The organism is Streptomyces sp. NPDC001070 (genome assembly GCF_053598835.1).
In genome coordinates this window covers 109,539-165,394 of record NZ_JBSFLB010000020.1, presented here as the reverse complement: position 1 = coordinate 165,394, position 55,856 = coordinate 109,539, and the positions used below count along the sequence as shown (strand labels likewise).

The window sequence follows — 55,856 nt, the reverse complement described above, 5'->3', positions numbered from 1 at the left end:
GGGCTGGCGGCACACCGGCTACGTCATGATCCTCTACCTGGCCGGACTGAAGTCCGTGGACACCTCGCTCAAGGAGGCCGCGGCGATCGACGGGGCCAACGAGGTGCAGACCTTCTTCCGGGTCGTACTGCCCACCCTGCGGCCCGTGAACGTCATCGTCGGCGTCATCACCGTCATCGAGGCGCTGCGGGCCTTCGACATCGTCTACGCCGTCAACAAGGGCCGCAACGGCCTGGAACTGCTGAGCGTGCTCGTCACCGACAACATCATCGGCGAGGCGAGCCGGATCGGCTTCGGCTCGGCCATCGCGGTCGTCCTGCTCACCGTCTCCCTGGGCTTCATCGTCACGTATCTGGTGCAGGAGCTGCGCGAGGAGAGGAAGTCATGACCGTCGCCGCCACCGCACGGCCCACCGGGGAGCGGCCGGGGCGCCACGAGCCGCAGGGAACGGCGGTCCGGGCCCTGCGGGTGCGACCGGCGCGGCTGGGCCTGCACACCTTCCTGATCGTCGTCTCGCTCGCCTTCCTGGCACCGCTGCTGCTGGCCGTCTACGCCTCCCTGAGGCCGTACGAGGAGACCGCGCGGGACGGCTACTTCTCGCTGCCGCACCACCTGTCGTTCGACTACTACCGCCAGGCCTTCTCCGAGTCGGGGATGAGCAGGTATTTCCTCAACTCGCTGATCATCGCCGTGCCGGGGGTGCTGATCGCGCTGTTCTTCGCCTCCTTCGTGGCCTTCGCGATCGCCAGGCTGCGGCTGCGCGGGCGGGTCTTCCTGCTGGTCATGTTCACCGCGGGCAACCTGCTGCCCCAGCAGGTCATCGTGACGCCGCTGTACGTCCTGTTCAACCGCATCCCGCTGCCGTACCGGATGTCCGACTCGATGTCGATGTACGACTCGTACTGGGCCGTCATCTCCGTCCAGGTGGCGTTCCAGATCGGCTTCTGCGTCTTCGTGCTGGCCAACTTCATGCGGACACTGCCGCTGGAGATCCTGGAGGCGGCGGTGGTCGACGGCGCCGGGGTGTGGACGCAGTACTGGCGGATCACTCTGCCGCTGTGCCGGCCGGCGCTCGCGGCACTGGCCACGCTCCAGTTCACTTGGATGTACAACGACTTCCTGTGGGCCCTGGTGTTCATCTCCGACGGCGACAAGCTGCCGGTGACCTCCGCGCTGAACAACCTGCGGGGCCAGTTCTTCACCGACTACAACCTGCTGGCGGCCGGGTCGGTGCTGGTGGCACTGCCGACCGTGCTGGTGTTCATGCTGCTGCAGAGGCAGTTCATCGCCGGACTGACACTGGGGGCGAACAAGGGCTGACCACAGGTTTCGCGGGTGCCGAAGCCACCGGTATGCGCCGATGGCCGGGTCTGCGCGTTTGCCGACGCCGATGATCCGGGCAATTCGTAGGGGGCTACCGGGCTACGGAAGAGGGGGCACCGTGATCGTCTGGCTCAACGGCACGTTCGGCGCGGGGAAGACCACTGCGGCACGCGAACTGCTCGAACTGCTGCCGGGCAGCGTGCTCTACGATCCGGAACTCATCGGCAGCGGACTGCGGCTGATGCTCCCGGAGAAGCGGCTGGGCGAGGTCTCCGACTACCAGGAACTGCCCGCGTGGCGGCGACTGGTCGTCGACACGGCCGCCGCGCTGCTCGCGGAGATCGGCGGCGGTCCGCTGGTCGTGCCGATGACCCTCCTGCGGCAGGAGTACCGGGACGAGATCTTCGGCGGGCTCGCGGCCCGCAGGATCACCGTGCGGCACGTGCTGCTGCACAGTGAGGAAACGGTTCTGCGTGCGCGGATCGAGCAGCGCGCCGACATCCCCGGCGACACCGAGGCCAGCGCCGGGGTGCGCGCCTGGTGCCTGGACCACCTGCCCGCGTACCGCGAGGCACTGCCCTGGCTCACGGCGGACGCCCACGTCGTCGAAACCGCGGGGCTGAGCCCCCGCACGACGGCCGAGCGGATCGCCGAGGCGATACGGGATGGCGCCGGCTCCTGCGACATCGTGCAGACCCCGGAGCCCACCGCCGAGACCCTCGCCGCGGGCGTGCTGCTCTTCGACGAGGACGACCGGGTGCTGCTGGTCGACCCGACCTACAAGCCGGGCTGGGAGTTCCCCGGCGGGGTCGTCGAGCCCGGCGAGCCGCCCGCCCGGGCCGGTATGCGGGAGGTCGCCGAGGAGCTCGGCCTGCGGCTCCCGGTGGTGCCCAGGCTCCTGGTCGTCGACTGGGAGCCGCCGCTGCCGCCCGGATACGGCGGTCTGCGACTGCTCTTCGACGGCGGGCGGCTGCCCGCCGCCGACGCCGAGCGCCTGCTGCTGCCCGGCGCGGAGCTGCGCGGCTGGCGCTTCGCCACGGAGGACGAGGCCGCCTCCATGCTGCCTCCGGTCCGGCTCACCCGGCTGCGCTGGGCGCTGCGGGCGCGCGAGCGGGCCACCGTGCTCAACCTGGAGGCGGGGGTGCCGGTGGGCGGCTGAGAGGCGACGGGCGCGTCCCGGCCGCCCACCGGGCTCAGACCGCCTTGGCGGCGGCGTACTTCTGCAGGAAGAGCGCCTCGGTGAGCGAGAGCTTCTCCAGTTCCTCGGGGGAGACGCTCTCGTTCACCGCGTGGATCTGCGCCTCCGGCTCGCTCAGGCCGATCAGCAGGATCTCCGCCTCGGGGTAGAGCGTCGCCAGGGTGTTGCAGAGCGGGATCGAACCGCCCATGCCGGCGATCTCCATCTCCGTGCCGTACGCGGAGTGCATCGCCTCGGCCATGGAGGCGTACGCCGGGCTGGAGGTGTCCGCGCGGAACGGCTGGCCGCTGCCCACCTGCGTGACCTCCACCCGGGCGCCCCACGGGGCGGCCGCCTCCAGGTGCGAGATCAGCAGCTTGGCCGCCTGCTGGGCGTCCATGCCCGGCGGGACCCGCAGGCTCACCTTCGCGCCCGCGGAGGCCTGCACGGAGGGCGTTGCGCCGACCACCGGAGGGGCGTCTATGCCGATGACGGTGACGGAGGGGCGGGCCCAGATCCGGTCCGCGACGGTGCCGGTGCCCATCAGGCGCACGCCGTCCAGCACCTTGGCGTCGCCGCGGAAGGCGTCCTCGTCGTACTGCAGGCCGTCCCAGGAGGCGTCGGCGGTGAGCCCGTCCACGGTCGCGGCGCCCGAGTCGTCGTGCAACGTGTGCAGGATGCGGACCAGCGCCGCGAGCGCGTCCGGCGCGGCGCCGCCGAACTGACCGGAGTGCAGATTGCCCTCCAGGGTGGTGACTTTGACGTCGACCAGCGCCATGCCGCGCAGGGTCGCCGTGACGGTCGGCAGGCCGATCCGGAAGTTGCCGGAGTCGCCGATCACGATGGCGTCCGCGGTGAGCAGCTCCGGGTGCTCCTCCGCGTAGCGCTCCAGGCCGCCGGTGCCCTGCTCCTCCGAGCCCTCGGCGATGATCTTCACGCCGACCGGCACACCGCCGTTCTCGCGCAGCGCGCGCAGGGCGGTGAGGTGCATGATCAGGCCGCCCTTGCAGTCGGCGGCGCCGCGCCCGTACCAGCGGCCGTCCCGCTCGGTCAGCTCGAACGGCGGGGACAGCCAGCCGGCCTCGTCCAGCGGTGGCTGGACGTCGTAGTGCGCGTACAGCAGCACCGTGGGCGCGCCCTCCGGACCGGGGAGGTAGCCGTACACCGACTGCGTGCCGTCCGGGGTGTCGAGCAGGGCCACGTCCTGGAAGCCCTCGGCGCGCAGCGCGTCGGCGACCCAGGCGGCGGCCCGCTCGCACTCGCTCTTCGGGAACTGCCGGGGATCGGCCACCGAGCGGTACGACACCAGCTCGGCCAGCTCGGTCCGGGCCCGCGGCATCAGTGCGGCGACGGTTGCGGCGAGTGGTGCGGCGGACATGGGCGCTCCTGGTGGGTACGACGGGTCGAACACGATGTTCGTTTACTGGCGGTCGTGATCGATGGTGCCACAGGCGTACCCGCTCACCCCGCGGATTAGGATGCGGCTGAGCAGGGGCGACGGCAGTCGGCGGGTCGAACGGGAGCGGAAGCACACGTGAGCAGCGAGTACCAGGCGCAGGACGGCGGTTCGGCGGGCGACGGCGAGGGCACGCCGGTGTGGGACGTCGTCGTGGTGGGCGCCGGGCCTGCGGGGGCCTCGGCGGCCTACGCCGCGGCCAGTGCAGGACGCCGGGTGCTTCTGCTGGAGAAGGCCGAGCTGCCGCGCTACAAGACCTGCGGCGGCGGCATCATCGGCCCCTCCCGCGACGCGCTGCCGCCGGGCTTCGAGCTGCCGCTGCAGGACCGCGTGCACGCGGTGACCTTCAGCCTCAACGGCCGGCTCAGCCGGACCCGCAGGTCGCGGCAGATGCTCTTCGGGCTGATCAACCGGCCCGAGTTCGACGCCAGGCTGGTCGACTCGGCCGTCGACGCGGGGGCGCAACTGCGTACCGGGGCCTCGGTCTCCCGGGTCGAGCAGCACGGCACCTCCGTCCCGGACCGGCGCACCGTCGCGGTGGTCCTCAACGACGGCGAGACGATCCTCACCCGCGCCGTGGTCGGCGCCGACGGTTCGGCGAGCCGGATAGGCGCCCATGTCGGCGTCAAGATGGCCCAGGTCGACCTGGGACTCGAGGCCGAGATCCCGGTCCCCGCTGCGGTCGCCGAGGACTGGGCGGGCCGGGTCCTCATCGACTGGGGTCCGCTGCCGGGCAGTTACGGCTGGGTCTTCCCGAAGGGCGAGACCCTGACCGTCGGCGTCATCTCGGCGCGCGGCGACGGCGCCGCCACCAAGCGCTATTTGGAGGACTTCGTCGGCCGGCTCGGCCTGGCCGGCTTCGAGCCGAGCATCTCCTCCGGCCACCTCACCCGCTGCCGCGCCGACGACTCCCCGCTCTCCCGCGGCCGCGTGCTGGTGTGCGGTGACGCGGCGGGTCTGCTGGAGCCCTGGACCCGCGAGGGCATCTCCTTCGCGCTGCGGTCGGGCCGGCTGGCGGGGGAGTGGGCGGTGCGGATCGCCGAGGCGCACGACGCGGTGGACGCGCGCCGGCAGGCCCTCAACTACGCCTTCGCCGTCAAGGCGGGCCTCGGCGTCGAAATGGGCGTCGGCCGCCGGATGTTGAGCGTCTTCGAGAAGCGTCCGGGTCTGCTGCACGCGGCTCTCACCACTCTGCCCCCGGCGTGGAACGCCTTCGCTAAGATCACCCGCGGGTCGACCTCGCTCGCGGAGCTCATCCGTAGCCATCCGCTGGCGCGGCGGGCGCTGGAGTCGTTCGACCGTGGCTGATCGCCCGAAGGCGTCCTCCAGGGCGCCATGAAGGCGGAGTTGAGGGGCAGAGACCTTGTGGGAGGTGTCCTCGTCATGCCCTTGAGGAACGAAGACGGAAGACTGCCGTGGTGGCTGCGTACGCTCACCGGGCTTGTGGTGCTCGGCGGACTTCTGTTTCTGGTCGCGCGTGCCGACCTGATACCGGGTCTGCCCAACCCCTTCGCCGAGGAGACCAAGGACCGCACCGGTCCCGTGGTGCTCAAGGCGATCCAGGACATGAACCGCTTCGAGGGAGCCAGTGGACAGTTCCAGGTCGTGGTCGACCTGGAGAAGGACGCCAAGTTCCTTCCCGACGCCGTGCGCGGCAGGCGCACGCTGTACGTGGGTGCCGGCAGTGTCGACGCCTACGTGGACCTGGGGGACGTGGGCCCGAAGGGCGTCACGGTCTCCGAGGACCGCACCTCCGCGGTCCTCATCCTGCCCCACGCACGCCTGGAGCGGACCTCGCTCGACCCTGACCGCTCCTATGTGGTGGCCCAGGAGCGCGGCTTCTTCGACCGGCTCGGCGACTTCTTCTCCTCCCATCCCGGGGACGAGCAGCAGGTCCAGCAGCTCGCCGCGAAGAAGATCCAGGCGGCGGCCAAGTCCACCGAGCTGACGAAGCGTGCGGAGACCAACACCCGGGCCATGCTCGAACGGCTGCTGATCTCGCTGGGATTCGAGAAGGTGGAGGTCCGCTTCAGCTGACGACGGGCCGGCCGTCCGTGATGCGGAAGACCGGGTGCTTGTGGGCTATGGCGCGCAGTTCGTCGTCGGTGGAGTCCGCCCCCACACCGCCGAAGAACACGCCGACCTCGGCCTTCCAGCGCTTGAGGTAGGCGCGCAGCACCTCGGGCTTGGCGTCGTCGGCGACCTCGGTCGCGGTGAACTCCTCGACCTTCTTGCCCAGCAGCAGCTGACCGCCCCCGGCCGCCCGCATGTTGTGCGTCCACTGGACGTGCCCCCGGGGCGCCACGAGGTAGCGCTCCCCGTTCACCACCAGCAGGTTGACCGGGGTGCGCCGCCACTCGCCGCTCTTGCGGCCGCGGACGGCCAGCACCCGCGAGCCCCACACGCTGAGCCCGCGGCGGGTCAGCCACGCGACCGCCCGGTTGAAGACGTTGACCGTGAACCAACCGGGCTTCATGACGTGCTCGGACATGGGGACTCCTCCGTAAAGTGTGAGCAGTGCTCTCACCTGAGAACAGTGTGCACGTGTCGCCGCTCCATGGCAAGAGCACCGCTCTCTTTGTTGGTCGCCGCTCCGATCGCGGATACACTGATCGCATGAGCGTCATCCGAACGGCCAGGGAACGGGCCCGCGACGAAGTGACCGCGGCCATCAAGGAAGAGGCGCGCCGGCAGCTCGCCGACGAGGGCGCCTCGCGGCTATCGCTGCGGGCCGTGGCCCGGGAGCTGGGCATGGTCTCGTCCGCGCTCTACCGCTACTTCCCGAGCCGGGACGAACTGCTGACCTCGCTGATCGTCGACGCCTACGACGCGGTCGGTGCCGCCGCCGAGGACGCCCTGGCCCGCTCCACCGGTGCCGACCCGGTCGAACGCTGGACCGCCGTCTGCCGGGCCGTGCGCGGCTGGGCCCTGGGTCATCCCCATGAGTACGCCCTCATCTACGGCTCTCCCGTGCCCGGCTACTCCGCCCCGCTCGACACGATCGGCCCCGCGTCCCGGGTCGCGCTCGCGCTGCTCGCGGTGGCCGAGGAGGCGCACGCCGCCGGCGCCCTCGCCGTCCCCCCGTCCGACGCGGCGCTGACCGAGGCCGCCCGAGCCGACATGTGGCGGCTCAGCAAGGACCTGGACCGCGAGCTGCCACCGCGGGTGATCCCCTCGCTCGTCGCCGCGTGGGCGCAGTTGTTCGGCCTGGTCAGCTTCGAGCTCTTCGGCCAGTTCAACAACGTGGTCGAGGCGCGCGACGACTTCTTCGACCACGCCGTCACCGGTCTCGCGCACCAGGCGGGGCTCCGCCGTGAGCGCGTACTCCCCGGGGAGTAGGCGCGATCACCCCGCCGACCGGACGCCGCCCGCCCACCCACCGGTCTAGCGTGGCCGCATGACGGACGACGCGACACAGGGCGGCGGCCCGCCGTGGGGCCCGTGGCGGCACCCCGCGGGGCCGGAGCACGGCCACGGCCGCGGCGACGGCCTGCGCCACCCGTGGGTCTCGTCGCTGGTCATCGCCCTCGTCCAGGTCATCGGTACGACGGCCGCCTCGCACAACGAGACCGGGCGCGTCGCCCTCGACCACCTCGGCTACGCGCTCCTGCTCGCCGGCCCCGTCCTGCTGCTGTGGCGGACCCGCGCACCCGTCCTGGTGGCCGCCGCCGTCTCGGCCGTCACGCTCACGTACGTCGCGGCCGGTTATCCGTACGGGCCGGTCTTCCTCAGCCTCATCGCCGCGTACTTCACGGCCGTCGCAGGCGGCCGTCGCAGAGCGGTCCTGATCATTGCCGCCATGCTGTACACGGCGTACCTGCTCATCACGATGTGGCTGTACCGCTGGCTCCCGCCCGCCGGTGACAAGGGCGCCTCGTGGGCCCAGGTGTCGGGCGCCGCCGCCTGGCTGCTGGCGATCCTCGCCGTCGCGGAGCTGTGGCGGCTGCGCAGGGAGCAGTTCGTCCGTGACCGCCGCGAGCGTGCCGAGGCGGAACGCCGCCGCGCCGACGAGGAGCGGCTGCGCATCGCGCGCGAGCTGCACGACGTCCTCGCCCACAGCATCTCGGTCATCAACGTGCAGGCGGGGGTGGCGCTCGCCCTCATGGACGAGCGCCCCGAACAGGCCCGGCAGGCGCTGACCACCATCAAGGCGGCCAGCAAGGAGGCCCTCGGCGAGGTGCGCCAGGTGCTCGGCGCCCTGCGCGGCCCCGGGGAGGCCCCCCGCTCGCCCGCCCCGGGCCTCGACAGGCTCCCCGAACTGCTCGAACAGGCCGCGGGCGCGGGCCTGGCCGTCGACATCGCCCGCAACGGCCGCTCCACGGCCCTGCCGCCGGGCGTCGACCTGGCCGCCTTCCGCATCGTCCAGGAGGCGCTGACCAATGTCATCCGCCACTCCGGGTCCCGTACCGCCCGCATCCGCATCAGTCGCCGCCGGGACGTGGTCGAGCTGCGGATCGACGACGACGGCCCCGCCACCGCCGCCACGGACCCCCCGGCCGGCAGCGGCGGCGGCAACGGGCTGCTCGGCATGCGCGAGAGGGCTGCGGCGCTCGGCGGCACGGTCGAGGCCGGACCGCGTCCCGACGGCGGCTTCCGGGTCCTGGCCCGCCTGCCGCTCGGCGCCGGCGCCGCGACGCCGTCCGTCCCCGACAAGGAGAACCCATGACCCGGGTACTGCTCGCCGACGACCAGCTCCTGGTGCGCGCGGGATTCGCCGCACTGCTGGACGCCCAGCCCGACATCGAGGTCGTCGGCGAGGCGTCGGACGGTGTCCAGGCGCTGCGCCTGGTGCGCGAACTCACCCCGGACGCGGTGCTGATGGACATCCGCATGCCGGTCATGGACGGCCTGGAGGCCACCCGCCGGATCACCGAGGACACGGCGCTGACGGGGGTGAAGGTGGTGATCCTGACCACCTTCGAACTCGACGAGTACGTTTTCGAGGCGATCCGCGCGGGCGCCTCGGGCTTCCTGGTCAAGGACACCGAGCCGGAGGAACTGGTCCGCGCCGTACGGGCGGTGGTGGACGGCGACGCGCTCCTCTCGCCCGGTGTGACCCGCCGTCTCATCGCCGAGTTCGCGGCCCGCTCCAAGGAACCGTCGGCCGCGGCTGGGCTCGACCGTCTCACCGAGCGCGAACGCGAGGTGATGGCACTGGTGGGGATCGGCCTGTCCAACGAGGAGATCGCGCGCCGCCTGGTGGTGAGCCCGCTCACCGCCAAGACGCACGTCAGCCGCACCATGGTGAAGCTCGGCGCCCGCGACAGGGCCCAGCTCGTCGTGCTCGCCTACGAGTCCGGCCTGGTGCGGCCCGGCTGGCTCGGCTGAACCGCCGGGATCCGCGCGACCCCACGGGGTGCGCGGATCCCGGCGGCTGCCGTGCGTCAGTCGGCCACCGGGACCTTGCGGTCCTCGCCGACCGGCGCGGCGGCGGTGTCGGAGGACGCGACGACGAATCCGTACGACACCCTCCGGCGCAGCCCTGTGAGGGTGATCAGCAGGCCGGTCAGGGCGATCGCGCTGACGACGACCAGCCCGGGGCGGAAGCTGTCGAGCACGGCCTGCGGGGTGGCCGGGCGGTCATCGGCCCCCGCGGTGATCGCCGCGGTCACGACCGCGAGGAAGATGGCGCCGCCCACCTGGAAGGAGGTGTTGAGCAGGCCGGAGACCATGGAGTCGACGAGCCCGCGAGCAGGGAGGCGGCGGCGAACACCGCCAGCGCGACGAGGAAGACCCGGCGCCGGCCGAGCGGGTCGGCGACGCGGCCGCCGAGCAGCAGCAGGCGGCCGTAGCCGAGGATGTAGCCGCTGACGATCCACTGCAGCGAAGAGGTGGACAGATCGAGGTCGTCCGCGACGGACGGGAGGGCCACGCCGGCCATCGAGACGTCCAGGGCGTCGAGGAAGAGCGCGGCGCAGAGCACCGGCAGGGTGCCCCACTGCCGTGTGCTCCAGCGCCCGTCGGAACCGGGGTCGGTGGTGTGCGGAGGGGTGAACGCTACGTGCGCATACATCAAGTGCAAGTGCATTTAATGTGCGTACATGTAGTATTGATTTTCTGCTATCCTACGCCCATGACCGGCGTGAAGAGTGAGCATGTGCTCGTGGAGCGGTGGCGGGAGGTCCTCTCGCTGCACGCGCGCACCGCGTGCGAACTCGACCGTGAGCTGCAACCGCACGGCCTCGGTGCGAGCGACTTCGAGGTGCTCGACCTCCTCGCCGAGGGCAATCCGGACGACGGCGGATGCTCCTACCGGGTCCAGGAGCTCGCCGATCGTGTGCACCTGAGTCAGAGCGCGCTATCCCGGCTGGTCGGTCGGCTGGAGAAGGACGGCCTGGTCAGCAGGGGGATCTGCAGTGAGGACCGACGCGGGGTGCGGGTCGTGCTGACCGACGCGGGCCGGGCGCGCCACGAGGAGGCCAAGCCCGTGCAGCGCGCGGTCCTCGAGCGCATCCTCGGCGAGGGCTGACGGCGCGCGGCGCGGGGCGCCCGCCGGGTAACGCGAGGGATGCGCACCGCACCGCGCGGAGGCAATCAGGTGATCGCCGCGGTGCGCCGCCACAGGTCGAGCAGCGACGCGTCGCCCGTCACCTGCAGCTTCTCGTACGGCCCGCGGTTCCAGAGGGCGAGATAGAGCTCCTCGGCGGTGCCGCTCACCGTGCAGTCCGCCTCGCCGCCTGACCGCCGCTCGACGACCAGGGGCTCGGCCGACACATGGGCGAGCCAGTCGTCCCGCGCGGTGTCGGTGTCCACCGCCCGCACGCGCAGCGTCCTCGGTGTCTCGCTGCGGATGCGGCTCTTCTTCCGTACGTGGAAGCCCGCGAGCAGTTCGTCGATCCCGTCGGCCGCGAACTGCGGATCCACCGGGGAGGGCGCCCCGCCCAGCGCCAGCTCCGCGTCCACCCGGTGCACCGCCGTCTCGTGCGCCTGGCGCCTCGCCCAGAAGGCCAGCGGGGAGGGCGCCTTGAGGAAGTACCAGCAGTCGAGGCCGGTGGGCGCGGCCTCCAGGGCGGCGGCCAGCCGCCCGTGCCCCTCGCGGAACCAGGGGATCAGCGCGGGGTCGTCCTCGGGCGCCTCGGCCGTGATCGGCTCCGGCCGGGTACGTCCCTCCGCGACGAAACGGGTCGCCCAGCGGTGCACGACGCCTTGATGGCGGACCAGATCGCGCATACGCCACCCCGGGCAGGACGGCACCTCGGCGTCGGGGCCGGCCGCCTCGGCCGCGTCGGCGAGCAGTGTGCCGTCGACCTTCAGCACCTCGATGAACTCGGCTGTCTCCATGGCGTGATTGTGGCACCCGGCTCCGACAGCCGGGTCGCGCCGTACCCGGTGCGCTCAGCGGGCGTGCGAACGCCGGCGGCGGGCCCGCGCCACCGGACCCAGTGGCACCGCGTTGAGCACGGCGGACACCAGGGTCGCCGCCACCGACGTCGACCGACCGCCCCAGCCGTGGGCGGTGTCGGCCGGAGCCTGCCCGACGGCGTCGAATGGCGACCAGAGCAGGGGCATCCACGGCAGCGTCAGCAGGACGAGCCACACCCCGGACAGGGGACGCGTCCGTGTGCGAGACGAACGCGGTGTCGATCAGGACCAGGAGGAGAGCGGCGGCGACCAGGCACAAGTAGGCGCGCGACAGGCGCTCTCGGTTCACGACCCGGGCGGTGGCCCAGAGCCTTCGGGGAAGCGGCATGTCTCCTCCGGCTTCTGTGCGACCCACAGGGCACCGTCCAGCATGGCCCCCTCGGTCCGCCCGGGGAACCCGGACGTGACGCGTCAGACTCCGGCTGCCGCGGAGGCGTGCCGCGTCACGTGCGCGACCGCGGCGGCCACCGCCGCCAGTGCGGCGACCGTGGTCAGCGCGACGGGCAGCCCGAAGGCGTCGGCGAGGAAGCCGATGGTGGGCGGCCCGAGCAGGAAGCCCGCGTATCCCAGGGTGGAGGCGGTGGCCACGCCGCTGGGGCCACCGAGGGCGCCGGCCCGTCCGATGGCCACGGGAAAGACATTGGCGAGCCCGAGCCCGGTGAGCGCGAAGCCGGTCAGGACGAGCCAGGCCGCGGGGCCGAGCGCCCCCAGCAGCATGCCGGCGCAGGCCGTCAGCCCGCCCAGCACCACCGCCCGGGTGGGGCCGAGCTGCAGCAGGAGCGCGGTGCCGGAGAGCCGTCCGACGGTCATCGCGAGGGCAACCGCGGCGTATCCGGCGGCCGCGAGGGCGGGACCGGCGTGCAGATCCTCCTGCAGATGGAGCGGGCCCCATTCGGCGAGCGCTCCCTCTCCGTAGGCGGTGCAGAGCCCGATGAGCCCGAAGACGGCGACCATCCGCCGGGCGCCGCCGGGGTGCGTGCCACCGGGGTTGCCGGAAGCGTCGCCGTCCCGGACGGCATCCGCGGAGTCCGCGGGGCGGGGGATCACGTGCCCGAGCAGGAGCCGCCCGAGCAGTGCGGTGCCCAGGAGCCCGAACACGGCGACGCCGGAGAGGTGCTGGGCCGGCGTCAGGTGGGCCGCCAGTGGTCCGCCCACACCCGCCCCGATCAGGCCGCCGAGACTGTACGCCGCGTGGAAACCGGGCATGATGGGGCGCCGCAGCGCGGCGACCAGGTCGACGGCGACGCTGTTCATCGCGACGTTCATGCCGCCGAATCCCACGCCGAGCAGGAGCAGGACGAGGCCCAGGGTGACGGGGGAGTGGGTGAACGGAGGCAGTGCGACGCTCAGTGACAGGACGGCGGCGGTGACGATGGTGACCTGCCGGGCCCCGAAGCGCCGGCACAGCCACCCGCTGGGCATCATCGTGGCGACCGCTCCAGCCGACACGCCGAGCAGCGCGAGGCCGAGCGCTCCCGCCGAGGCGCCGACCTGCTCCTTGACGGCGGGGATGCGAACGACCCAGCCGGCGAAGACGAATCCGTCGAGGGCGAAGAACGCGGTCAGGGCGATACGGAGGCGGCGCAGAGGGAGCGGGGGACTTGCATGATCTTGCTGGGCGAGTACGCTCCGTATTTTGTTTAGGCTCGGCACAAAGTGAGAATAGGACTGTGACCCAGACTCGGACAAGGTTGGAGCGGGGCCGCGGAGCGCTCGGTCCCGCGCTCGCGCTCGTGCACACCGGGCGTGCGCCCACCCGCGCCGTGCTCACCGCCGAACTCGGCGTGACACGGGCGACCGCCGGGGCGGTCGCCGCCGAACTGGAGGCGCTGCGGCTGATCCGGGTCGACACCAGGCCGGGCGGACCGGCCGGCGCGCAGGGCCGGCCCTCGCACCGGCTCGCAGTGAACCCCGAGGGGCCGGTCGTCCTCGCCGCGCAGATCCACGCCGACGGCTTCCGTGCCGCCCTGGTCGGGCTCGGCGGCCACATCATCGCGACCGCGCCGGTCGCCATGGCCGTGCCCGCGGATCCCGCGCAGGTCCTCGGCGCCGTCGTCGAGGCCGGCGTGGGACTGCTGCGCGCCTCCGGCCGGGTGTGCGCGGGCGCCGGTCTCGCCGTGCCCTCCGCCGTCGCCGAACCGGAGGGCGCCGCGCTCAACCCCCTGCACCTCGCGTGGCCCGCGGGCGCGCCGGTGCTGGAGATCTTCCGCGAGCAGGTCGAACGCGCCGGCATCATCGCCCCGAACGGGGGCCCTCCGCTGTGCTTCGTCGGCAACGACGTCAACGTCGCCGCCCTCGCCGAACACCGGCACGGCGCCGGGCAGGGCGCCGAGCACCTGCTCGTCGTCGCCACGGGGCACCGCGGTGTCGGCGGTGCCCTCGTCCTCCACGGCAAACTCCACACCGGCAGCTCCGGACTCGCCCTCGAGGTCGGCCACCTCACCGTCAACCCCGAGGGCCGCCCCTGCCATTGCGGCAGCCGCGGCTGCCTCGACGTCGAGGTCGACCCCCTCGCCTTCCTGGACGCCGCCGGGCGTATCCCCGGCCCCGAGGTCTCGCTCCCCGACCAGTGCCGCGCCCTGCTGCGCGAGGAGTACGACGACCCCGCCGTGCGCCGCGCCGCCCACAGCCTCATCGACCGGCTCGGCCAGGGACTCGCCGGACTGGTCAACGTCCTCAACCCCGACCGGATCCTGCTCGGCGGACTGCACCGGTGGCTGCTCGACGCCGACCCGGAGCGGCTGCGCGCCGTCGTCGCCGAGCGCAGCCTGTGGGGACGCAGTGGCGGCATTCCCCTGCTCGCCTGCGCCCTGGACCACAACAGTCTCGTCGGGGCGGCCGAACTGGCCTGGCAGCCGGTGCTGGACGACCCGCTGACGGCCCTCGGCGTCTAGGGGCCCGCCGGCAGCCCGTCAGAAAAGCGGTTCCGGAGGCTCGGTCGCCGGCGCCAACGCCTTGGTGGGGGGCGCCGGCAGACCCTCGACCGAGGCGGTGAGCGGCCACCCGGAGACCAGACGGGAGTCGAGCAGCACCACGCCGCCGGCCGGCCCCGCGGTGCGGATGTAGACGTCGGCCCCGGCCACCGCCAGGACGACGCCGCCGACGGCCGTACCGGGCGCCAGACCGGTCACCGCCGCGGTGGCGCGCGGCGCCTCGGGCTCCAGACCGAACACCGCCGCCTGGTCGACGGCCCGGAACCCGGTGGCCGTCAGCGTGTCACGCCAGTCCGGCACCGCTGTTGCCGCCTCATGGAGCGCCCGCAGCTCGGCCGCTCGTGCCCCCGCCGGGGGCAGGGCGGCACGGGCGGCACGCTTCGTGGACGTCGCCACCCGGTCGGGGATGCCCAGCGCCGTCCCGAGGACGGACTCGGCGCGACGCGCGGCCATCAGCGGGCCTCGGCCGAGGAACGTGAAGCAGATCGCCGCCTGTTCGAGCAGCCGGGCACTGCCCCGCTCGACCGCCGTGATGCCGACCTTGCTCAACCCCGTTCCGAACCATGCCAGATACACCGCGAAGGGCCGCGGGTCGTCCAGCCGCGTGTCGGCGGCGACCGACCTGGAGCGGTCCAGCGCCGCGCACCGCTCGCACTGGTCGCGCCGGGCCTGCAGGGGCAGCTCCTCGGCCTGCGGACACGGCGTCCACCGCCCCGAGCGCCACACCCTGGTGCACAGCCGCACCGCGCCCGGCTCCACGGCGAGCGCCAGCGGGTCCCCGAGGCGTACGGGACTGCGCCGGTCGCCGTACCCGGGGTGCCACCAGGTCCAGGCCGGGCCCCCGGACACCCACCGCAGACCTGTGCATCGCCACATGATCCGCATGCTAGGCGCAGCCACCGACACTTCCCGTACTCCCCGGGTGGTACGCGCACTGCCGCTGGCCGTACGACGACCCGGGGGCCGGAACGGACCAGGCTCGGTGATGTCGGAACCACGACATCACCAAGGAGACGATTCCCGATGGACGCCATCGCACTGACCTCGCTCGCCGACCACTGGGACGGGGGACCCGGCCCGTGGATCCTGTTCTTCCCGCTGATCTGGGCCGCCGTCATCGGTGGTGTCGTGTTCCTGTTGCGCCGCACCGCGTGGCGCGGCCTCGGCCGCGGTCCGTGGCACGCCCGCGCCGCGATCGGCGAGCACTCGCCGATCGCGGTGCTGGGCCGTCGCTTCGCCGCCGGGGAGATCGACGAGGACGAGTACTGGCGGCGGCTGTCCGTCCTGGACGAGCAGTTCGGCCGCTTCTCCAAGGGCGGAGAGCGATGACCGCCGCCCGCGTCGTCGACGCCGTCAAGACCTACGGTTCGGGCGACGCCCAGGTGCGCGCCCTGGACGGCGTCACGGTCGGCTTCCCGGCCGGGCGCTTCACCGCGATCATGGGTCCTTCCGGCTCCGGCAAGTCCACGCTCATGCACTGCGCCGCCGGACTCGACACCCTCAGCTCGGGGACCGCCTGGATCGGTGACACCGAACTGGGGGCGCTCGGCGACCGGCAGTTGACGCTGCTGCGCCGTGAACGCGTCGGCTTCGTCTTCCAGTCCTTCAACCTGCTGCCGACCCTGACGGTGGCCGAGAACATCACCCTGCCCCAGGACCTGGCCGGGGTGCGGACCGACCGCGAGTGGGTGGACGCACTCATCGACGTCGTGGGCCTGGGCGACCGGCTGCTGCACCGCCCGAGCGAGCTCTCCGGCGGCCAGCAGCAACGGGTGGCCGTGGCCCGGGCGCTGGCCGGGCGGCCAGACGTGGTCTTCGCCGACGAGCCCACCGGCAACCTCGACTCTCGTTCCGGCGGCGAGGTGCTGCGGCTGCTGGGCCGGGCCGTGCACGGCATGGGCGGCACGGTCGTCATGGTCACCCACGACCCGGTCGCCGCGGCCCATGCCGACGAGGTGGTCTTCCTCGCCGACGGCCGCCTCGAGGACCGGATGGCCGACCCGACCGCGGAGAAGGTCCTGGACCGCATGAAGGCCTTCGACGCCGCCCGGGACGCGGAACGCGGCAACGCCCCGCGGCGGGTGGCGTCATGAGCGCGGCGACCGCTTCCGCGCGCGCCTCCCTGCGGCTGAGCCTGTCCTCCCTGCGGGCCCACCGGCGCCGGTTCGCCGGCACCTTCCTGGCGGTCTTCCTCGGCGTCGCCTTCCTGGCCGGCACCATGGTCATGGGCGACACCCTGCGCGCCGGCTTCGACGTCCTCTTCGCGTCCGCCAACAGCGGCACCGACGTCGTCGTCCGCAGCGCCGACGTGGTCACCGTCGCCGGCGAGGGACAGGGCACCCGGGAACCGGTCGACACCGCCCTCGTGACGCGCTTGCGCGAGGTGCCCGGTGTGGCGGCCGTCGCCCCGGACATCGAGGGCGCCGGCCAGATCGTCGGCAGCGACGGCGAACCCGTCGGCGGCCAGGGCCCGCCCACCCTCGCCGGGAACTGGATCGACGACCCCGGGCTCAACCCGTACGCCCTCGCCGAGGGCCGCGCCCCGAGGGCGTCCGGCGAGGCCGTGCTGAACCGCGCGGCGGCGGAGAAGGGCGGGCTCGCCATCGGCGACACGACCGTGCTGCGCACGCCGGACCCGCTCCGGGTGACGATCGTCGGACTGGCCACCTTCGGCGGCGAGGACGGCATGGGCCAGTCCACCTTCACCGGTCTGACCCGTGCCGACGCCGAGCGGCATCTGATGCCCGGGCCCGGCCGGGCATCCACGATCAAGGTGCGCGCGGCCTCCGGTGTCGGACCCGAGCAGCTCGCGGAGCGTGTCGTGGGCGTGCTGCCCCACGGCGTCGAGGCGATCACCGGGCAGCAGGCCACGGACGAGAACCTCGACCAGGTCTCGGGCCGCTTCCTGTCGCTGTTCACGACCCTGCTCACGGTCTTCGCCGGTATCGCCCTGCTGGTGGCGACCTTCAGCATCCACAACACGTTCGCGATCGTCGTCGCCCAGCGCACCCGGGAGAACGCCCTGCTGCGGGCGCTCGGCGCGTCCCGTCGCCAGGTGCTCGGCTCGACCCTCGCCGAGGCCGTCGTCGTGGCCCTGGCCGCCTCGGGCGCCGGACTCCTCGGGGGGATCGGCGTCGCGGCCGGGCTCCAGGCGCTCTTCCCGGTCGTGGGCTTCCCCTTCCCGGAGGGGCGCCTGGTCATCGGCGCCACCGCGATGGCCGTACCGCTCGTCGTCGGTCTGCTCGTCTGCACCGGATCGGCCGTGCTGCCCGCCGTCAGGGCCGGGCGGACGGCACCGCTCGCCGCCCTGCGTGAGACGGCGGTGGACCACTCCGCCGCGTCGCGCGGACGCGCGGCCCTGGGGGCCGTCCTGGCGGCCGCCGGGATCGCGACGACCGTGGCGGGCGCCGCGGGCACCCCCCGTGTGTGGCTCACCTCCGCCGGAGCGGCCCTCGCCGTCGTCGCGTTCGTCGTCCTGGGCCCGGTCGCGTCCTCGTACGCCGTACGCGCCCTCGGGGCACCGATCGCCCGGCTGCGCGGCGTCACCGGGGCGCTGGCCCGGCGCAACGCGCTGCGCAGCCCGAAGCGCACGGCGGCCACCGCCACGGCACTGATGATCGGCGTCGCCGTCGTGTCGCTCTTCACGGTCTTCGGCGCGTCCCTGAAGGCGACCACGGACCGGACCGTCGCCCGCTCCTTCGCGGGCGATGTCGCCCTGAGCTCCTCGGGGTTCGGCGCGGGCGCCAACGGGCTCAGCCCGAGACTCGCCCCCGCGGTGGCGCAGCTGCCCGAGGTGGCGGCGGCGGTCGGGCTCGGCAAGGGGGTCGCCGAAATCGACGGCGGCGGGCGGCAGCTCACCGTCACCGACCCCGTCGCCCTGGCGCGGGTGCTCGACCTGGGCGCCGTCGACGGGACCTTGACGGGGCTCGCGCGGGACGGCATCGCCGTCTCCCGGGAAGAGGCGGGCAAGCGCCACTGGAAGCCGGGCAGCACCATGGTGCTGGCCTTCGCCGACGGCACGCGGCAGACCTTCACCGTGCGGGCCGTCTACCAGGAGGCCGGCCTCGGCGGCGACTACATCGTCACCCGGGCCGCCTGGGCGCCGCACAAGGTGCAGGACTCCGACGCCCTCGTCGCCGTCGCCTTCAAGGACGGCGTCGCGCTCGACGACGGCAAGGCGGCGGTCGAGTCGGTGGCCCGCCGGTACGGCAACCCCGAGGTGCAGACCCGCGACGAGTACGCCGAGTCCGCCGCATCGGGCGTCGACATCATGCTGACCCTCGTCTACGCCCTGCTGGCGCTGGCCGTGCTCATCGCCCTGCTCGGCATCGCCAACACGCTCACCCTCGCGGTGCACGAACGCACCCGCGAACTCGGGCTGCTGCGGGCCGTCGGACAGACCAGGGCGCAGGTGCGGGCGATGGTCCGCTGGGAGTCCGTACTCGTCGCCGCCTTCGGCACGGCCGGCGGCATGGCGCTGGGCGCGTTCCTCGGCTGGGCGCTGGTCGAGGCGTCGGACAGCGCGGGCACCAGCGCCTTCGCGGTGCCGCCCGTGCAGTTCGCGGTCGTGCTGCTGGTCGGGCTGATCGCCGGCGTCCTGGCCGGATGGCGACCGGCCGGGCGCGCGGCGCGCCTGGACGTACTGAGGGCCATCGCCGCGGAGTGAATCCGCCGACGACGGCCCGGGGTCCACGGCCGCCGTGCCCCTCGAGGGGTGCGGCGGCCGCGCGTCAGACCAGCACCGGTTCGGCCGCGGCCGGGACCAGGCGATCGAGGACCGGGGGCCAGGCCTCCGGCGTCTCGGGGACGACCGGCAGCGTCCGCGGCGCGACCTTGCGGACGACCGTCGCCGAGAACCGTTCGGTGATCGCCCTGGGCGGGACCGTGGCCTCGGCCCGGAGCGTGAACCACACAACCTTGCCACCGTCGTTCAGCGCTTCGGTGCCCCAGCTGTCGCTCATCGACACCACCATGGCGAGTCCGCGGCCGCAGGTGGCCAGGGGCTCGAAGTCGCGGACCCGCGGCAGACGCGGATCGTTGTCCGAGACGGCGACGGTGAGCCAGCCGGAGGCGAAGTTCAGCTCGACGGAACAGCGCTTGTCCGGCCGGGCATGCCGGTGGACGTTGCCGAGCAATTCGGTGATACCCAGCAGAGTGGGGTCGATCAGTGGATCCAGCCGCCAGTACCGCAGCTGTGCGGCGACGATACGGCGTACCTGCTGGATCCTCGACGGCAGTGCCTCAAGTTCCAGGGCACACTGCCGTTTACTGCCTTCTGAGCTGATCACGGCTGCGACTCCCTCCGCGGTGAGGGCGCGCCCCTGTGATCGGGGCATGCCCCGCCCGCATGGAATGGGAACACCTTTGCGGGATTGCTGTGAGTGACTGCTGCAGTGACTCCGTGATGCCACTCAAGGATCACCCCGATGGATGCTTACCGCAACTCCGTGAACGCGGAGAGTGCCGTTCCGTTCCCGCCTCAGCGGCGGGCGACCTTCTCCCGCGCCGTCCGCAGTGTGTCCAGGAAGCGGCCCGCGGACGCCGCGCCCTGTTTGCGCAAGGTCAGCAGATAACCGGTGCCGTTGAGCCGCGCCAGCGTGCGCCGCTTGACCGCGAAACGCGGGGTCAGGGCGTGGACGTCCTCCACCGGCGCGCTGTCGATCTCCCGCCCGCGGCTGGTCAGCAGCACCAGACGGCCGTCCTGGATCAGGACCTGCCCGCCCCGGGTGAGCGACCGCAGCCGCCGCCCGATCCGCACCCCGGTGGCGGTGAACTCCGCTTCGGCCACGGCTCATCCCCTCCTTCGTCCGGTCGCAGTCTGCCCGCTCCGGGCGCTCCCGCACCAGCGTCTGCCTATGATCGGCACACAGGCGCGAACGGAAGGCGGCGCAGGTGAGCAGCATGGAGAGGGGTGACGGCGGGGGCTGTACGGGGACGGAGGGAGCGATGCCCACCGTCGACGTGGACCGTGCCGACCCGGAGTACCGCGGCTGGCTCAAGGAGGCCGTGCGCAAGGTCCAGGCGGACGCCAACCGCTCGGCCGACACACATCTGTTGCGCTTCCCGCTCCCCGAGGCCTGGGGCATCGACCTCTACCTCAAGGACGAGTCGACCCACCCCACCGGCAGCCTCAAGCACCGCCTCGCCCGCTCGCTCTTCCTCTACGGCCTGTGCAACGGCTGGATCCGGCCCGGCAAGCCGGTCATCGAGGCCTCCAGCGGCTCGACGGCGGTCTCCGAGGCGTACTTCGCCGACCTGATCGGCGTGCCCTTCATCGCCGTCATCCCCCGCACCACCAGCTGGGAGAAGCAGCGGCTGATCGAGTTCCACGGCGGTCGGTGCCACCTCCTGGACGACCCGCGGACGGTCTACGAGGTCTCGGTCCGCCTCGCGGAGGAGACCGGCGGCCACTACATGGACCAGTTCACCTACGCCAAGCGGGCCACCGACTGGCGCGGGAACAACAACATCGCCGAGTCCATCTACCAGCAGCTCCGGCTGGAGCGGAACCCCTGCCCGGCGTGGATCGTGGCGACCGCCGGCACCGGGGGCACCTCTGCCACCATCGCCCGCTACGTCCACTACATGCAGTTCGACACCATGGTGTGCGTCGCCGATCCGGAGAACTCCGTGTTCTTCGACGGCTGGGTGAGCGGCGACGACTCCGTCTCCTGCGAACGCGGTTCACGGATCGAGGGCATCGGCCGCCCCAGGGTGGAGCCGAGCTTCGTGCCGGGTGTCATCGACCGCATGATGAAGGTGCCCGACGCGGCGTCGGTGGCGGCGGTCCGCGCCCTGGAGGGGGCCATCGGGCGCAAGGCCGGAGGATCGACGGGCACGGGCCTGTGGAGCGCGTTCAAGATCATCGCGGAGATGGTCGCCGCGGGCCGCACGGGCAGCGTCGTCACGCTCCTCTGCGACGCCGGCGACCGGTACCTGGACAAGTACTATTCCGACGCCTGGGTCGCCGAACAGGGCCTGGACATCTCGCCGTACGCCGCGGCCATCGACACGTTCCTGACGTCGGGCGCCTGGCCGGACTGACCCGTTCCGTCCGTTCCGTTCTGTTACGCCGTCGCTACCCTGAGGCCGCCGGAGTACCGCCTTCCCTTCTCCGGGCGCTCCTAGCGTCCGGATATGACGATCTCTCAAGTGGCGCCTCCGGCGGTCGTACCGCCGTCCGCCGCGCCGGGTGCGCCCGCCCCGCCGGAGCATCGGGCGCCGGTACCGCCCGTCCGGGCGGGGCGCCGGCGCATGCCGCCCCCGGTGCGGCTGGTCGTCCAGGCGACGGCCGCGCTCGTCGCCGTCCTCGCGCTGTGCCTGGCCGCGGTCATCGGTGCCGTCACCGTGCGGTCGGACGCCGAGCAGCTGCGCGACACCACCGCACACCGCGCCGCCCTCGCCGCCGAACTCCGTTTCGCCCTCGCCGACCTGGACGCCCAGCGCGCCGACCAGCTGGTGCCCGGCCACGCGGCGGACGACCCCGAGCTGTCCGTCGGCAACCGCCTGCTCGCGCTCATCACCGCCCAGCAGCGCCGTGCGGAGGTCAGCGATCTGCTCCGGCGGCTCGGCGGCGACGACGCCCACGCCGCGCAGGTGCGCGGCATCCTCGACCAACTCGGCCGCTACGACGACGCGAGCGGTCGCGCCGCCTACGTCGACGAACAGCACCACGAGCGGCCCGCGGGCCACCCGCCGGCGGTCGCCGTCGCCTTCTCCGCGGAAGCGGGCGACATCATGCACGCCCACCTGCTGCCCGAGGTGGCGACCCTGGCGGACGCCTACGACGCGCAGGCCGACGCGGCGGCGGGTGCCGCGCGGGGCGCCGCCGTGCGTTCGGCCCTGACCATCGGCGTGCTGGGCCTGATAGCGGTCACCGTACTGCTGTGGTGGCAGCGGGACCTGGCCCGCCGCCACCGCCGCATCCTCAACCCGGCGCTGGCCGCTGCCACGGCCGCCGCCCTCGGCGTCACCCTTGCCGCGGTGGTGTCGTTCAGCGCGGCCGCCGCCGACCTCGACGCGGGCGTGCGGGACGGACTGCGACCCTGGACGCGGCTCGCGCAGGCCCGGGCGGTCGCCGCGGAGTCCGCCGCCGCCCAGAGCCGCTGGCTCGTCAACGGCGCCGAGCCGCAGCAGCGCGCCGAGCTCGACGCTCTCAACCGGCGGCTGGACGGCCTGCTCGCACCGGGCTCTTACGCCGAGGCGGACGAGCGTCCCGCGTACGCCGATGTCAACGAGCGCTACGGGCACTTCCGCGCCGACGACCGCACGCTCGGAGAGCTGATGGCGGGCAAGCGGATCGACGAGGCAGCCGTGGTGCTCACGGACGTCGGACGCGGAAAGGTCGGCTTCGACTTCTGGGACTTCGCGACCACCCTGGACGCCCTCGCCCAGGACCAGCAGGCCGACTTCATCTCGCGTGCAACCGCCGCACACTCAGGACTCGACGGCTGGCCCGCCGTACCCGCCAGTGTCCTCGGAGCCGCCGCGGCCCTGGTCGTGGCGGGTGTCCGGCCGCGGCTCGCGGAGTACCGATGAGACGCTGAACGCGGGGCGACAGGGCTTGTGGGGAAACTGCGTTCGGTTATAGAAAGTCATGTCAGTCCGATCTTGTGAAAGAGCTCCCGGTGACCACGACTCCGCCGCCTCCCGACGACGTCCCCTCCGTCCCCGACGACGTCTGGGAGCGGTTCGTCCAGGACACGGAGACGTCGATCCGGGCGACCGCGCCCAAGGAACCCTCCGCGCGGGCCCGGATGGTCACCGAGCGGCTGCGGCAGCAGGACGCCGAGGCCGCCCGCCGGGCCGGGCGCAAGGGGCGGGGGAAGCCGCCGCCCGCGGAGCCCGCGGGCTGGCGTACCGGCCCCGCCGTCTACGAGGTCGAGGAGCGCGGCCGCCGCCGTCGCCGGTGGGTCGGCCTGCTGGGCGTCCTCGTCGCGGTCGCGGTGCTCCTGTTCGCCCTGAACCCGGGCTGGGCGCTCGGCAAACTGCGCGGCGGCGGCAGCGCCGCACCGGATCCCTCCCCGCTCCCGGTGGAGACCGCGCGGCCCAGCAGCGCCCCGTCGCAGGAGGCGTTCCCCGACACGCCCACGCTCAAGGACCCGTTTGCCGGCTCCCCGGCGAAGCGCTACGCCGACGGCGCCGCCGGGATCGTCCCGCCGAAGGCGCGGCCGACGGGCTGGATGACGGCCGCCCAGGTCGCGGCGGCCCTCGAGAACGTCAAGGCCTTCCTGGTCGACGCCAACATCAACCCCGAGACGCTGCGGGGCGGTCGGCCGGACGCCGCGCTGAAGTTGATCGATTCGAGCCAGAGCGAGCTCCGCGCCCGGTTCGAGACGTCGTTCCGGAAGCCGGACAAGAAGCACGACCCGCTCCGGCTGGCGGTGCGCTTCAAGCCCTCCGACGTCGTACCGGCCGGCGACATCGTCAAGACCCGCGGCAGGATGACCTTCGCCAAGGGCAAGGACCGCGCCGTGGCCGTCCACGTCGACTACACCTTCGTCTATCCCGTGGTGAAGGCGAAGCCCGGATCGACGGAGGTCACCCGGACGATCGTCCGTCGCGTCCTGGACTTCGAGTTCATGGACGCGTCCCGCTACCGGGTGACGCCGGGCAGGTTCGTGATCACCCATTACGACGACGACATCGCCAACACGGCCTGCTTCGTCCACGACGGATGGCTCCACCCGCAGTTCGACTCCGACTCCGACGCCGCGCCGAGCGACGACGCCACCCCTTCGGGACCCGCCAGCGATCCGTACGACCGCAGCAAGGACCTCAAGGCCGACAAGGTCGAGGGGTGCGGCTCCGTCTCGCGTACGTGAGGCGCCCCGCGCGGGGTCAGGCGGCCAGCCGCCGGTCCAGCGCGCGGACCGCGGAGCGGAACGACAGGCCGAGGCCGGGGCGGGCCAGGAGCAGCAGGCCGCGCAGGGCTGACGAGCCGTCGGCGGCGAAGGTCCAGCGCACGCGCGTGCCACCGGACGCGGTGGGGGAGAGCGTCCACTCCTCCAGCAGGGCGCGCAGGCCCGGCGCGTTGCCGGCGTCGATGCGGTAGGCGAAGCGCTCCGGGGCCTCGGACGCGAGGACCGTCTCCTCGAAGCGCACCCCGCCGCGCAGAGTGATCGCGCGGCCCGTGTCGGTCGGCACGGCGGCCGTGATCGCGCCGAACCACGACGCCCACCCCTCGGTGTCCTTGGCGAGGGCGGCGTGGACGGCGTCGGGCGGCGCCGCCGCTTCGGCGGCGAAGACGAGACGGAGCGGCGCTGAGGCGAGGAAGCCCAGGTCCACCGGGCGGGTGGGGCGGAGTCGGCGCGTCATGCGGCGTACGGTAGTTGAGCGGCCGTCAGTTGTCAGCCGGGCCCTCGCCCGCGGGGCCGGGCTCGCCGTCCCCCGGCTCGCCGGCGACGATCAGGTCCGACAGGTGCTCGGAGATCTCCGCCCGGAGCACCGCGGGGATGCCCGCGTCCGTCACGAGAGTGTCCACGTCCTCCAGCGTGGCGAACGAGCTCAGGCCCACGGTGCCCCACTTGGTGTGGTCGGCGATGACGACCACCCGGCGGGCGGAGCGGACGAAGCGCCGGTTGGTCTCCGCCTCGGCGAGGTTGGGTGTGGACAGCCCCGCCTCGACCGAGATCCCGTGGACGCCGAGGAAGAGCAGGTCGAAGTGGAGGGAGCCGATCGCCCGGTCTGCGACGGGGCCGACGAGGGAGTCCGAGGGGGTGCGCACGCCGCCGGTGAGGACGACCGTCGCGGCGCCCTCCCGGCCGCCCGCGCCGCGGGCCGCGGTGTGGAAGACGTCGGCGACGCGCACGGAGTTGGTGACGACGGTGAGGTCGGGCACGTCCAGCAGGTGGTGGGCCAGGGCGTACGTCGTCGTGCCACCGGTGAGCGCGATGGCGCTGCCCGGGGTGACGAGCTGCGCGGCGGCACGGGCGATGGCCTCCTTGGCCCCGAGTTCGAGGCCCGCCTTGACCTCGAAGCCCGGCTCGTGGCTGCTGGCGGGGGCGACCGGCACGGCACCGCCGTGCACCTTCTCGACCACGCCCTGCCGGGCGAGTGCGTCGAGGTCGCGGCGGACGGTCATGTCCGACACGTTCAGCTTGCGGGTCAGCTCGTTGACCCGGACCCCACCGCGCCGCCGGACTTCGTCCAGGATCAGCGCACGCCGCTGTTCCGCGAGCAGGTTCTGGTTGTCGCTCACCCGAGGTCCCGTCCCATCCTCTGATGTGATCCCGATGCTGCCCGAACCGGCAGTCTCGCCATCCTTCCACGACCACCCCCGCTGAACAGGGGGTGAGTGGCACGGGGTGACCGGTCCCACACGCAACGCGCGTAACACGTTCGGGTGGCATTCGGGAACACCTCTGTCCAGTTCTGGCACGTGTGCCCGATTCTGGATACGCGCGATGCCGTACTCGCGCCACGGGGAAAGTACGGGGAGGCGATCGCGATGCGGTCGGACACGGTGCGGACGCAGCTGTCGCTCGAGTTGCTGGTCCACGGCGTCGGCGGGACGACGCCGCAGACGATGCTCAACGATCCGCGCATCACGCGCGTCTGCGGGGACGACACCGCCGGGATCTACCGGCGTGCCGACGACGCCGACGCCGAGCACCGTCCCGATGAGTACGGGGAGGGCCCGGTGCCCGACGCCTACTCCTGGTGCAATCTGACCTCGGGGGACGGCAGTCGCGCGCTGTGGCTGCTCCTGCTGCCCTTCATGGTGGCCAACCTCGCCCACTGGATGCGGCCGCCGGTCTCCCGGCCCCGCCTGGACCGCGCGTACGACGTGCTGGTGCGACTGCTGGCGCTCTCGCTGACCGTGCTCCTGGTCGCGGCGGCCTGTGAGGTCGCGATGGACCTGGTGGCCTGGCAGTGCGCGGGCAACGCGGCGTGTGCGGGCGGGAAGAGCTGGCTCTCCTTCCTCGCCGCGGGTGAGCCCGGGCGGCGGATCGCCGCCGGGGCCGTGCTGCCCGCCGGGCTGACCCTGCTGCTGTGGTGGCTCTCCCGGCGCACCTGGTACGCGTACGAGTCGCAGCGGCCCCTGCCCGGCCCGCATCCGGACGGCGGCCGGGAGGGCACGGACGTCACGCCGCTGGCCCGGCGCGGCTTCTGGTACGGGCGGCGGCTCGTCGCACGGCTCCGGGCGGCCCACACGGCGGCCGGTCTGCTCACGGTGGCGGTCGCGCTGGTCGTCCCACCCCTGCAACGCGACATGGACCCCGCCGGGATCCGGATACTCGCGGCGGTCGGCTGGCTCCTGACGGGAGGCCTGGCCGGGCTGACTGTCGCCGTGATCGCCGTGACCTGCGGCATGGGGCGCAGCGAGCACGCACCGGACGAGGCCCTGGATCCACGGCTCGCCCGGGCGATGCTGGGCGGCACGGCGGCCGCGCTGCTGGCCTCGGCCGGGTACGCCTGCTGGCACCGGAGCGGCTGGAGCGCCACCGGACGCCTGCCGGCCGGGGAGGCCTTCGGCTGGCTCGCCCTGCTGCAGGGGCTGCTGCTCGTGGCGCTCGGGGCCGTCGCCCACCTGATGCACCGCTCCGGAGACGGACGGGCCGAGTTGCGCGGCCTCGGCGGGCCGGTGGTGGCCCTGCTCGCGTGCTCGCTCGGCGGTGTGCTCACCGGAGGGATCGCCCAGCGGGTCGCGGACTGGCTGGACCGCGGCGCCACGCCGGGCAGCGGGAGGAGTTCCGTCGCGGGGCCGCCCGTGCTGCTGTCCTGGCAGGCCTCGGCGATCCCGGTGCTGCTGCTGGTCCTCGCCGTGGTGGTCGTCGTGCGGGGCAGACGGCTGCTGCGCCGGACACGGGCGCTGGTCCCGCAAGTGGAGGCGGACTACCCGGAGGAGGAGCACGAGGCCGCCCGCAGCCGGCAGATCGCCATGGCCCGGGCTCGCGCCGAACTCACGGATCAGGCGAGCCTGTTCATCGGGGTCATCGGATCGGTGGCCTTCCTGCTGGGCGCGGGGGCGCTTGCCGGGGCCTGGCTGAGCGGCACGGTCCCGGGACGGGCCGGCGCCGGCGCGTCCGGGATCGTGCGCACGGCCGCGGAGGTCGCGCAGGGTCTCGGTTCGTGGCTGGTCGGTGCAGGGGTGGTCGCACTGATCGCGCTCGGCCGCCGGGCCTACCGGGACGCCGGGGCACGCCGCACCGTCGGCATCCTCTGGGACGTCGGCACCTTCTGGCCCCGCGCCGCGCACCCCTTTGCGCCGCCCTGCTACGCCGAGCGTGCGGTGCCGGACCTCACCTGGCGCATGACGACCTGGACCAGGACACACCACGGCCGGATCATCCTCTCCGGGCACTCCCAGGGCAGCGTCCTGGCCGCGGCGGCGGTCTGGCAGCTGGATCCGGTCACCCGGGGGCGGATCGCCCTGCTCACCTACGGTTCGCCGCTGAGCCGGTTGTACGGGCGCTGGTTCCCCGCCTACTTCGGGCCCGCCGCGTTGACCGCGCTCCACGGCGAGCTGCAGGCCTGGCGCAATCTGTGGCGCCGTACGGATCCGATCGGCGGCCCGGTGCACCTCGACGAGCCGGGGCCGCCGGTGGACCGCGAGCCGCTGCCCGATCCGGCCGCGTACGGGCGGACGGAGGAACACCCGCTGCCCGCGCCGCTGCTGACGCACTTCGACTACCAGGCCGACCCGGCCTTCGGGACCGAGCGCGCCGCGCTGCTCAAATGGGTCTCCCGGAGCGGGGAGGGGGTGCTGCCCGCGCAGGGTCAGGGCAACGGGGGGAGGTCCTCGGGGTAGAGCAGTTGCAGCTCCTCGTGGCTGGGTTCGCTGATCCGGGCGAGCCGGCCCGCGTGCCTCTCGACCATGGCCTCGAAGGTCTGGCGGGCGGTGCGGCCGTTGCCGAAGGCCGGGCCCTTGGGGATCGCGGTGAAGTACTTGTACAGCGCCTCGCCGGTGTCCTCGGACAGCTGGTACTCGTGCTCCTCGGCCTGGGCCTGCACGATCCGCAGCAGCTCGACGGGGGTGTAGTCGTCGAAGGTGATGGTCCGCGAGAACCGGGAGGCGACACCGGGGTTGGCGGACAGGAAGTGCTCCATCTCCGCGGTGTAACCCGCGACGATCACCACGACGGCGTCGCGGTGGTCCTCCATCAGCTTCACGAGGGTGTCGATGGCCTCGCGCCCGAAGTCCCGCCCGGAGTCCTCGGGGGCCAGGGCGTAGGCCTCGTCGATGAAGAGCACCCCGCCCCGCGCGCGCTCGAAGGCCTCCTGCGTACGGATGGCCGTCGAGCCGATGTGCTCGCCCACCAGGTCGACCCGGGCGACCTCCACCAGATGGCCGCGCTCCAGCACGCCGAGCGTGGCCAGGATCTCGCCGTAGAGACGGGCGACGGTCGTCTTGCCCGTACCGGGGGAACCGGTGAAGACCAGATGGCGGCGCGGGGAGGGCGCCTTGAGACCGGCCGCGCGCCGTCTGCGGCCCACCGCGATCAGATCGATCAGGGAGCGCACCTCGCGCTTGACGTTGTCCAGGCCCACCAGGGCGTCGAGTTCGGCCAGCACCTCGTCCGAGGGACGGGTGTCACCGGCCGGTGCCGCCTGCGCGGGCACGGCGGCGGGCGCGGCGGAGCTGGTGGGCGACACGGGCAGCCCGCCGAGCAGCCCGAACGACTGGGTCGCGGGCTGCCGTTCCGCCGTCGCGACCGGCGCGGAGGAGGGTTCCGGCGCGGTGCCGCGCTCGCCGCTCTGGTCGCCGGTGCAGTCCTCGGTCACCGGTCCCGGCTCGGCGAACTCGTAACCGCCGCGCGAGCAGCGCTCCGTGCGGCAGCGGGTGAGCGTGGAACGGCAGCCGTCGATGATGTGGAAGCCGTAGCCGCGGCTGCCCGTGACACGGCAGCCGGTGAAGGTGCCGCGGCCCCCTGCGGAGACGTAGAAGCCGGCCTCGGCCGGGTTGGTGACGACGCAGCGTTCCAGGGTGGGGTCGGCGCCCTTGGTGACGATGACGCCGGTCGCCGTGTCGTCGATGGTGCAGGCGGAGAGCGTGCCCCCGCTGCCGTGGTCGCGGAACCAGGCGCCCGTGGATGCCTCCCGGATGCGGCAGTCGTCGAGCTGCACGGTGGCGCCGTCGCTCACCGAGACCGCCGTGTTGCGGACCTGGGAGATGTCGCTGTCGACGACGTCGGCCCGTGAGCCACGGTCGAGCACGAACAGGGCGTCGGGCACGTCGTGCACCCGGCAGGAATCGAGCACGGCGGCCGCCCCGTCACTGACCCAGACCGCCGGGTAGTCGCCCTGACTGTCGTGGATCTCGCACTGGTTGGCGTCCGCCCGGGTGCCCGGGTCCCACACCGACAGGCCGTTGCGGCCGAAGCGCCGCACCGTGGTCCTGGTGAGGGTGAGCAACGAACGGGAGCGCAGGTCGACGGCGTTCTCGGGGATGTCGTGGATGTCGCAGTCGGAGAGGGTCAGCACCGCGTCGGTGTCCAGGGTGATGCCGTCGCCCGTGGTGCGGTGCACCTGGCAGTCGGTGAGATGGCCGGCCGCGCGTGAGGCGACCTGCACGCCCGTGCCCTTGACCTCGTAGACCTCGCAGCCGACCGCCTCGGCGACGGTGCCCTCCCCGGTGAGGGCCAGTCCCGCTCCGGAGGCGTTGCGGACCCGGCAGCGTTCGAGCCGCGGGGAGGCCCCGCCGCGCACGGAGATGCCCGTCTGGCCCGCGGCCACCACCTCGCAGTCCTCGAACAGCCCGCCCGCGGACTCCAGCACGCTGATGCCGAGTCCGGCCGGGTTGTCGACGGTGCAGCGGCGCACGGTCGGCCGGGCCCCGTCCCGGACCTCTATGCCGACCGCGGAACGGGTGCTGACCCGCAGTCCGGTGAGTTCGGGGGTGGCCCGCTCGATCAGCAGGGCGGCGGCCGAGGTGTCCTGCCCCTCGATGCACAGGTCCTGGACCGTCGCGGGGGCCCGCACGGTCAGCGCGACACCGGCGGACGGGGCGATCCGCACCGACCCCGGCCCCTCGGCCGCGCGGAGCGTTATGACCTTCTCCACGACGAGGTTCTCCCGGTACGTGCCGGGGTTGACCGAGAGCACGTCGCCCTCGGCGGCCGCCTCCAGGGCGGCGGCCAGGCTCTCGTACTCCCCTGTGCGGCGGCGCCACCGTGAGCTGCTGGTGTGCGTCACCTGAACCACGCCTTGTGCCATGGAGATGCTTTGCCCCGTCCTCTTGCACTGCGCCGACCTGGGGGCCTCCACGGTAGCGCGCGCCGGGCGCGCGCCAGCACCCAGATGCTGATGGATCACCTGATGAACCCGGCCGGATGAGGCCGATTGCGGATGATCCGTGGCACCGACGGGCGTACCCGGCGTGGTCAGCCGCCCGCTCCGGCCCGGCCCCAGTTCTGACCGGCCGCAGCCCACTCGCGCTCCCACTCGGCGAGCCTGCGCCGCATCAGCTGCCACATCAGCACCTGGCGACCCATCAGCCCCACCACAATCGCGGCCAGGAAGGTGCCGACCCCGGCGAGCGTCGCATGCGTGGTGGCCGACCGGGCGTCCAGCGGGGCGGCTACGGGAACGGCGCCGGCCTTGTCGGTCCACAGCGTGATGTGGTCGCCCTGGCCGCGGTCCGCGGCAACCCGCACATGGGCGGTGTGGGCGTGCCCGTCCGGCGCGTTCCACCGGACCACGGCATTGCGCCGCTCCTCGCGTACGCGGCCGGACTCGGGGTCGGTGTCGGCGGCCTCACGCGGCCCGGCCTTCACCACCAGGGCCCTGACCTGGGTGCGGGCTGCGTGTTCGACGCGGACGGTGTGCTGAAGCGCGTTGTCCACGGCCTGCCCGGCCGTCAGCCCCGCGGCGGGTGCTCCCAGGACGATCACACAGGTCGCGGCCAGTCCGGCACACGCCTCGAACACGTCGGAGCGACGGCGCAGGCTGTTCCGCCGCCAACGCCACCACCGCACGCGCCTGGCCGCCATCGGACCGCACCCCCTTCACCGTCCAAGTACCGCATACGGCACGGCACATGCGCGGCATGGACCGGGCGAGAGAGAGTCATCTCACGCGGACGTCCCTCCGGGCTCCCGGACCGTGCCGCGGCCTCGGGACGCGTTCACTCCATCACCGACAACGCGTCTCCCACCCGGAGTGTTCCGGGTCGCACGGGCACGAGATTCTGTCCGAAAACCAGTCTGCTCCCGAACCTGCGGTGCCGCGCCAGGGTGCGCAGCGGCTCCCGGCCCCGGGCCGCGGTCGCCTGGTCCGTCGTGGTCACCACGCAGCGCCCACAGGGCTTCACGACGCGGAATTCGACTTCCCCGATGCGGATTCGGGACCAGGTGTCCTCGGCCCAGGCCTCGGTCCCCGCGATGACCGCGTTCGGGCGGAAGCGGTCCATCGGCAGCGGGCCCTCCTCCGGGTGATCGCCCGCGGCGATCAGCGCGTTGAGGGCGGCCAGCGAGCCCTCGGTCGTCACGAGCAGCGGGAACCCGTCGGCGAAGCTGACGGTCTCACCGGGACCCGCGTAGTCCGGATCGATCGGGCGGCGGCTCGCCGGATCGTCGAGATGGACGAGGGAGACCTCTGTCCCCATATACGCGCCGAACCAGGCGGCGGCCGTGTCCCCCGCGGGCACGGCCTCCACCTTGTCACCCCATATGTGCACCGGAACCGTCATGGACGGCCGCGGTGCGGCGACCTCCAGTGCCGGCATCCCCGGAGCGGTGAGCAGCAGCCCACCGCCGGGGGACGACTCCGCGCGTGCCAGGGCCAGCCGGGGCTGCTCCCGCTGCGTGACGCATCGTCCCGCGGCGTCGGCGAGCATCCACCGGCGGTCTCCGGCGAGCCCCCACGGCTCCACCACCGCCTCGGACAACCGCTGTCCCCCCAGGGATTTGACTGGGTGGACGTGCAGTGCGCTGAGGTGGGGTGTCGGCGTCGGTGTCGTCATTCCGCCATGGTGCCAGGCGGCCCGGTCACCCGTCGGCGGGGGACCGTGCCACCCGTCGGCATCAGCCCGAGTAGTAGCCCTGGCCGAGGTTGCGCCGCTGGTACGGCTGCTCGTCGTAGCCACCGGGCGCCATCGGGCGCGGGGGCACCGGACGCGGCGCGGCCGCGGGGCGCACCTGCTCGTAGCCGGCCGGGCCCTGGTACTGCTGCGGGGCCTGCGGCGCCTGGTACCCGCCGTTGTAGGCGGCGGGCCGGGGCGCGGTGGCCTGCTGCGGGATGTACGGGGCCGGCGCCTGCTGCAGCTGGGCGGGCTGCTGCTGGTAACCGGGCGCCGAGTAGCCGGAGTACGTGCCGTGCTGCGGCGTGCTCGGGGCGGAGGAGTGGTGGGAGGGACCGGCGGGCAGCGCGGGGAGCGCCGCCGGCAGGGCCGGGAGATTGCTGCCGGTCTCGTACGCGGACGGTACGCGGATCGGTGCGATCTGAGGGGTGCCCCGCTCTGCGACCAGGCTGTCGTAGATGGGGGTGTCGGGGAAGAACGGCGACGTGTAGTAGCCACCGCCGTAAGAACCGCGGGGGGAGGTCATAGCCCATAAGTTAAGCCCACGATGTGCTGGTTGGGGAGACCGATTAGCAGGTCATTTCATGTGCAGCGAGTGACGGCTGACCCCTATTGCGAGCGAATCGGAGGAAATCGGTCCGCGCGGGCCGTTCGGATCGCGTAAATGCGCTGGGCCTGGGGCGTTACCACTCGTCACGCCTGTTCGGCGACGCGGGGAAGTACCCGGTCGGGTGGTGGCGGAGGGTAATGGTCCGGACACTCGTCCGTACCGGCAAGTCACCCGCACGAAGGAGGATCGCGGCGTTTCCGTGACTCCGGTGAACTTCGTCCCGCGAGGCCCCCGATATGCCACAGTGGGCCATGCGTGTCGCCATGCTTTTCGGGCAGACCCGGCCTGCGCGGCCGGAGGAGTGGCACAAGGCCGCGGCCACCGTCGCCGACGTGGTCGACGTGGTCGCCGTCAGGGAGTTGACCCTCCCCGCCGTCCGCGGCCTTCCCTACGCCGGCCGCGATCCCGAGCGGCCGCACCATTACGAAGTCGCCGTCCCGCACGGCGGCGCCCTGGCGCGCCGGGTCACCGCGGGCCGCGTGGACAGCGTGCTGCGCCACGAGGCCGCCGAGTGCGGCCGCTTCGATCTCCTCCACGGCCACCTCCCCGGCGCCGACGACCTGCTCCCGCGGCTCGCGCGGACGGCGGGGCTGCCGTACGTGCTGACCGAGGACGACCCGCGCCTGTTCGACCACCCCGCGCGACCGCTGGCCGGCCTCCCCGCGCGGCGGGCCCGCGCGCGCCTGTACCGTGAGGCCGCCGCCGTCCTCCCGGTCAGCGACGCCCTGCTGCTCCGGCTCGGCGAACTCCGTCTTCCCGGGCGGCACCGGGTGGTCCCGCACCCCGTGGGTCCCGAGGCGCTGCCCCCGGTGCCCGCCCGGGCCCGGATCAGTCAGGACCCCGTGCGAGTGGCCGCCGCCGGGCGCTTCGAGGCGTACGAGGGCTGGGAGGTACTCGTCCATGCCTTCGCCGCGGCCCGGGTCGAGGACCCGCGCATGCGGCTGGACATCGTCGCCGAGGGGCCGGCCGAGCTGCCCGCCGACCTACGGGAGCTCATACGCAAGTGCGGGGTGGCGCACTTCGTCACCGTGCGCCGGGCACGCGGCCGGGCCGAGGCACTGCACGCCGTCGCGCACGCCGACCTCTTCGCGGTGGCGAGCCATGTCGAGAGCTTCGGCGTGCGCGCGCTGGACGCCGTCTGCTGCGGCACCCCCGTCGTCGGCACCCGCACCGGCGCGCTGCCCGAACTCGTGGGCCACGACGGCGGGCTCCTCGTCGACCCCGGTGACGCACCCGCCCTGGGCAGGGCGCTCGTGGAGGCCGCGGCCAGGCTCTCCGGGCGCCGGCCCGCCGCGCTCGCCGACCGCACCCGGCGCCGCTTCGGCACGGCCGCCGTCGGCGCCCGCCTTGCCGTCGTCTACGCCGAGGCGTCGGGCCGCGCATAGGTGCGGCCCTTCCAGGCGGCCCCGCGGCCGCGGCCGTGCTGCACCGCCGAGTCGACCGTCATCAGCAGATAGAGCACCGCCGTGAACGGCAGCAGCGTCGCGAGCCACAGCGGCTGCCGGTAGTAGCGGAGCATCGGCGCATAGGTACCGCACATCAGCGACCACGCCGCCGCGCCCGCCGCGCACAGCCACCAGCGCCCGGTGAGGGCCCCGCCGATCGCGGCGAGCGGGGGCAGCACGTAGACCAGCAGCAGGCCGAGCACGGTCCCCGCGAGCAGGACCGCGCTGTGCCGCAGCTGCGCGTACGCGCTTCGCGAGACCATCCGCCACAGTTCCGAGAGAGCGGGGTAGGGGCGGACGCTGTCCACCTCGTCGGCCAGCCCCAGCCAGATCCGCCCGCCGCCGCGCTTGACCGCACGGGCCAGCGCCACGTCGTCGATCACCGCGTGCCGGATCGAGTCGGGCACGCCGGCCCGCTCCACGGCCGTGCGGCGGATCAGCACGCACCCCCCGGCCGCCGCGGCGGTCCTGGCACGCGGCCGGTTCACCCAGCGGAACGGATACAGCTGCGCGAAGAAGTAGACGAAGGCGGGGACGATCAGCCGCTCCCAGGCGGTGGCGACCCGCAGCCGGGCCATCTGCGACACCATGTCCAGGTCGTCCGCCCGGGCCGCCGCCACCAGATGACGCAGCGAGTCCGGGCCGTGCGCGATGTCGGCGTCCGTCAGGAGCAGGAACTCCGGGCCGCCGGACGCCGTGGCCGCCTCGATGCCGTGCCGCACCGCCCACAGCTTCCCCGTCCAGCCCGCCGGGGGCGGACCCGGGGACACCACGCGCAGCGGCAGCCCCGCCGCGCGCTCGCCGAGCACCCGGGCCAGCTCACCCGTGCCGTCCGTGCTGCCGTCGTCGACCAGCACCACCTCGGCACGCCCCGGGTACCGCTGCGCCAGGACGCTCGGCAGGCTCCGCGGCAGCACCTGCGCCTCGTCGCGCGCCGGGACGACCACCGCCACGTCCGGCCACGGCCCGGGCTGCGCGGGCTCCCCGGCCCCGGCGGCGGCCGGCAGGCGTACGTCCGTCCGCCAGAACAGCCCCTGTGCCAGCAGCAGCCACACCCACGCCAGCAAGGACACCACGGTCACCCACGTCAGCCACGTCACCCCCGCAGTCTGCCGCCGTCGCCGGTCCGCACGCGCCATTTCCGCCGGTGCCACCGCCGGGCAGGCCGACAATCGCATCGCGTAAGGTTGTCCCCCGTGAAGATCGCGCTGTTGGACTCCGGTATCGGTCTGCTCGCCGCGGCCGCCGCCATCCGCCGGCTGCGGCCCGACGCGGATCTGGTGCTCTCCTCCGACCCCGACGGGATGCCCTGGGGCCCGCGGACCCCCGAGGACGTCACCGCGCACGCCCTCGCCTGCGCCCTCGCCGCCGCCGAGCACCGGCCGGAGGCGCTGATCGTGGCCTGCAACACGGCCACGGTGCACGCCCTGCCCGCCCTGCGCGCCGCGCTCGAGCCAGCCGTCCCGGTCATCGGCACCGTCCCGGCGATCAAGCCCGCCGCCGCGGAGGCCCGCAAGGTGGCGATCTGGGCGACCCCGGCGACCACCGGCAGCCCCTACCAGCGCGGGCTGATCGAGGACTTCGGCAACGGCGCCGCCATCACCGAGGTGCCCTGCCCCGGCCTCGCCGACGCCGTCGACCGGGCCGACGAAGCCGCGACCGCCGCCGCCGTCGCCGCCGCGGCCGCCCTGACCCCCTCGGACGTCGAGGCGGTCGTCCTCGGCTGCACCCACTACGAGCTGGTGGCCGAGCGCATCCAGGCCGCCCTGGCCGCCCCCGCCCGGCTGTACGGCTCGGCGGACGCCGTCGCCGCCCAGGCGCTGCGCCGCATCGGGGCCGGGCCCCGCCCGGACGCCGCCCCCACCGGGAGCCTCGCGGTGATCCTCAGCGGCCGGGCGGGTGCCGTCACCCCCGAGGCGCTGGCCTACGCCGAGGGAAGGTTCCTCGGCTCTGTCGCGGCGCCCGCCGCGGCCGAAGCGCGCTGACCCGGCACCTCCGCGTCTCCGACCGTCCGTTCCCGTCCGCACAACGGTGCCAAGTCGCCGCGGGATGAGTAGGCTGCGCACTATGACGGACGCGCAGCGTGACGACGCGCGTACATCCCAGGTGTGGACGGGCCACGCGAGCAACCGCTACCAGTGGCTCCTCGGGGCCGCGGGAGCGGCCTGCATGGCGCTCGGCATCGAGCTGGCCGTGGACTCGCCCTACACCTCGGGCAGCGTGGCGCTGGTCATGTCGGTGGTGGGCTGCATCGCAGCGGGGCTGCTGGTGCTGTTCGGAACCGTCGCGTTCACGCACGTCCGCGTGAACGTGGACCGCGACGGCCTCCAGGTGCGCTGCGGCCACATCGGGGTGCCCCGGCGCCGGTTCCGCTGGGAGGAGATCAGCGACGCGCACCTCGCGCCCGTCGTGAGTCCCCGCCACTGGGGCGGCTGGGGCTACCGCTGGCGGCCCGAACAGGGCACGGCGGTGGTGGTCCGCCGCGGCCCCGGCGTCGTCGTCGACCTGGGCAACGGCCGGCAGTTCACCGTCACCGTGGACGACGCCGAGGGCGCCGTCAGGGCCATCCGCAGCCGGCTGGGCCTGCGCCCGTAGGCCCTGCCGGGCCCCGGGCGCGGCCCCTCACGGCCGGCGCGCGGTCACGACCAGCGCGCGCTCACCCGACCGGTGCCCGTGTCGCACGCCAGGAGCACGCCCAGCGCGGTGCGTTCCACCGACGCGGCCCCCTCGGTGCCGTCGATGTCCCGGGCGCCGACGAGCAGCACGTTCCAGGGCGTGGCCGGCGGGCGCTCGCCCTGGGCCTCGACCTCGACCGTGTCACCCGTACGGCGTACCCGGAAGACGGCGGCCGTCGAGCCGTCCGGCGCCGGTACGCAGGTGATCGTCTCGCCGCCGTCGTCGGCCAAGGCGTGCACCCGCAGCGTCACGCCGTCCGCCCAGTCGTACTCCGGACCCTCCTCGGACGCGCCGAACGGCACCACCGAGCCGGGCCGCGCCAGCAGCGGGAGCGTGTCGAAGCCGTGCGTCTCGCGCCGCCAGCCCGGGCCCTGGACGCGCTCGCCGGTCAGCAGGTGCGTCCACGTGCCGTCCGGGACGTAGTACTCGACCTCGCCGTCCGCGCTGAAGACCGGCGCGACGAGCAGATCGTCGCCGAGCATGTACTGCCGGTCGAGGTGGTGGCAGGCCGGGTCGCCGGGGAACTCCAGCACCATCGCCCGCATCATCGGCGTGCCCTCGTCGCGGGCCTGCAGCGCCGTCCGGAACAGGTACGGCATCAGCCGGTTCTTCAGCCGGGTGAAGTCACGGGTGACGGCGACGGCCTCGTCCCCGAACTCCCACGGCACCCGGTAGGACTTGCTGCCGTGCAGCCGGCTGTGCGAGGACAGCAGACCGAACTGCACCCAGCGCTTGAACAGCGCCGGGTCCGGCGTCCCCTCGAACCCGCCGATGTCGTGGCTCCAGAAGCCGAAGCCCGACAGCCCCAGCGACAGGCCGCCGCGCAGGCTGTCCGCCATGGCGGTGAACGTCGACTCGCAGTCGCCGCCCCAGTGCACCGGGAACTGCTGTCCGCCCGCGGTCGCCGAGCGGGCGAAGAGCACCGCCTCGCCCTCGCCGCGCTCCTCGCGCAGCAGCTCGAAGACGACCTCGTTGTACAGCTGCGTGTAGTGGTTGTGCATCCGCTCCGGGTCGGAGCCGTCGTGCCACACCACGTCCACCGGGATGCGCTCGCCGAAGTCGGTCTTGAAGACGTCGACGCCCTGCCGCAGCAGCGCGCGCAGCTTCTCCGCGTACCAGGCGCGGGCGGCGGGGTTGGTGAAGTCGACCAGGGCCATTCCCGCCTGCCACAGGTCCCACTGCCACACGTCGCCGTTCGGGCGCTTCACGAGGAAGCCCTCGCGCACGCCCTCGTCGAAGAGCGCCGACTTCTGCGCGATGTACGGGTTGATCCAGGCGGAGACGCGCAGTCCGCGCTCCTTGAGACGGGCGAGCATCCCCTCGGGGTCCGGGAAGACCTCCGGGTCCCAGGTGAAGTCGCTCCACTGGTACTCGCGCATCCAGAAGCAGTCGAAGTGGAAGACGCTCAGCGGGATCTCACGGTCCGCCATCCCCTGGACGAAGTGGCTGACGGTCGCCTCGTCGTAGGAGGTGGTGAAGGACGTGGACAGCCACAGGCCGAACGACCAGGCGGGTGGCAGCGCCGGGCGCCCGGTGAGGGCGGTGTAGCGCGCCAGGATCTCCTTGGGGGTCGGCCCGTGGACGACGAAGTACTCCAGCGACTGGTCCTCGACGCTGAACTGCACCTGGCTGACGACCTCGGAGCCGATCTCGTACGAGACCTTGCCCGGGTGGTTGACGAAGACGCCGTAGCCGCGGTTGGTGAGGTGGAAGGGGACGTTCTTGTAGGCCTGCTCGCTGATCGTGCCGCCGTCCGCCTGCCAGATGTCCACGGTCTGGCCGTTCTTCACGAACGGGGTGAAGCGCTCGCCCAGCCCGTACACCTGCTCGCCGACGCCGAGCGAGAGCTGGGCCAGCATGAAGTGCCGGTCGTCCGCGTCGGTGACGAAGCCCGCGCCGCGGGCTCCGACCGAGGTGAGGGTGCGGCCGTCCGCGGTGAAGTCCAGCTGCCACGGGGCCGCCGTGTCGACGCGCAGGGTCAGCTCGCCGGAGGTCAGCTCGACCACCGAGCCGTCGCGCACGGTCTTGCCCGGGCCGCCGTCCGCCGCGCCGGGCAGGCCGAACTCCGGGCCTCTGCGCGCCTTCCCGGCCAGGTGGGTGGTGCGCACGCCGATCACGCCCTCGGCGGGGGACCAGCACTCGACCTTCAGCAAGGGGCTGTTGAGCGTGTCGCCCCGGTGCCGCACCTGCTTGACCGGCGCGTGGAGGGTGAGCCGGTCGTCCGCGACGGCGACGTCGGCGACGGAGGCGGCGTACCGCGCCGTCACGCCCGGACGCATCATCCAGTAGCCGTCGGTGAACTTCATGAACGCTCCTGCCTTCCCGCGCGGTGGGCGGTGATCAGCTCCCGGTACCAGGCGTAACTGGCCTTGGGCGTGCGCTTGGCATCGTTGTCGTAGTCGACGTGAACGATGCCGAAGCGCTGGCCGTAGCCCCGGGCCCACTCGAAGTTGTCCAGCAGCGACCAGACGTAGTAGCCGCGCACGTCCATGCCCGCGTCCATCGCGGCGAGGAGGGCGTGCAGGTGGTCGCGGAGGTAGGCGACGCGGTCGGTGTCGTCGACGCGGCCGTCGGCGGACAGGACGTCGGCCTCGGCCGAGCCGTTCTCCGTGATGAAGGCGGGCGGCAGCGACGGGTAGCGGTCCTTGAGCTCCAGCAGCAGCGCCGTGAACGACTCCGGAACGACGGGCCAGCCCATGGTCGTGTGCCGCGTCCCGTACGGATCGGTCTCGCGTACGCCGATGTCGACGGCGGTGCGGCGGGCCGGGTCGGGCTCGTGGTGCGGGGCGTCGGTCACGGTGAGGGGGCGGTAGAAGTTGAGGCCCACGAAGTCCAGCGGGGCTCCGATGATCTCCAGGTCGCCGTCGCGGCGGTACGAGCCGTCGGCGAGCGCGCCCCATGTCTCGGCCTCGCCGGTGGGGTAGCGGCCGGCGAACAGCGGCTCGGTCCATGTGTCGTTGTGCAGCGTCACGGCCCGGCGCAGGGCGGCCAGGTCGGCGGCGGAGTCGCTCGCGGCCTCGATGCGGTCGAGGTTGAGGGTGATGCCGACCTCGCGGGCACCCGCCTCGCGCAGCGCGCGGACGGCCAGGCCGTGGGCGAGCAGCAGGTGGTGGGCGGCGGCCAGAGCGCCGGTCCCTTCCTGCGCGCCGGGGGCGTGGCGGCCCTCCGCGTAGCCGACGAAGGCGGAGCAGTAGGGCTCGTTGAGGGTGATCCAGCGCTCCACGCGGTCCCCGAGCCGCTCGGCGACGGCGGCCGTGTACGCGGCGAAGGCCTCGGCGGTCGCGCGGTTGCGCCAGCCGCCCTCGTCCTCCAGGGCCTGCGGGAGGTCCCAGTGGTACAGCGTCACGGCGGGGGCGATACCGGCCGCGAGCAGGTCGTCGGTGAGACGGTCGTAGAAGTCCAGGCCCTTGGCGTTGACCGCACCGCGGCCATCGGGCACCACACGCGGCCAGGCCACGGAGAAGCGGTACGAGTCGACGCCCAGGTCGGCGAGGAGCCGTACGTCCTCGGTGTGGCGGTGGTAGTGGTCGCAGGCGACGTCGCCGGTGGCGCCCTCGGCGGTGCGGCCCGGGGTGTGGCTGAAGGTGTCCCAGATGGACGGCCCGCGGCCGTCCTCGTCGTGGGCGCCCTCGATCTGGTAGGCGGCGGTCGCCGCGCCGAAGCGGAAACCGGGCGGGAAGACCGGGAATTCGGTGGGCATGGGGAAGTGCTCCCTCGGCTGGGGGTGAGTACAGGGGTAGGGGTGCTGCGGACGGGACGGTGGGATACGGGGCGGGTCTCCGGTACGGGTGACCCGTTCAGGCGTCGGTCGTACGGGGCCGGGGCGGGGCGATGCGTGGGCCCGGCTCGAGAACCGGGGGGATCAGCCCGTGTCCAGGCGGGGTCAGGGGCGTGCCCTGGGCGTGTGCGGCGATCGCCTCCACGGCGAGCCGCGTCACCTCGGAGGACATCTCGGGGACGGGCAGTTCGATGCGCGGCAGGTCCTGGCCGCCCAAGTCGTCCGGGAGGTTGCCGACCGCCACGACCGCCAGGTCCTCGGGCACCCGCAGCCCTTCGGCGGCCACGGCGGCGAGGATGTGCGGGAGCGCCGCCACGTGCTGCACCGCCAGTGCCGTGGGCGGGCGCTCGCCGCGCAACAGCGTGCCGATGCGCCGCGCGAGCCGCGCCATGTCGCCGGTCGACTGGTGCACGCGCACGTCGGCCCCGGTCTCCGGCGCGGCGCGGCGGGCACCGGCCACGCCCCGGATCGCGTAGCCGCGCCGCGCCTGGAACTCGCGCTCCGTGGTGGCCAGGTACGCGATGTCCCGGTGCCCGGCGGCGGCGAGTTCGTGGACGGCGAGGGCGGCGGCCGCCTCCCAGTCCAGGTCGGTCCACGGCAGCGCGGCGTCGTCGGCCGAGCGTCCCAGCAGCGCGGTGGGGAAGCCCAGTTCGAGCATGGCCGCGATCCGCGGGTCCTCCATCTCGACGGCCATCAGGATCGCGGCGTCCGCCTGACCGCTGCGCGCGATGCGCCGCAGCCCCGGCACGCCCTCCTGGGCGGTCATCAGCAGGACGTCGTAGCCGTGCGCGCGGGCCGCGTCGCTGATGTCGATCGCGAAGCGCCCGTCGACCGCCCGGTAGCCGCCCGCCGCGCGGGGGAGGGCCAGCGCCAGCACGTTCGTGCGTGTGCTGCGCAGGGTACGGGCGCTCGCGCGTGGGTGGTACCCCAGCTCGTCGATCGCCTGCTGCACGGTCCGGCGGGTGTCCTCGGAGATCTTGCGCGAGCCGCTCAGGACGTACGACACGGTGCTGGGCGCGACCCCGGCGCGCTCGGCGACGTCCTTGATCGTGGTCATGCGGCTCCTTCGCGACCTTGATTCCGCCACTGTGTCGAATCGATTCGTCGAATCGATTCGACCACTCCGGAACACGATGCTAGGCCGCCGCCCCGGGGTGGAGCAATAGGCCCCCGGCGGGAGTCCCGGGACCGGCCCGGCGCCGGTGGACGGCGGCGCCGGGCGCGGTCGGGGAACGGTTCGGTGCCGTCATCCGAGGGTCACCGAGGTGGCGCGCGCCGATGTGACGGGGCGGGTGCCTCAGGTGCCGCCGCCCCGAATGCGGTCCGGGGATTCGGCGAGCGGGCGGGAGGTGGCGAGGCCGGCCAGGAGGCCGGCGCCCGCGGTGACGGCGGCGTAGCTGAGGACGTGGTCGACGGCGGACTGCATGGCGAGGCCGGTGAGGGCGGCGCCCGCGGAGAGGACGACCGGGGTGGGGCGCGGGGAGCGCAGGAGGGCCCAGAGCAGCCAGCCGTAGGAGGCCGCGAGGAGGGTGACACCGGGGACGCCCTGCTCGGCCGCCAGCTGCAGGGGTGCCGACTGCGGTGTGCCGGCGCCGGGCGGTGACGGCGCCGCAGCTTGGCCGGACTCGCCGAAGCGGGCCGGCCCGATCCCGCGTACGGGGTTCGCACGGGCGGTCTCCAGCGCGTCGTGCCACAGCCGGACGCGGGCCGGGGTGAGCTGCCCGGACAGCGACGACGAGAGCCCCGGGGGCAGGGCGTCGACGGCGACGGCGCAGGTGCCGCCGACCGCCACGACGGTGGCCAGGGCCAGGCCCGCGAGACCGACCGAGCGGCGCGTGCGGTCGGCGGCCAGGGAGCACAGGATCACCCCGAGGGAGGCCGCGAACCCGGCGGTGGAACCGACGGCCAGCGCCAGCGCGGCCGCCGTGGCGCCGAGCAGGCGCAGGCCCAGCCGCAGCGGGCGCTTTCGGGTGGCCCAGGCGGCGGAGCAGGCGGCGCCGGTGGCGAGCACCATCAACGCGGCGTCGGCGTCGGCATAGCCCAGCGGAGGCGTGCCCGGGCCGCCGGACAGGCGTCCCGGCGGGGCGAGCATCAGGGCGACCGCGGCGAGGGCCGCCAGGGCGGGCACGGTCACCGGCCGCAGGGCGCCGCCGATGCGGCCGGCGGCGTATCCGGCGGTGACCGCCAGGACCGCCAGGAGTACCCCTTCCGGGCGGGCCGGGCGGCCCGCGGCGGCGGCCAGGGACCACACCGCGCAGCCGGCGAGGATCAGCGCGCCGGCCGCGTCGGTCCATCCGGAACGCGGGCGCTCGGCCGGGCCGCCGTCGCCGCCACCGCCGTGACGGCCGTCGCGACCGTCCAGTCCGGCCCGCGCACCGCCGGTTCGCGTGTCCATCACCCGCACCCCCTGACCCCCGGGGAACCCCCCGACCCCGGGCTCACGGTAACGGCTGGGGCGGTGGGATGTGGAGATCTCGTGCGGGAACGGGGACGACGGTGCTCCCGGGTGCTCCCGGGTGTGATCCCCGGGAGCACCCGGGCGAGGACGTAGGCTCGGGGGCGTGCCGATTCCCGAATTCCTCCGCGAACTGCGGGCCGTTGTCGGCCACCGGCAACTGCTCCTGCCCGGTGTCACCGCTGTCGTCCTCGACGACGACGGCCGCGTCCTGCTCAACCGCCGTGCGGACAATGGTCGTTGGTCCCTGATCGGCGGCATCGCGGAACCCGGTGAGCAGCCCGCCGAGACCGCCGTCCGCGAGGTGCTGGAGGAGACCGGCGTCCGCGCGGTCGCGGAGCGCGTCGTCCTCGTCCAGACCATCGACCCGGTGCTCTACCCCAACGGGGACCGCTGCCAGTACGTGGACATCACCTTCCGCTGCCGGGCGGTGGGCGGGCAGGCCCGCGTGGCGGACGACGAGTCGCTGGAGGTCGCCTGGTTCGACGTGGACGGCCTGCCGGATCTCGGCAACCACGGACGGCTGCGGCTCAAGCACGCGCTGACCGACGGCCCCACCTGGTTCGAGCCCGCGGGACCGCCCGAGGAGTGAGTGTGCGCGGGCCCCACGGACGGCGACGCGAGTGTGGGCGGCGCACACATCGGTCCGGGCCCGGAGGCTGCCTAGCCTGCACTGCATGACGCTCACGCCGCCCGCGCCCCGTCCCGCAGCAGGTCCCGTCCCGTCGTCCGGTGTGCCGGACCTGGGCGGACGCACCGCGCTCGTCACCGGCGCCGCCGGCGGCATCGGCCGCGCGTGCGTCCTGCGCCTGGCCGCCGCCGGGGCGAAGGTGCGGGCCGCCGACCGTGACGCCGAAGGCCTCGCCGAGCTCGCGGAACAGGCGGCGGCGGGCGGCCACCCGGGCACCGTCGAGACATTGCCCCTGGACCTGACCGACCTCGACACCGCGGAACAGGCGGCCGCGGGCACCGACATCCTGGTCAACAACGCCGGACTGCAGCTCGTGCGCCCGATCGAGGACTTCCCGCCGGATGTCTTCGCCACGGTGCTGCGCGTGATGCTGGAGGCCCCCTTCCGGCTGATCCGCGGCGCGCTGCCGCACATGTACGGGCAGGGCTGGGGCCGGATCGTGAACATCTCCTCGGTGCACGGCCTGCGGGCCTCGGCCTACAAGAGCGCCTACGTCTCGGCCAAGCACGGACTGGAGGGGCTCTCCAAGACCGCCGCCCTCGAGGGCGCCACGCGGGGCGTCACCTCGAACTGCATCAGCCCCGCCTATGTGCGCACCCCGCTGGTCGAGCGCCAGATCGCCGACCAGGCCGAGGCACACGGCATCGAACCCGAGCGCGTCGTCACCGACATCATGCTCGCCGACTCCGCCGTCAAGCGTCTGGTGGAGCCCGAGGAGGTCGCCGAGCTGGCCGCCTACCTCTGCTCGCCGCAGGCCTCCTTCATCACCGGTGCCTCGCTGACCATGGACGGTGGATGGACGGCGCACTGATCTGCCGGTATCCCTGACACCGTGCCCCGCGACCCTTACGACGCCCACGACGACCTCGGCGGAACGATGGCTCCCCACAGCCCCTCCGACGCTCCCTTCCTGCGGCTGCTCGCCCGCCGGGCACCGGCCGAGGAGTACGAGCGGCCGCTGCTCACGGCCCGGGCCGAGGGCGCGCCGCCCGCCGTGCTCGCCGAGATGGAGCAGGCCAAGCTGCTGGCCCTGCGCGTGCGGGCGGAACTGGAGGGCCGACGGCGCCGCGAGGCCGAGCTGTCGGCGCTGTTCGAGACGGCCGGCGACCTCGCGGGACTGCGCGACCTGGACTCGGTGCTGCAGGCCATCGTGCAGCGGGCCCGGTCCCTGCTCGGCACGGACGTCGCCTATCTCAGCCTGATCGACCGAAAGGCCGGCGACACCTACATGCGGGTCACCGAGGGGTCGGTCTCCGCCAAGTTCCAGCGGGTGCGGCTGGGCATGGGGGAGGGGCTCGGCGGGCTGGTCGCGCAGACCGCGCTGCCCTACGTCACCGAGTCCTACTTCGAGGACGAGCGCTTCCGGCACACCCATCCGATCGACTCGGCCGTGAGCGACGAGGGCCTGGTGGCGATCCTCGGCGTGCCCCTCGTCCTGGGCACCGGTGTCATCGGCGTGCTGTACGCCGCGGACCGCCGGGCCCGGGTCTTCGAACGCGGACAGATCGCCCTGCTCGCCTCCCTCGCCTCGCTTGCCGCCGTCGCCATCGACACGGCGAACCTTCTGGAGGAGACGCGCTCCGCGCTCGCCGATCTCGGCACGGCCAACGAGACCATCCGCAACCACAGCGCCGTGCTGGAACGGGCCTCGGAGGTCCACGACCGGCTCACCGAGCTCGTCCTGCGCGGCGGCGGTGTCGACGACGTCGCGGACGCCGTCGCCGAGGTGCTCTCCGGAACGGTCCGCGTCGTCGGCCCGGACCGCGACCCCGTCCCGGAAGCGCTCGCCGACGCCGTCGCCCGCTCCCGCAAGGACGGCCACGCCGTACGCCAGCACGAGACCTGGACAGCGGCCGTCACCGCCGGCGGCGAGCTCCTGGGCGCCCTCGTGCTGCAGGGCCACCCCGAACTCGATCCCGTCGACCAGCGGACGCTGGAACGGGCCGCCATGGTCACCTCCCTGCTGCTGCTCGCCCGCCGCACCGCCGCCGAGGCCGAGCAGCGTTTCCGCGGCGAACTCCTGGACGACCTGCTCGACGCCCCGCAGCGCGACCCCGGACTGCTGCGCGAACGCGCCGGCCGGCTCCGCGCCGACCTCGACGCCCCGCACATCGTCCTGGCCGCCCGCGTGGACGAGGAGCACGCGGGGGCCACCGCCGACCGGCAGCGGCTGTGGTCGGCCGCCTCGCACCTCGCCGCCACCCGCCGCGGGCTGGCCGCCGCGCGCGACGGCGGCACCGTGCTGCTGCTCCCGCTGGAGGCGGGCTCCGACGCCTCGGCGACCGCGCGCCGCATCGCCCAGCAGCTGGGCACCGCGGTGCAGGCGGCCGTCACCGTCGGGGCCTCCGGGCCCGTCCACGCACCCGCCGGCCGCCCCGGCGCCGTCGCGCTCGCCTACGCCGAGGCGCAGCGCTGCGGTGACACACTGCGGGCCCTCGGCCGCACGGGGGAGGGGGCCTCGGGCGACGACTTCGGCTTCCTCGGGCTGCTGCTCACCGACTCGCGGGACGTCGACGGCTTTGTGCACCGCACGATCGGGGCCGTCGCCGACTACGACACCCGGCGCGGCACCGACTTGGTGCGCACCCTGGACGCCTACTTCGCCAGCGGCATGAGCCCCGTGCGCACCAAGGACGCCCTGCACGTGCACGTCAACACCGTGGCTCAGCGCCTGGAGCGCATCTCCCACCTCCTCGGTGCCGACTGGCAGGCCCCGGACCGCGCGCTGGAGATCCAGCTCGCGCTGCGCCTGCACCGGCTGTCGACGGGGCAGGACGGCACGGCGGAACCGGCGGTTCAGGACTGATCCGCGCCCGCGACCAGCTCCACCTCGAACCCGTCGCCGTTCTCCAGATATCCGGCGTAGTGCTCCGCCCCGCCTGCGTGGGGATGGAGGCCGGGGAACATCAGCGTCCAGCCGTGCCGCGGCGCCCGATTCACCAGCGCGTCCAGCTCTTCGCGGCCCGCCACATGGAACGCCAGATGGTTCAGCCCCGGCCTGCGGCGCTCGTGCGCGCCCGGGATCAGATCCGGTGACCGCTCGACGACGATATAGGTCGGCCCCAGTCGCCGGCTGCGGCCCGCCTCCCACCCCTGGTACAGCGCATAACCCAGTTCTCCCAGGAGCCAGCCCCACTCGGCGTCAGCGCGCTCCAGGTCCGGAACCCACAGCTCGACATGATGCAGCACCCCCGTCACCGGCCTCGTGTCACTCACGGTGACGACAGTAGACCCCGCCACTGACAAGCAGCGGCGGGGTCCACGATCAGGGGCCCATGACCAGGGTTGGGGGACGGGGCCGGGGGACGGGTGACGGGCGGACGGGTCAGCCCACGTGGGCCGACCGGGCGAGCTGCGCGTCCTGCGCGGCCTCGGGCTCGACGGCGTCGAGGTCCCGGCCGCGGGTCTCCTTGGCCACCCCGACCGCGACCAGCGTGATCAGGGCGGCGAGGATGACGTACAGGGAGATGTAGGTCGAGCCGCCGGTGTCCGCGAGCAGAGCCGTCGCGATGAGCGGCGCCGGCGCGCCGGCCGCCACCGAGGCGAACTGGGCGCCGATCGAGGCCCCGGAGTACCGCATGCGGGTCGCGAACATCTCCGAGAAGAAGGCCGCCTGCGGCGCGTACATGGCGCCGTGCAGCACCAGGCCGACCGTGACCGCCAGCAGCATGGCGGGGAAGCTCTTGGTGTCGATCAGCGCGAAGAAGGGGAAGGCCCACAGGCCCACGCCGGCCGCGCCCAGCAGGTACACCGGCTTGCGCCCGATGCGGTCGGACAGCGCGCCCCAGGCCGGGATCACGGCGAAGTGCACCGCGGAGGCGATGAGCACGGCGTTCAGGGCCGTCTGCTTCTCCACCGCCGCGTGCGTGGTGGCGTAGACGAGGACGAAGGCCGTGATGACGTAGTAGCTGATGTTCTCCGCCATCCGGGCACCCATCGCCACCAGGACGTCCCGCCAGTGGTCGCGGAGCACCGCCAGCAGCGGCAGCCGCTCCATCGCGGACTCCTCGGCCTTGCGGGCCTGCGCCCTGGCCAGCGCCGCCTTGAACACCGGCGACTCGTCGACCGACAGCCGGATCCACAGGCCCACCAGCACGAGCACGCCGGAGAGCAGGAACGGGATGCGCCAGCCCCACGAGGTGAAGGCGGCGTCCGAAGTCAGCGCGGTCAGCGCCGACAGCACACCGGTGGCGAGCAGCTGGCCCGCCGGCGCCCCCGTCTGAGGCCACGACGCCCAGAACCCGCGGCGCTGAGCGTCGCCGTGCTCGGAGACCAGCAGCACCGCGCCGCCCCACTCGCCGCCGAGCGCGAAGCCCTGCACCAGGCGGAGCACGGTGAGCAGCACCGGAGCGGCGACGCCGACCGTGGCGTACGTCGGGAGCAGGCCGATGCAGAAGGTCGCGCCGCCCATGAGCAGCAGGCTCAGCACGAGCAGCCGCTTGCGGCCGAGGCGGTCCCCGAAGTGACCGAACACGAGGGCGCCCACCGGGCGGGCGGCGAAGCCGACCGCGTAGGTCAGGAACGACAGCAGCGTGCCGACCAGCGGATCCTGTTCGGGGAAGAACAGCTTGGGGAAGACGAGCGCCGCGGCGGATCCGTAGAGGAAGAAGTCGTACCACTCGATGGTGGTGCCGATGAGGCTCGCCGCGACGATTCTGCGGAGCGAGCCGGGTGCGGTTGGCGCGGGTGCCGGGGTTGCCATGGTCACCACTTCCGGGCGGGGGACGGGGACGTTTCCGTGTCGCCACACCGTAGAAACGGCCACGTCACGCTCCCATGTGGTGGCGCACCACAGTTGTCCCGCCGGGTATGCGCGCGGCCACCATGACAAGGGTGTCCGGGGTGCCCGGCGACTCCGGCCGGGTGGCGAGCGGGGCGCGCCGTCCGCGGGGAGGGTCCATTCGAGTGGCCGGCGCTCAGGAGATATCTTGATGTCGAGCAATGTTGCAGACGTGGAGCGGAGCACCCGGTGACTGACTCGACCATCATCTATACGCACACCGACGAGGCGCCGGCGCTGGCGACGTACTCGTTCCTGCCCGTGATCCAGGCGTACGCCTCCACGGCCGGAGTCGCCGTGGAGACCCGTGACATCTCCCTGGCCGGGCGCATCATCGCGAGCTTCCCCGAGTACCTGGAGGAGGGGCAGCGCATCGCCGACGCCCTCGCCGAACTCGGCGAGCTCGCCAGGACCCCCGCCGCGAACATCATCAAGCTGCCGAACGTGTCGGCCTCGATCCCGCAGCTGAAGGCCGCGATCGCCGAGCTGCAGGAGCAGGGCTACGCGCTGCCGGACTACCCGGACGACCCGAAGTCCGACGAGGACAAGGACGTCCGCGCCCGCTATGACAAGATCAAGGGCAGCGCCGTCAACCCCGTCCTGCGCGAGGGCAACTCCGACCGCCGCGCCCCCGCTTCGGTCAAGAACTACGCCAAGGCGCACCCGCACCGCATGGGCGCGTGGTCGGCCGACTCCAAGACCAATGTCGCGCACATGACCGCCGACGACTTCCGTTCCACCGAGAAGTCCGCGGTCATCGCCGAGGACGGCGCCCTGCGCATCGAGCTGGTCGGTGACGACGGCACCACCACCGTGCTGCGCGAGTCGGTGCCGGTGCTTGCCGGCGAGGTCGTGGACGCCTCCGTCATGCGCGTCGCCGTGCTGCGCGAGTTCCTCAGCGACCAGGTCGCGCGCGCCAAGGCCGAGGACGTCCTGTTCTCGGTGCACCTGAAGGCCACGATGATGAAGGTCTCCGACCCGATCGTCTTCGGCCATGTGGTCCGCGCCTTCTTCCCGAAGACCTTCGCCCAGTACGGCGAGACCTTCGCGACGGCCGGCCTCACCCCGAACGACGGCCTCGGCGGCATCCTCAAGGGCGTGGAGTCCCTGCCCGAGGGCGCGGCGATCAAGGCCTCCTTCGAGGCCGAGCTCGCCGAGGGCCCGGCCCTGGCGATGGTCGACTCCGACCGCGGCATCACCAACCTGCACGTCCCCAGCGACGTCATCGTCGACGCCTCCATGCCGGCCATGATCCGCACCTCCGGCCACATGTGGGGCCCGGACGGCCAGGAGGCCGACACCCTCGCGGTGCTCCCGGACTCCAGCTACGCGGGCATCTACCAGGCCGTGATCGAGGACTGCCGCGCGCACGGCGCCTTCGACCCGGCGACGATGGGCTCGGTGCCCAACGTCGGCCTGATGGCGCAGAAGGCCGAGGAGTACGGCAGCCACGACAAGACCTTCGAGATCCAGCACACCGGCACGGTGCGCCTGGTCGACGGGGCCGGGAACGTCGTGCTGGAGCAGACCGTCTCCGCGGGCGACATCTTCCGCGCCTGCCAGACCAAGGACGCCCCGATCAAGGACTGGGTCAAGCTGGCCGTCACCCGCGCCCGCGCGACCGGCGACCCGGCGGTGTTCTGGCTGGACGCGGAGCGCGCCCACGACGCGAACCTCATCGCCAAGGTCGAGGAGTACCTGCGGGAGCACGACACCGAGGGCCTGCAGATCGAGATCAAGTCCCCGGTCGAGGCGATCAAGTTCTCCCTCGAGCGCATCCGCCGCGGCGAGAACACGATCTCCGTCACGGGCAATGTGCTGCGTGACTACCTGACCGACCTCTTCCCGATCCTCGAGCTGGGCACCAGCGCCAAGATGCTCTCGGTCGTGCCGCTCATGAACGGCGGCGGCCTCTTCGAGACCGGCGCCGGCGGCTCCGCGCCCAAGCACGTCCAGCAGCTGGTCAAGGAGAACTACCTGCGCTGGGACAGCCTGGGCGAGTTCCTCGCGCTCGCGGTCAGCTTCGAGCACCTGGCGACCACCACGGGCAACGCCCGCGCCCAGGTCCTGGCCGACACCCTCGACCGCGCCACGGGCACCTTCCTCAACGAGGACAAGTCGCCCAGCCGCAAGCTCGGCGGCATCGACAACCGCGGCAGCCACTTCTACCTGGCCATGTACTGGGCCCAGGAGCTGGCGAAGCAGACGGACGACGCGGAGCTGGCCAAGGCCTTCGCCCCGCTCGCCCAGACGCTGACCGACAAGGAGCAGACGATCGTCGACGAGCTGATCGCCGTTCAGGGCTCCCCGGCCGACATCGGCGGCTACTACCAGCCCGACCCGGCCAAGGCCGCGGCCGTGATGCGTCCGTCCGCGACCTTCAACGAGGCGCTGGCGAGCCTCGCCTGACGCGACCGGCACGTCCGGTACATCCGGCACGTCCGGCAGCACGACGCGAACCGCCCCGGCTGGTGTTCCAGCCGGGGCGGTCCCGTGTGCGGGGGACTGCGGGGCGGTTACGCGAAGACTTTGTTCAGCCAGTCCTGCCAGCGCTCCTCGGCCCGACCGCCGTCCGCGCCGGCGGCGAAGTCGTGGACGCTGATGCCTACCGGGGCGCCGAAGTGGTTGCGGCCGAAGACCCGGAACATCGCGTCGCCCGTCCGCAGGCCGACGAAGTACGGGTTGCGGTAGTCGACCACGGCCTCCACGGGACCGGTGCCGGGCAGTTCGACGCGTACGGTGGCGCCCTCGGCCGCGTCGTCCGGCACCCCGAGGGCGCGGCTGACGACCTCGAGGGCGTCCGGCGCGGTGGACGCGGCGGGACCGTTCACGGTGGCGAAGGCGGCGGGCCGGCCCGCGAAGTGCGTCAGGTACTGACGCAGGGTGTGCAGGTAGAAGTCGGTGTGCTTGCTCGCGCCGTCGTACTGGTTGTCCCAGTCGTCGACGAAGATGCCGCTGTGCACGTAGCGCACCCAGGAGCCACCGCCCTCGCGCTCCTCGATGACGTGCTCGAGCTGGTTGAAGGTCTGGTTCTCCGCGAGCTCGGGGCTCTCCACCCGCGCGATCAGGTGGTGCGGCGGGTCCCAGGCGGTGAGAGTGCCGCCGAAGGGCGCCGCGCCGCCCTTGCGCGGCTCGAACTCCTGGGGCCACAGCCAGCCCGCCGAACCGGTGGTGACGGCCTCCCAGACCTGCTCCGGGCTTGCCTCGGTCTCGAACTCGCGGACGATCTCGAATTCCTTGGACATGGTGCTGCTCGCTCCTTGTGGGACGCGCTCGGGCGCGTGGACGACGGGGTTGGGGGGCTCGCCGGCCTTCGGCGGTGACGGCGGTGACGGCGGTGACGGCGGTGACGGCGGGGCGGAGGCGGCGGTGGGCGGCCACGGGCCGCCGGAGCGGCCCGGCCGGCTCACGAGGACTCCTCGACGGCGGGCGCGGACTTCGGTGCCGGCCCCGCCGCGAGTTCGGGGACCGGGTCCTTGACGGTGGGGTGGAGCGCGACCACGATGCGGTGCTCGCGCCCGCCCTCGGTCCCCGCGTCGTGGTACTTGGCGATCAGCGCGCTGACGCCGCGGGTCAGCTCCTCCACGAACGCGGCCCGGTCGGCGGCGGAGGCGAAGCGGACCTCGCCGTCGAGGGCGTACGTCGCGAGCCGCTTGCGGGCCCTGGCCGCGCCGGTGATCAGGGTGCCGACGTCGCGCACCAGGCGGGCGGCCACGGCCAGGAGCCAGCGCGCGGACAACTGGTCGCGAAAGCGCCCGGGATCGGGCTGGACGGCGGCCAGAGCGAGCGGGGAGATGACGTACGAGGCCGCGGTGGCCCGCATCAGCCGCTCGGTGACATTGCCCTTCCTCCGCTCGCCCGCCAGCTCGACCAGGCCGTGCGTCTCCAGCGTCCGCAGGTGGTAGTTCACCTTCTGCCGGGGCAGCCCGACGCGTGCGGCGAGCATGGCCGCCGACGCGGGCCCCTCCGCCAGTTCGGCGAGGAGGCGGGCCCGTACGGGGTCCAGCGTGGCGGCGGCCGCCGCCGAGTCCTCGATCACGGTCACGTCCAACATGGCTCCACCGTCTCACCGAAAAGTTTTTTTGTCCATCTCACATTTCTTGTCGGTGGGTCGCGGACACCAGCCGGTAACGTCGGCGCCCGGGACGAAACGCCGATTTCACCTGCCGCGCGACCGCCCCTGACACGCCTCTGAGCGGTGTCCACGCAGGTGACGCGGCGCAACGCCGGGGGCCCCATCGCGTTACACCGTGGTACTGCACCCCGCCCCGCCCGGCTCCTAATGTCAGCCGTCAAGCGGCCCGGAGTTCACCTTCGCGGTCCGCTCTTTGCCGCGACGTCGGAGGGAAGACCGATGAGTCGAGTAGTGCGCGCCGCGCTCGTCCAGACGAAGTGGACCGGCGACAAGGAATCGATGATCGACCTGCACGAGCGGTACGCCCGCGAGGCCGCCGCCCAGGGCGCGCAGGTGATCGGCTTCCAGGAGGTGTTCAACGCCCCGTACTTCTGCCAGGTGCAGGAGCCCGAGCACTACCGGTGGGCGGAGCCGGTGCCGGACGGCCCGACGATCGTGCGGATGCAGGCGCTCGCCAAGGAGCTCCGCATGGTGATGGTCGTGCCGGTCTACGAGGTCGAGCAGGCGGGCTTCTACTACAACACCGCCGCCGTGATCGACGCCGACGGCAGCTACCTCGGCAAGTACCGCAAGCACCACATCCCGCAGGTCAAGGGCTTCTGGGAGAAGTACTACTTCAAGCCCGGCAACCTGGGCTGGCCGGTGTTCGACACCGCCGTCGGCAAGATCGGCGTCTACATCTGCTACGACCGGCACTTCCCCGAGGGCTGGCGGGCGCTGGGCCTCGCCGGCGCCGAGCTGGTCTACAACCCCTCGGCCACCTCCCGCGGTCTGTCGGCCTACCTGTGGCAGCTGGAGCAGCCCGCCGCAGCCGTCGCCAACGAGTACTTCGTCGCCGCGATCAACCGGGTCGGCCAGGAGGAGTACGGCGACAACGACTTCTACGGCACCTCGTACTTCGTCGACCCGCGCGGCCAGTTCGTCGGTGACGTCGCCTCCGACAAGGAGGAGGAACTCGTGGTCCGCGACCTGGACTTCGGGAAGATCGAGGAGGTCCGCCAGCAGTGGGCCTTCTACCGTGACCGCCGCCCCGACGCCTACGGCCCGCTGACCGAGGCCTGAGGGGAGGGAGGGAACCGGTGAGCCGAACCCTGATCCGCGGCGGCCTCGTCGTCACCGCCGCAGAAGAGGTCCACGCCGACGTCCTCGTCGAGGGGGAGCGCATCGTCGCCCTCGCGGCGGCCGGCAGCACCGTCGCCGAGGGCTGGACGGCGGACACCGTGATCGACGCGACCGGGACGTACGTCATCCCGGGCGGTGTCGACGCGCACACCCACATGGAGCTGCCCTTCGGCGGCACCTTCGCCTCGGACACCTTCGAGACCGGCACCCGGGCGGCCGCCTGGGGCGGCACCACCACCATCGTGGACTTCGCCGTCCAGTCGGTGGGCGAGTCGCTGCGCGGCGGCCTGGACGCGTGGCACGCCAAGGCGCAGGGCAACTGCGCGATCGACTACGCCTTCCACATGATCGTGTCGGACGTCAACGAGAACAGCCTCAAGGAGATGGATCTCCTCGTGGACGAAGGAGTCACCTCCTTCAAGCTGTTCATGGCCTACCCGGGCGTCTTCTACAGCGACGACGGCAAGATCCTGCGGGCCATGCAGCGCGGCGCCGCCAACGGCGGGCTGGTGATGATGCACGCGGAGAACGGCATCGCCATCGACGTCCTGGTCGAGCAGGCGCTGGCCGCCGGCAAGACCGACCCCCGCTACCACGGGGAGGTCCGGCGGGAGTTGCTGGAGGCCGAGGCGACCCACCGCGCGATCCGGCTGGCGGAGGTGGCCGGGGCGCCGCTGTACGTCGTCCACGTCTCCGCGCAGCAGGCCGTGGCCGAACTGGCGACCGCGCGCGACCGCGGTCTCAACGTCTTCGCGGAGACGTGCCCCCAGTACCTCTTCCTGTCCACGGACAACCTCGCCGAGCCGGACTTCGAGGGCGCCAAGTACGTCTGCTCCACGCCGCTGCGACCCGAGGAGCACCAGGCCGAGCTGTGGAAGGGCCTGCGCACCAATGACCTGCAGGTGGTGTCGACCGACCACTGCCCGTTCTGCTTCGTGGGCCAGAAGGAACTGGGCCGGGGGGACTTCTCGAAGATCCCCAACGGTCTGCCGGGGGTGGAGAACCGGATGGACCTGCTGCACCAGGCCGTGGTGGACGGGCACATCAGCCGCCGTCGCTGGATCGAGATCGCCTGCGCGACCCCGGCGCGGATGTTCGGCCTCTACCCGCGCAAGGGCACGATCGCGCCGGGCGCGGACGCCGACATCGTCATCTACGACCCGGCCGCCGAGCAGGTCATGTCCGCGCAGACCCACCACATGAACGTCGACTACTCGGCCTACGAGGGCAAACGCGTGCGCGGCAAGGCCCGCACGGTGCTGTCGCGCGGCACCGTGATCGTCGACCAGGACCGCTACCTGGGCCGCGCCGGCCACGGCCGGTACCAGACCCGCGAGACCTGTCAGTACCTCGTCTAGCCACCCCAGGGAGCAGAGCAATGGATTTTGGTCTCGTCCTGCAGACGGACCCGCCCGCCGCCGGGGTCGTCGAGCTGATGCAGCGCGCCGAGCGCAACGGCTTCACCCACGGCTGGACCTTCGACTCGGCCGTGCTGTGGCAGGAACCGTTCGTCATCTACAGCCAGATCCTGGCGAACACCGAACGGCTGCTCGTCGGCCCGATGGTCACCAACCCGGGCACCCGTACCTGGGAGGTGACCGCCTCCACCTTCGCCACGCTCAACGACATGTTCGGCAACCGTACGATCTGCGGCATCGGCCGAGGCGACTCCGCGATGCGCGTCGCGGGCCGCAAGCCCAACACCCTCGCCCGCATCGAAGCCGCGATGCACGTCATCCGCGAACTCGCCGAGGGCCGTGAGGCCGACCTCGGCAGCGGGGCGGTGGTGAAGTTCCCGTGGGTACGGCCCGGTGCCGAGTTGCCCGTCTGGATGGCCGCGTACGGGCCGAAGGCGCTGGCGATCACGGGGGCGAAGGCCGACGGCTTCATCCTGCAGCTCGCCGACGTCTACCTGACCGAGTGGATGGTCAAGGCGGTCAAGGACGCCGCG

51 protein-coding genes and 1 pseudogene (2 of these 52 cut by a window edge) are annotated in these 55,856 nt (G+C 73.1%); 27 read left to right on the top strand and 25 right to left on the bottom strand.

What is annotated here, in order from left to right; all coding sequences use genetic code 11:
* From ACWDAS_RS24590 to ACWDAS_RS24580, 3 genes are all read left to right on the top strand, one after another.
* Positions 1–388, top strand: the final stretch of a protein-coding gene (locus ACWDAS_RS24590; protein ID WP_450394627.1) for a carbohydrate ABC transporter permease. 527 nt of this gene lie to the left of the window's left edge; the window shows 388 of its 915 coding nt (coding positions 528–915); the start codon falls outside the window, past its left edge; its stop codon occupies positions 386–388.
* The gene (locus tag ACWDAS_RS24585) at positions 385–1,320 is read left to right on the top strand and encodes a carbohydrate ABC transporter permease (protein WP_450394626.1); all 936 of its coding nucleotides are present in this window, start codon (positions 385–387) and stop codon (positions 1,318–1,320) included. Before ACWDAS_RS24590 ends, ACWDAS_RS24585 begins: the two co-directional genes overlap by 4 nt.
* A 121-nt stretch (positions 1,321–1,441) precedes the next feature.
* Entirely contained in the window at positions 1,442–2,482 is a 1,041-nt protein-coding gene (locus ACWDAS_RS24580; RefSeq protein WP_450394623.1) for an NUDIX hydrolase, read from the top strand.
* Between the two features lie 34 nt (positions 2,483–2,516).
* Here ACWDAS_RS24580 and ACWDAS_RS24575 read toward each other — a convergent pair whose 3' ends face one another.
* On the bottom strand, positions 2,517–3,878 hold the full coding sequence (locus ACWDAS_RS24575) for a M20/M25/M40 family metallo-hydrolase (protein WP_450394620.1): 1,362 nt from the start codon (positions 3,876–3,878) through the stop codon (positions 2,517–2,519).
* A gap of 156 nt (positions 3,879–4,034) precedes the next feature.
* Between ACWDAS_RS24575 and ACWDAS_RS24570 the strand changes: the two genes are divergently transcribed.
* Complete coding sequence (locus ACWDAS_RS24570) at positions 4,035–5,264, top strand: geranylgeranyl reductase family protein (protein WP_450394618.1); 1,230 nt, start codon at positions 4,035–4,037, stop codon at positions 5,262–5,264.
* A 75-nt stretch (positions 5,265–5,339) separates the two neighbouring features.
* Entirely contained in the window at positions 5,340–5,993 is a 654-nt protein-coding gene (locus tag ACWDAS_RS24565) for a DUF4230 domain-containing protein (protein WP_450394615.1), read from the top strand.
* Here the strand turns inward: ACWDAS_RS24565 and ACWDAS_RS24560 are convergent.
* Positions 5,986–6,447, bottom strand: a complete 462-nt coding sequence (locus tag ACWDAS_RS24560) for a nitroreductase family deazaflavin-dependent oxidoreductase (protein WP_450394612.1) — start codon at positions 6,445–6,447, stop codon at positions 5,986–5,988. The genes ACWDAS_RS24565 and ACWDAS_RS24560 overlap by 8 nt on opposite strands.
* A 125-nt stretch (positions 6,448–6,572) precedes the next feature.
* Here ACWDAS_RS24560 and ACWDAS_RS24555 point away from each other — a divergent pair, with 125 nt between their 5' ends.
* The 3 genes from ACWDAS_RS24555 to ACWDAS_RS24545 are packed head-to-tail and all read left to right on the top strand — an operon-like array spanning position 6,573 to position 9,284.
* On the top strand, positions 6,573–7,295 hold the full coding sequence (locus ACWDAS_RS24555) for a TetR/AcrR family transcriptional regulator (RefSeq protein WP_450394609.1): 723 nt from the start codon (positions 6,573–6,575) through the stop codon (positions 7,293–7,295).
* A gap of 58 nt (positions 7,296–7,353) precedes the next feature.
* The gene (locus ACWDAS_RS24550; protein WP_450394607.1) at positions 7,354–8,622 is read left to right on the top strand and encodes a sensor histidine kinase; all 1,269 of its coding nucleotides are present in this window, start codon (positions 7,354–7,356) and stop codon (positions 8,620–8,622) included.
* Entirely contained in the window at positions 8,619–9,284 is a 666-nt protein-coding gene (locus tag ACWDAS_RS24545; protein WP_450394604.1) for a response regulator, read from the top strand. The genes ACWDAS_RS24550 and ACWDAS_RS24545 overlap by 4 nt, the downstream gene beginning before the upstream one ends.
* A gap of 56 nt (positions 9,285–9,340) precedes the next feature.
* On the opposite strand, the gene ACWDAS_RS24540 is transcribed toward ACWDAS_RS24545, so the two are convergent.
* Positions 9,341–9,568 carry a hypothetical protein gene (locus ACWDAS_RS24540; protein WP_450394602.1) on the bottom strand — a complete coding sequence of 76 codons (228 nt, stop codon included), beginning with the start codon at positions 9,566–9,568 and terminating at the stop codon, positions 9,341–9,343.
* 71 nt (positions 9,569–9,639) lie between these two features.
* Positions 9,640–9,969, bottom strand: a pseudogene (locus ACWDAS_RS24535) (MFS transporter); the annotation flags it as partial.
* A gap of 60 nt (positions 9,970–10,029) precedes the next feature.
* On the opposite strand from ACWDAS_RS24535, the gene ACWDAS_RS24530 reads away from it, so the two are divergent.
* Positions 10,030–10,425 (top strand): MarR family winged helix-turn-helix transcriptional regulator, encoded by a 396-nt coding sequence (locus ACWDAS_RS24530; protein ID WP_450394600.1) that lies wholly within the window; start codon positions 10,030–10,032, stop codon positions 10,423–10,425.
* Between the two features lie 65 nt (positions 10,426–10,490).
* On the opposite strand, the gene ACWDAS_RS24525 is transcribed toward ACWDAS_RS24530, so the two are convergent.
* The 3 genes from ACWDAS_RS24525 to ACWDAS_RS24515 form a co-directional block, all read right to left on the bottom strand.
* On the bottom strand, positions 10,491–11,237 hold the full coding sequence (locus ACWDAS_RS24525) for a maleylpyruvate isomerase family mycothiol-dependent enzyme (RefSeq protein ID WP_450394597.1): 747 nt from the start codon (positions 11,235–11,237) through the stop codon (positions 10,491–10,493).
* Between the two features lie 54 nt (positions 11,238–11,291).
* Positions 11,292–11,495: an SCO4225 family membrane protein gene (locus tag ACWDAS_RS24520; RefSeq protein ID WP_450394594.1), complete on the bottom strand. Its 204-nt coding sequence runs from the start codon at positions 11,493–11,495 to the stop codon at positions 11,292–11,294.
* A 234-nt stretch (positions 11,496–11,729) separates the two neighbouring features.
* On the bottom strand, positions 11,730–12,971 hold the full coding sequence (locus ACWDAS_RS24515) for an MFS transporter (RefSeq protein ID WP_450394592.1): 1,242 nt from the start codon (positions 12,969–12,971) through the stop codon (positions 11,730–11,732).
* A gap of 17 nt (positions 12,972–12,988) precedes the next feature.
* Here ACWDAS_RS24515 and ACWDAS_RS24510 point away from each other — a divergent pair, with 17 nt between their 5' ends.
* Positions 12,989–14,212 carry an ROK family protein gene (locus ACWDAS_RS24510; protein ID WP_450394589.1) on the top strand — a complete coding sequence of 408 codons (1,224 nt, stop codon included), beginning with the start codon at positions 12,989–12,991 and terminating at the stop codon, positions 14,210–14,212.
* A gap of 18 nt (positions 14,213–14,230) precedes the next feature.
* Here the strand turns inward: ACWDAS_RS24510 and ACWDAS_RS24505 are convergent, their stop codons facing one another.
* Positions 14,231–15,127 carry a DUF2797 domain-containing protein gene (locus ACWDAS_RS24505; protein ID WP_450394586.1) on the bottom strand — a complete coding sequence of 299 codons (897 nt, stop codon included), beginning with the start codon at positions 15,125–15,127 and terminating at the stop codon, positions 14,231–14,233.
* Between the two features lie 147 nt (positions 15,128–15,274).
* Here ACWDAS_RS24505 and ACWDAS_RS24500 point away from each other — a divergent pair, with 147 nt between their 5' ends.
* From ACWDAS_RS24500 to ACWDAS_RS24490, 3 genes are read left to right on the top strand one after another with little or no spacing between them, the layout of a single operon-like run.
* On the top strand, positions 15,275–15,580 hold the full coding sequence (locus ACWDAS_RS24500; protein WP_450394584.1) for an SHOCT domain-containing protein: 306 nt from the start codon (positions 15,275–15,277) through the stop codon (positions 15,578–15,580).
* The gene (locus tag ACWDAS_RS24495; RefSeq protein WP_450394581.1) at positions 15,577–16,344 is read left to right on the top strand and encodes an ABC transporter ATP-binding protein; all 768 of its coding nucleotides are present in this window, start codon (positions 15,577–15,579) and stop codon (positions 16,342–16,344) included. Before ACWDAS_RS24500 ends, ACWDAS_RS24495 begins: the two co-directional genes overlap by 4 nt.
* Positions 16,341–18,917 (top strand): ABC transporter permease, encoded by a 2,577-nt coding sequence (locus ACWDAS_RS24490; protein ID WP_450394578.1) that lies wholly within the window; start codon positions 16,341–16,343, stop codon positions 18,915–18,917. The genes ACWDAS_RS24495 and ACWDAS_RS24490 overlap by 4 nt, the downstream gene beginning before the upstream one ends.
* Before the next feature lie 64 nt (positions 18,918–18,981).
* Here the strand turns inward: ACWDAS_RS24490 and ACWDAS_RS24485 are convergent, their stop codons facing one another.
* Positions 18,982–19,539, bottom strand: coding sequence for an ATP-binding protein (locus ACWDAS_RS24485; protein WP_450394576.1), 558 nt, complete (start codon positions 19,537–19,539; stop codon positions 18,982–18,984).
* Between the two features lie 191 nt (positions 19,540–19,730).
* A complete protein-coding gene (locus ACWDAS_RS24480) occupies positions 19,731–20,039 on the bottom strand; it encodes a hypothetical protein (protein WP_450394574.1) in 309 nt (102 codons plus the stop codon).
* Between the two features lie 113 nt (positions 20,040–20,152).
* Here ACWDAS_RS24480 and ACWDAS_RS24475 point away from each other — a divergent pair, with 113 nt between their 5' ends.
* From ACWDAS_RS24475 to ACWDAS_RS24465, 3 genes are all read left to right on the top strand, one after another.
* Positions 20,153–21,295: a PLP-dependent cysteine synthase family protein gene (locus ACWDAS_RS24475; protein ID WP_450394571.1), complete on the top strand. Its 1,143-nt coding sequence runs from the start codon at positions 20,153–20,155 to the stop codon at positions 21,293–21,295.
* Positions 21,296–21,388: 93 nt separating this feature from the next.
* Positions 21,389–22,789 carry a hypothetical protein gene (locus ACWDAS_RS24470; protein WP_450394569.1) on the top strand — a complete coding sequence of 467 codons (1,401 nt, stop codon included), beginning with the start codon at positions 21,389–21,391 and terminating at the stop codon, positions 22,787–22,789.
* An 89-nt stretch (positions 22,790–22,878) separates the two neighbouring features.
* Positions 22,879–24,075: a hypothetical protein gene (locus tag ACWDAS_RS24465; RefSeq protein ID WP_450394566.1), complete on the top strand. Its 1,197-nt coding sequence runs from the start codon at positions 22,879–22,881 to the stop codon at positions 24,073–24,075.
* Between the two features lie 16 nt (positions 24,076–24,091).
* Here the strand turns inward: ACWDAS_RS24465 and ACWDAS_RS24460 are convergent, their stop codons facing one another.
* Together ACWDAS_RS24460 and ACWDAS_RS24455 are read right to left on the bottom strand one after the other, a co-directional pair.
* Positions 24,092–24,568, bottom strand: coding sequence for an SRPBCC family protein (locus ACWDAS_RS24460; protein WP_450394564.1), 477 nt, complete (start codon positions 24,566–24,568; stop codon positions 24,092–24,094).
* Positions 24,569–24,593: 25 nt separating this feature from the next.
* Positions 24,594–25,451, bottom strand: a complete 858-nt coding sequence (locus tag ACWDAS_RS24455) for a DeoR/GlpR family DNA-binding transcription regulator (protein ID WP_450394563.1) — start codon at positions 25,449–25,451, stop codon at positions 24,594–24,596.
* A gap of 249 nt (positions 25,452–25,700) precedes the next feature.
* On the opposite strand from ACWDAS_RS24455, the gene ACWDAS_RS24450 reads away from it, so the two are divergent.
* Positions 25,701–28,004, top strand: a complete 2,304-nt coding sequence (locus ACWDAS_RS24450; RefSeq protein ID WP_450394561.1) for a hypothetical protein — start codon at positions 25,701–25,703, stop codon at positions 28,002–28,004.
* On the opposite strand, the gene ACWDAS_RS24445 is transcribed toward ACWDAS_RS24450, so the two are convergent.
* From ACWDAS_RS24445 to ACWDAS_RS24430, 4 genes are all read right to left on the bottom strand, one after another.
* Positions 27,974–30,409 carry a right-handed parallel beta-helix repeat-containing protein gene (locus tag ACWDAS_RS24445; protein ID WP_450394559.1) on the bottom strand — a complete coding sequence of 812 codons (2,436 nt, stop codon included), beginning with the start codon at positions 30,407–30,409 and terminating at the stop codon, positions 27,974–27,976. The genes ACWDAS_RS24450 and ACWDAS_RS24445 overlap by 31 nt on opposite strands.
* A gap of 167 nt (positions 30,410–30,576) precedes the next feature.
* A complete protein-coding gene (locus tag ACWDAS_RS24440; RefSeq protein ID WP_450394557.1) occupies positions 30,577–31,185 on the bottom strand; it encodes an Rv1733c family protein in 609 nt (202 codons plus the stop codon).
* 134 nt (positions 31,186–31,319) lie between these two features.
* Entirely contained in the window at positions 31,320–32,156 is an 837-nt protein-coding gene (locus tag ACWDAS_RS24435) for an MOSC domain-containing protein (protein ID WP_450394554.1), read from the bottom strand.
* Between the two features lie 61 nt (positions 32,157–32,217).
* Positions 32,218–32,739 carry a DUF6643 family protein gene (locus tag ACWDAS_RS24430; protein WP_450394552.1) on the bottom strand — a complete coding sequence of 174 codons (522 nt, stop codon included), beginning with the start codon at positions 32,737–32,739 and terminating at the stop codon, positions 32,218–32,220.
* Positions 32,740–33,074: 335 nt separating this feature from the next.
* Here ACWDAS_RS24430 and ACWDAS_RS24425 point away from each other — a divergent pair, with 335 nt between their 5' ends.
* The gene (locus ACWDAS_RS24425; protein WP_450394549.1) at positions 33,075–34,208 is read left to right on the top strand and encodes a glycosyltransferase family 4 protein; all 1,134 of its coding nucleotides are present in this window, start codon (positions 33,075–33,077) and stop codon (positions 34,206–34,208) included.
* On the opposite strand, the gene ACWDAS_RS24420 is transcribed toward ACWDAS_RS24425, so the two are convergent.
* The gene (locus ACWDAS_RS24420) at positions 34,181–35,407 is read right to left on the bottom strand and encodes a glycosyltransferase (protein ID WP_450394547.1); all 1,227 of its coding nucleotides are present in this window, start codon (positions 35,405–35,407) and stop codon (positions 34,181–34,183) included. The genes ACWDAS_RS24425 and ACWDAS_RS24420 overlap by 28 nt on opposite strands.
* A 57-nt stretch (positions 35,408–35,464) precedes the next feature.
* Here ACWDAS_RS24420 and ACWDAS_RS24415 point away from each other — a divergent pair, with 57 nt between their 5' ends.
* Both ACWDAS_RS24415 and ACWDAS_RS24410 read left to right on the top strand, forming a co-directional pair.
* Positions 35,465–36,253 (top strand): glutamate racemase, encoded by a 789-nt coding sequence (locus tag ACWDAS_RS24415; protein WP_450394544.1) that lies wholly within the window; start codon positions 35,465–35,467, stop codon positions 36,251–36,253.
* Positions 36,254–36,335: 82 nt separating this feature from the next.
* A complete protein-coding gene (locus tag ACWDAS_RS24410) occupies positions 36,336–36,863 on the top strand; it encodes a hypothetical protein (RefSeq protein WP_450394542.1) in 528 nt (175 codons plus the stop codon).
* A gap of 44 nt (positions 36,864–36,907) precedes the next feature.
* On the opposite strand, the gene yicI is transcribed toward ACWDAS_RS24410, so the two are convergent.
* From yicI to ACWDAS_RS24390, 4 genes are all read right to left on the bottom strand, one after another.
* Positions 36,908–39,250 (bottom strand): alpha-xylosidase, encoded by a 2,343-nt coding sequence (gene yicI, locus ACWDAS_RS24405; RefSeq protein WP_450394540.1) that lies wholly within the window; start codon positions 39,248–39,250, stop codon positions 36,908–36,910.
* Positions 39,247–40,644 (bottom strand): GH1 family beta-glucosidase, encoded by a 1,398-nt coding sequence (locus ACWDAS_RS24400; RefSeq protein ID WP_450394537.1) that lies wholly within the window; start codon positions 40,642–40,644, stop codon positions 39,247–39,249. The genes yicI and ACWDAS_RS24400 overlap by 4 nt, the downstream gene beginning before the upstream one ends.
* A 97-nt stretch (positions 40,645–40,741) precedes the next feature.
* Positions 40,742–41,779: a LacI family DNA-binding transcriptional regulator gene (locus tag ACWDAS_RS24395; protein WP_450394534.1), complete on the bottom strand. Its 1,038-nt coding sequence runs from the start codon at positions 41,777–41,779 to the stop codon at positions 40,742–40,744.
* A gap of 240 nt (positions 41,780–42,019) precedes the next feature.
* A complete protein-coding gene (locus ACWDAS_RS24390) occupies positions 42,020–43,117 on the bottom strand; it encodes an O-antigen ligase family protein (protein ID WP_450394532.1) in 1,098 nt (365 codons plus the stop codon).
* A 166-nt stretch (positions 43,118–43,283) separates the two neighbouring features.
* Here ACWDAS_RS24390 and ACWDAS_RS24385 point away from each other — a divergent pair, with 166 nt between their 5' ends.
* From ACWDAS_RS24385 to ACWDAS_RS24375, 3 genes are all read left to right on the top strand, one after another.
* The gene (locus ACWDAS_RS24385; RefSeq protein WP_450394529.1) at positions 43,284–43,769 is read left to right on the top strand and encodes an NUDIX hydrolase; all 486 of its coding nucleotides are present in this window, start codon (positions 43,284–43,286) and stop codon (positions 43,767–43,769) included.
* 85 nt (positions 43,770–43,854) lie between these two features.
* Positions 43,855–44,679, top strand: coding sequence for a 3-hydroxybutyrate dehydrogenase (locus ACWDAS_RS24380; RefSeq protein WP_450394526.1), 825 nt, complete (start codon positions 43,855–43,857; stop codon positions 44,677–44,679).
* 66 nt (positions 44,680–44,745) lie between these two features.
* Complete coding sequence (locus ACWDAS_RS24375; protein WP_450394646.1) at positions 44,746–46,674, top strand: helix-turn-helix domain-containing protein; 1,929 nt, start codon at positions 44,746–44,748, stop codon at positions 46,672–46,674.
* Here ACWDAS_RS24375 and ACWDAS_RS24370 read toward each other — a convergent pair.
* Positions 46,665–47,084 (bottom strand): VOC family protein, encoded by a 420-nt coding sequence (locus tag ACWDAS_RS24370; RefSeq protein ID WP_450394524.1) that lies wholly within the window; start codon positions 47,082–47,084, stop codon positions 46,665–46,667. The genes ACWDAS_RS24375 and ACWDAS_RS24370 overlap by 10 nt on opposite strands.
* Positions 47,085–47,193: 109 nt before the next feature.
* On the bottom strand, positions 47,194–48,570 hold the full coding sequence (locus tag ACWDAS_RS24365) for an MFS transporter (protein ID WP_450394522.1): 1,377 nt from the start codon (positions 48,568–48,570) through the stop codon (positions 47,194–47,196).
* A gap of 267 nt (positions 48,571–48,837) precedes the next feature.
* Here ACWDAS_RS24365 and ACWDAS_RS24360 point away from each other — a divergent pair, with 267 nt between their 5' ends.
* Complete coding sequence (locus ACWDAS_RS24360) at positions 48,838–51,057, top strand: NADP-dependent isocitrate dehydrogenase (protein ID WP_450394519.1); 2,220 nt, start codon at positions 48,838–48,840, stop codon at positions 51,055–51,057.
* A gap of 107 nt (positions 51,058–51,164) precedes the next feature.
* On the opposite strand, the gene ACWDAS_RS24355 is transcribed toward ACWDAS_RS24360, so the two are convergent.
* Positions 51,165–51,893 (bottom strand): SRPBCC family protein, encoded by a 729-nt coding sequence (locus tag ACWDAS_RS24355; protein WP_450394517.1) that lies wholly within the window; start codon positions 51,891–51,893, stop codon positions 51,165–51,167.
* Between the two features lie 161 nt (positions 51,894–52,054).
* The gene (locus tag ACWDAS_RS24350; RefSeq protein ID WP_450394515.1) at positions 52,055–52,702 is read right to left on the bottom strand and encodes an ArsR/SmtB family transcription factor; all 648 of its coding nucleotides are present in this window, start codon (positions 52,700–52,702) and stop codon (positions 52,055–52,057) included.
* A 300-nt stretch (positions 52,703–53,002) separates the two neighbouring features.
* On the opposite strand from ACWDAS_RS24350, the gene ACWDAS_RS24345 reads away from it, so the two are divergent.
* The 3 genes in view from ACWDAS_RS24345 to ACWDAS_RS24335 are tightly spaced (at most 20 nt apart) and all read left to right on the top strand, a layout consistent with a single transcriptional unit that may run on beyond the window.
* Entirely contained in the window at positions 53,003–53,845 is an 843-nt protein-coding gene (locus ACWDAS_RS24345) for a nitrilase-related carbon-nitrogen hydrolase (RefSeq protein ID WP_450394513.1), read from the top strand.
* A gap of 17 nt (positions 53,846–53,862) precedes the next feature.
* A complete protein-coding gene (hydA, locus tag ACWDAS_RS24340) occupies positions 53,863–55,263 on the top strand; it encodes a dihydropyrimidinase (protein ID WP_450394512.1) in 1,401 nt (466 codons plus the stop codon).
* Between the two features lie 20 nt (positions 55,264–55,283).
* Positions 55,284–55,856: the 5' portion of a TIGR03842 family LLM class F420-dependent oxidoreductase gene (locus ACWDAS_RS24335; RefSeq protein ID WP_450394509.1), read on the top strand. The gene runs 450 nt beyond the window's last position; 573 of the gene's 1,023 nt are visible here — the first part of the coding sequence; it begins with the start codon at positions 55,284–55,286; the stop codon falls past the right edge of the window.

Coding starts and splice junctions, on each gene's coding strand:
- ACWDAS_RS24585 (WP_450394626.1), top strand. CDS start 385: ATGACCGTCGCCGCCACCGCACGGCCCACCGGGGAGCGGCCGGGGCGC.
- ACWDAS_RS24575 (WP_450394620.1), bottom strand. CDS start 3,878: ATGTCCGCCGCACCACTCGCCGCAACCGTCGCCGCACTGATGCCGCGG.
- ACWDAS_RS24565 (WP_450394615.1), top strand. CDS start 5,340: ATGCCCTTGAGGAACGAAGACGGAAGACTGCCGTGGTGGCTGCGTACG.
- ACWDAS_RS24560 (WP_450394612.1), bottom strand. CDS start 6,447: ATGTCCGAGCACGTCATGAAGCCCGGTTGGTTCACGGTCAACGTCTTC.
- ACWDAS_RS24555 (WP_450394609.1), top strand. CDS start 6,573: ATGAGCGTCATCCGAACGGCCAGGGAACGGGCCCGCGACGAAGTGACC.
- ACWDAS_RS24550 (WP_450394607.1), top strand. CDS start 7,354: ATGACGGACGACGCGACACAGGGCGGCGGCCCGCCGTGGGGCCCGTGG.
- ACWDAS_RS24545 (WP_450394604.1), top strand. CDS start 8,619: ATGACCCGGGTACTGCTCGCCGACGACCAGCTCCTGGTGCGCGCGGGA.
- ACWDAS_RS24530 (WP_450394600.1), top strand. CDS start 10,030: ATGACCGGCGTGAAGAGTGAGCATGTGCTCGTGGAGCGGTGGCGGGAG.
- ACWDAS_RS24525 (WP_450394597.1), bottom strand. CDS start 11,237: ATGGAGACAGCCGAGTTCATCGAGGTGCTGAAGGTCGACGGCACACTG.
- ACWDAS_RS24505 (WP_450394586.1), bottom strand. CDS start 15,127: ATGTGGCGATGCACAGGTCTGCGGTGGGTGTCCGGGGGCCCGGCCTGG.
- ACWDAS_RS24500 (WP_450394584.1), top strand. CDS start 15,275: ATGGACGCCATCGCACTGACCTCGCTCGCCGACCACTGGGACGGGGGA.
- ACWDAS_RS24495 (WP_450394581.1), top strand. CDS start 15,577: ATGACCGCCGCCCGCGTCGTCGACGCCGTCAAGACCTACGGTTCGGGC.
- ACWDAS_RS24490 (WP_450394578.1), top strand. CDS start 16,341: ATGAGCGCGGCGACCGCTTCCGCGCGCGCCTCCCTGCGGCTGAGCCTG.
- ACWDAS_RS24475 (WP_450394571.1), top strand. CDS start 20,153: ATGGAGAGGGGTGACGGCGGGGGCTGTACGGGGACGGAGGGAGCGATG.
- ACWDAS_RS24470 (WP_450394569.1), top strand. CDS start 21,389: ATGACGATCTCTCAAGTGGCGCCTCCGGCGGTCGTACCGCCGTCCGCC.
- ACWDAS_RS24460 (WP_450394564.1), bottom strand. CDS start 24,568: ATGACGCGCCGACTCCGCCCCACCCGCCCGGTGGACCTGGGCTTCCTC.
- ACWDAS_RS24450 (WP_450394561.1), top strand. CDS start 25,701: ATGCGGTCGGACACGGTGCGGACGCAGCTGTCGCTCGAGTTGCTGGTC.
- ACWDAS_RS24445 (WP_450394559.1), bottom strand. CDS start 30,409: ATGGCACAAGGCGTGGTTCAGGTGACGCACACCAGCAGCTCACGGTGG.
- ACWDAS_RS24440 (WP_450394557.1), bottom strand. CDS start 31,185: ATGGCGGCCAGGCGCGTGCGGTGGTGGCGTTGGCGGCGGAACAGCCTG.
- ACWDAS_RS24435 (WP_450394554.1), bottom strand. CDS start 32,156: ATGACGACACCGACGCCGACACCCCACCTCAGCGCACTGCACGTCCAC.
- ACWDAS_RS24430 (WP_450394552.1), bottom strand. CDS start 32,739: ATGACCTCCCCCCGCGGTTCTTACGGCGGTGGCTACTACACGTCGCCG.
- ACWDAS_RS24425 (WP_450394549.1), top strand. CDS start 33,075: ATGCGTGTCGCCATGCTTTTCGGGCAGACCCGGCCTGCGCGGCCGGAG.
- ACWDAS_RS24420 (WP_450394547.1), bottom strand. CDS start 35,407: ATGGCGCGTGCGGACCGGCGACGGCGGCAGACTGCGGGGGTGACGTGG.
- ACWDAS_RS24410 (WP_450394542.1), top strand. CDS start 36,336: ATGACGGACGCGCAGCGTGACGACGCGCGTACATCCCAGGTGTGGACG.
- yicI (WP_450394540.1), bottom strand. CDS start 39,250: ATGAAGTTCACCGACGGCTACTGGATGATGCGTCCGGGCGTGACGGCG.
- ACWDAS_RS24400 (WP_450394537.1), bottom strand. CDS start 40,644: ATGCCCACCGAATTCCCGGTCTTCCCGCCCGGTTTCCGCTTCGGCGCG.
- ACWDAS_RS24395 (WP_450394534.1), bottom strand. CDS start 41,779: ATGACCACGATCAAGGACGTCGCCGAGCGCGCCGGGGTCGCGCCCAGC.
- ACWDAS_RS24390 (WP_450394532.1), bottom strand. CDS start 43,117: ATGGACACGCGAACCGGCGGTGCGCGGGCCGGACTGGACGGTCGCGAC.
- ACWDAS_RS24380 (WP_450394526.1), top strand. CDS start 43,855: ATGACGCTCACGCCGCCCGCGCCCCGTCCCGCAGCAGGTCCCGTCCCG.
- ACWDAS_RS24375 (WP_450394646.1), top strand. CDS start 44,746: ATGGCTCCCCACAGCCCCTCCGACGCTCCCTTCCTGCGGCTGCTCGCC.
- ACWDAS_RS24365 (WP_450394522.1), bottom strand. CDS start 48,570: ATGGCAACCCCGGCACCCGCGCCAACCGCACCCGGCTCGCTCCGCAGA.
- ACWDAS_RS24355 (WP_450394517.1), bottom strand. CDS start 51,893: ATGTCCAAGGAATTCGAGATCGTCCGCGAGTTCGAGACCGAGGCAAGC.
- ACWDAS_RS24350 (WP_450394515.1), bottom strand. CDS start 52,702: ATGTTGGACGTGACCGTGATCGAGGACTCGGCGGCGGCCGCCGCCACG.
- ACWDAS_RS24345 (WP_450394513.1), top strand. CDS start 53,003: ATGAGTCGAGTAGTGCGCGCCGCGCTCGTCCAGACGAAGTGGACCGGC.